At 34.8% G+C, this 57671-nt stretch carries 53 protein-coding genes and 3 tRNA genes (2 of these 56 cut by a window edge); 24 read left to right on the top strand and 32 right to left on the bottom strand.

The genetic code is table 11. The features are described from left to right. From EQG68_RS08090 to EQG68_RS08100, 3 genes are all read right to left on the bottom strand, one after another. Positions 1 to 2 carry a 2-nt sliver of an efflux RND transporter permease subunit gene (locus EQG68_RS08090; RefSeq protein ID WP_129464308.1) on the bottom strand. It extends 3199 nt beyond the left edge of the window, so just 2 of its 3201 coding nucleotides fall inside the window; the start codon is cut by the window's left edge — 2 of its three bases fall inside, at positions 1 to 2; its stop codon lies off the left edge, out of view. 78 nt (positions 3 to 80) lie between these two features. After that, a complete protein-coding gene (locus tag EQG68_RS08095) occupies positions 81 to 1160 on the bottom strand; it encodes an efflux RND transporter periplasmic adaptor subunit (RefSeq protein WP_129464309.1) in 1080 nt (359 codons plus the stop codon). Positions 1161 to 1262: 102 nt separating this feature from the next. Next, the gene (locus EQG68_RS08100; protein ID WP_129464310.1) at positions 1263 to 2576 is read right to left on the bottom strand and encodes a TolC family protein; all 1314 of its coding nucleotides are present in this window, start codon (positions 2574 to 2576) and stop codon (positions 1263 to 1265) included. Between the two features lie 166 nt (positions 2577 to 2742). Between EQG68_RS08100 and EQG68_RS08105 the strand changes: the two genes are divergently transcribed. The 4 genes from EQG68_RS08105 (at position 2743) to EQG68_RS08120 (ending at position 6091) form a co-directional block, all read left to right on the top strand. After that, on the top strand, positions 2743 to 3090 hold the full coding sequence (locus tag EQG68_RS08105; protein WP_129464311.1) for a hypothetical protein: 348 nt from the start codon (positions 2743 to 2745) through the stop codon (positions 3088 to 3090). Between the two features lie 90 nt (positions 3091 to 3180). Continuing rightward, positions 3181 to 3963: an MbnP family protein gene (locus EQG68_RS08110; RefSeq protein WP_129464312.1), complete on the top strand. Its 783-nt coding sequence runs from the start codon at positions 3181 to 3183 to the stop codon at positions 3961 to 3963. A 119-nt stretch (positions 3964 to 4082) separates the two neighbouring features. Beyond that, a complete protein-coding gene (locus EQG68_RS08115) occupies positions 4083 to 5120 on the top strand; it encodes a cytochrome-c peroxidase (protein WP_129464313.1) in 1038 nt (345 codons plus the stop codon). A gap of 2 nt (positions 5121 to 5122) precedes the next feature. Beyond that, positions 5123 to 6091, top strand: coding sequence for a transporter family protein (locus EQG68_RS08120; protein WP_129464314.1), 969 nt, complete (start codon positions 5123 to 5125; stop codon positions 6089 to 6091). A 232-nt stretch (positions 6092 to 6323) separates the two neighbouring features. Here EQG68_RS08120 and EQG68_RS08125 read toward each other — a convergent pair whose 3' ends face one another. The 10 genes from EQG68_RS08125 to EQG68_RS15240 form a co-directional block, all read right to left on the bottom strand. Then, positions 6324 to 7784 (bottom strand): NAD(P)/FAD-dependent oxidoreductase, encoded by a 1461-nt coding sequence (locus EQG68_RS08125; RefSeq protein ID WP_129464315.1) that lies wholly within the window; start codon positions 7782 to 7784, stop codon positions 6324 to 6326. 74 nt (positions 7785 to 7858) lie between these two features. Continuing rightward, on the bottom strand, positions 7859 to 8896 hold the full coding sequence (gene cydB, locus EQG68_RS08130; RefSeq protein ID WP_129464316.1) for a cytochrome d ubiquinol oxidase subunit II: 1038 nt from the start codon (positions 8894 to 8896) through the stop codon (positions 7859 to 7861). 8 nt (positions 8897 to 8904) lie between these two features. Beyond that, a complete protein-coding gene (locus EQG68_RS08135; protein WP_129464317.1) occupies positions 8905 to 10254 on the bottom strand; it encodes a cytochrome ubiquinol oxidase subunit I in 1350 nt (449 codons plus the stop codon). Positions 10255 to 10265: 11 nt separating this feature from the next. Further along, positions 10266 to 10568: a thioredoxin family protein gene (locus EQG68_RS08140; protein ID WP_129464318.1), complete on the bottom strand. Its 303-nt coding sequence runs from the start codon at positions 10566 to 10568 to the stop codon at positions 10266 to 10268. Continuing rightward, entirely contained in the window at positions 10565 to 10759 is a 195-nt protein-coding gene (locus EQG68_RS08145) for a DUF2892 domain-containing protein (RefSeq protein WP_129464319.1), read from the bottom strand. The genes EQG68_RS08140 and EQG68_RS08145 overlap by 4 nt, the downstream gene beginning before the upstream one ends. A 98-nt stretch (positions 10760 to 10857) precedes the next feature. Next, positions 10858 to 11313 (bottom strand): methyltransferase family protein, encoded by a 456-nt coding sequence (locus tag EQG68_RS08150; RefSeq protein ID WP_129464320.1) that lies wholly within the window; start codon positions 11311 to 11313, stop codon positions 10858 to 10860. Continuing rightward, positions 11297 to 11905 carry a class I SAM-dependent methyltransferase gene (locus tag EQG68_RS08155; protein ID WP_129464321.1) on the bottom strand — a complete coding sequence of 203 codons (609 nt, stop codon included), beginning with the start codon at positions 11903 to 11905 and terminating at the stop codon, positions 11297 to 11299. The genes EQG68_RS08150 and EQG68_RS08155 overlap by 17 nt, the downstream gene beginning before the upstream one ends. Then, positions 11906 to 12106 (bottom strand): DUF6132 family protein, encoded by a 201-nt coding sequence (locus EQG68_RS08160; RefSeq protein ID WP_129464322.1) that lies wholly within the window; start codon positions 12104 to 12106, stop codon positions 11906 to 11908. After that, the gene (locus EQG68_RS15235; protein WP_246011682.1) at positions 12099 to 12599 is read right to left on the bottom strand and encodes a Tll0287-like domain-containing protein; all 501 of its coding nucleotides are present in this window, start codon (positions 12597 to 12599) and stop codon (positions 12099 to 12101) included. Before EQG68_RS15235 ends, EQG68_RS08160 begins: the two co-directional genes overlap by 8 nt. Positions 12600 to 12677: 78 nt before the next feature. Further along, the gene (locus EQG68_RS15240; protein WP_246011684.1) at positions 12678 to 13088 is read right to left on the bottom strand and encodes a hypothetical protein; all 411 of its coding nucleotides are present in this window, start codon (positions 13086 to 13088) and stop codon (positions 12678 to 12680) included. A 222-nt stretch (positions 13089 to 13310) separates the two neighbouring features. Here EQG68_RS15240 and EQG68_RS08170 point away from each other — a divergent pair, with 222 nt between their 5' ends. Next, positions 13311 to 14012, top strand: a complete 702-nt coding sequence (locus tag EQG68_RS08170) for a peroxiredoxin (RefSeq protein ID WP_129464323.1) — start codon at positions 13311 to 13313, stop codon at positions 14010 to 14012. A gap of 84 nt (positions 14013 to 14096) precedes the next feature. Here EQG68_RS08170 and EQG68_RS08175 read toward each other — a convergent pair whose 3' ends face one another. After that, complete coding sequence (locus tag EQG68_RS08175) at positions 14097 to 15074, bottom strand: Gfo/Idh/MocA family protein (RefSeq protein ID WP_129464324.1); 978 nt, start codon at positions 15072 to 15074, stop codon at positions 14097 to 14099. 164 nt (positions 15075 to 15238) lie between these two features. Between EQG68_RS08175 and EQG68_RS08180 the strand changes: the two genes are divergently transcribed. Together EQG68_RS08180 and EQG68_RS08185 are read left to right on the top strand one after the other, a co-directional pair. Further along, on the top strand, positions 15239 to 16369 hold the full coding sequence (locus EQG68_RS08180; RefSeq protein WP_129464325.1) for a TlpA disulfide reductase family protein: 1131 nt from the start codon (positions 15239 to 15241) through the stop codon (positions 16367 to 16369). Positions 16370 to 16521: 152 nt separating this feature from the next. Continuing rightward, positions 16522 to 16603: transfer RNA gene (locus EQG68_RS08185), tRNA-Tyr, on the top strand. A 554-nt stretch (positions 16604 to 17157) separates the two neighbouring features. Here EQG68_RS08185 and guaB read toward each other — a convergent pair. The 5 genes from guaB to EQG68_RS08210 all read right to left on the bottom strand — a co-directional run bounded on the left by guaB (position 17158) and on the right by EQG68_RS08210 (position 24608). Continuing rightward, positions 17158 to 18630 carry an IMP dehydrogenase gene (gene guaB / locus EQG68_RS08190; protein ID WP_129464326.1) on the bottom strand — a complete coding sequence of 491 codons (1473 nt, stop codon included), beginning with the start codon at positions 18628 to 18630 and terminating at the stop codon, positions 17158 to 17160. A 64-nt stretch (positions 18631 to 18694) separates the two neighbouring features. Continuing rightward, positions 18695 to 19384 (bottom strand): lysoplasmalogenase family protein, encoded by a 690-nt coding sequence (locus tag EQG68_RS08195; protein ID WP_129464327.1) that lies wholly within the window; start codon positions 19382 to 19384, stop codon positions 18695 to 18697. After that, positions 19377 to 21578 carry an NAD-dependent DNA ligase LigA gene (gene ligA, locus EQG68_RS08200; protein ID WP_129464328.1) on the bottom strand — a complete coding sequence of 734 codons (2202 nt, stop codon included), beginning with the start codon at positions 21576 to 21578 and terminating at the stop codon, positions 19377 to 19379. The genes EQG68_RS08195 and ligA overlap by 8 nt, the downstream gene beginning before the upstream one ends. Before the next feature lie 13 nt (positions 21579 to 21591). Then, complete coding sequence (locus EQG68_RS08205; RefSeq protein WP_129464329.1) at positions 21592 to 22068, bottom strand: DUF6495 family protein; 477 nt, start codon at positions 22066 to 22068, stop codon at positions 21592 to 21594. Positions 22069 to 22286: 218 nt separating this feature from the next. Further along, entirely contained in the window at positions 22287 to 24608 is a 2322-nt protein-coding gene (locus tag EQG68_RS08210) for an ATP-dependent helicase (protein WP_129464390.1), read from the bottom strand. Positions 24609 to 24833: 225 nt separating this feature from the next. Here EQG68_RS08210 and EQG68_RS08215 point away from each other — a divergent pair, with 225 nt between their 5' ends. Next, positions 24834 to 25358, top strand: coding sequence for a DUF7935 family protein (locus EQG68_RS08215; RefSeq protein WP_129464330.1), 525 nt, complete (start codon positions 24834 to 24836; stop codon positions 25356 to 25358). Here EQG68_RS08215 and EQG68_RS08220 read toward each other — a convergent pair. The 4 genes from EQG68_RS08220 to EQG68_RS08235 all read right to left on the bottom strand — a co-directional run bounded on the left by EQG68_RS08220 (position 25355) and on the right by EQG68_RS08235 (position 28421). After that, entirely contained in the window at positions 25355 to 27427 is a 2073-nt protein-coding gene (locus EQG68_RS08220) for a M1 family metallopeptidase (RefSeq protein ID WP_129464331.1), read from the bottom strand. The genes EQG68_RS08215 and EQG68_RS08220 overlap by 4 nt on opposite strands. Before the next feature lie 144 nt (positions 27428 to 27571). After that, positions 27572 to 27865 (bottom strand): hypothetical protein, encoded by a 294-nt coding sequence (locus tag EQG68_RS08225; protein WP_129464332.1) that lies wholly within the window; start codon positions 27863 to 27865, stop codon positions 27572 to 27574. Positions 27866 to 27876: 11 nt separating this feature from the next. Continuing rightward, a complete protein-coding gene (locus EQG68_RS08230) occupies positions 27877 to 28170 on the bottom strand; it encodes a hypothetical protein (protein WP_129464333.1) in 294 nt (97 codons plus the stop codon). A 177-nt stretch (positions 28171 to 28347) separates the two neighbouring features. After that, positions 28348 to 28421: transfer RNA gene (locus EQG68_RS08235), tRNA-Pro, on the bottom strand. A 93-nt stretch (positions 28422 to 28514) separates the two neighbouring features. On the opposite strand from EQG68_RS08235, the gene EQG68_RS08240 reads away from it, so the two are divergent. Further along, positions 28515 to 29000 (top strand): phosphoglycerate mutase family protein, encoded by a 486-nt coding sequence (locus EQG68_RS08240; protein ID WP_129464334.1) that lies wholly within the window; start codon positions 28515 to 28517, stop codon positions 28998 to 29000. Positions 29001 to 29046: 46 nt separating this feature from the next. Here the strand turns inward: EQG68_RS08240 and EQG68_RS08245 are convergent, their stop codons facing one another. Then, positions 29047 to 30561, bottom strand: a complete 1515-nt coding sequence (locus tag EQG68_RS08245) for a S8 family peptidase (RefSeq protein WP_129464335.1) — start codon at positions 30559 to 30561, stop codon at positions 29047 to 29049. A 141-nt stretch (positions 30562 to 30702) separates the two neighbouring features. Continuing rightward, on the bottom strand, positions 30703 to 31386 hold the full coding sequence (locus tag EQG68_RS08250; protein WP_129464336.1) for an OmpW/AlkL family protein: 684 nt from the start codon (positions 31384 to 31386) through the stop codon (positions 30703 to 30705). A 139-nt stretch (positions 31387 to 31525) separates the two neighbouring features. On the opposite strand from EQG68_RS08250, the gene smpB reads away from it, so the two are divergent. Both smpB and EQG68_RS08260 read left to right on the top strand, forming a co-directional pair. After that, positions 31526 to 31978: an SsrA-binding protein SmpB gene (smpB, locus tag EQG68_RS08255; RefSeq protein WP_129464337.1), complete on the top strand. Its 453-nt coding sequence runs from the start codon at positions 31526 to 31528 to the stop codon at positions 31976 to 31978. Positions 31979 to 32140: 162 nt separating this feature from the next. Next, positions 32141 to 33190 carry a Fic family protein gene (locus EQG68_RS08260; protein ID WP_129464338.1) on the top strand — a complete coding sequence of 350 codons (1050 nt, stop codon included), beginning with the start codon at positions 32141 to 32143 and terminating at the stop codon, positions 33188 to 33190. 31 nt (positions 33191 to 33221) lie between these two features. Here the strand turns inward: EQG68_RS08260 and EQG68_RS08265 are convergent, their stop codons facing one another. The 3 genes from EQG68_RS08265 to ytxJ all read right to left on the bottom strand — a co-directional run bounded on the left by EQG68_RS08265 (position 33222) and on the right by ytxJ (position 35656). After that, the gene (locus EQG68_RS08265; protein ID WP_129464339.1) at positions 33222 to 34502 is read right to left on the bottom strand and encodes a cyanophycinase; all 1281 of its coding nucleotides are present in this window, start codon (positions 34500 to 34502) and stop codon (positions 33222 to 33224) included. A gap of 48 nt (positions 34503 to 34550) precedes the next feature. Beyond that, positions 34551 to 35192 carry a protein-L-isoaspartate(D-aspartate) O-methyltransferase gene (locus EQG68_RS08270; RefSeq protein ID WP_129464340.1) on the bottom strand — a complete coding sequence of 214 codons (642 nt, stop codon included), beginning with the start codon at positions 35190 to 35192 and terminating at the stop codon, positions 34551 to 34553. Positions 35193 to 35257: 65 nt separating this feature from the next. Then, positions 35258 to 35656, bottom strand: coding sequence for a bacillithiol system redox-active protein YtxJ (ytxJ, locus tag EQG68_RS08275; RefSeq protein WP_129464341.1), 399 nt, complete (start codon positions 35654 to 35656; stop codon positions 35258 to 35260). 163 nt (positions 35657 to 35819) lie between these two features. Between ytxJ and clpB the strand changes: the two genes are divergently transcribed. Then, positions 35820 to 38423 (top strand): ATP-dependent chaperone ClpB, encoded by a 2604-nt coding sequence (clpB, locus tag EQG68_RS08280; RefSeq protein ID WP_129464342.1) that lies wholly within the window; start codon positions 35820 to 35822, stop codon positions 38421 to 38423. Positions 38424 to 38657: 234 nt separating this feature from the next. Further along, on the top strand, positions 38658 to 39071 hold the full coding sequence (locus tag EQG68_RS08285; protein WP_129464343.1) for a hypothetical protein: 414 nt from the start codon (positions 38658 to 38660) through the stop codon (positions 39069 to 39071). 103 nt (positions 39072 to 39174) lie between these two features. Here EQG68_RS08285 and EQG68_RS08290 read toward each other — a convergent pair. The 4 genes from EQG68_RS08290 to EQG68_RS08305 all read right to left on the bottom strand — a co-directional run bounded on the left by EQG68_RS08290 (position 39175) and on the right by EQG68_RS08305 (position 41494). After that, positions 39175 to 39250 (bottom strand) — tRNA-His (locus tag EQG68_RS08290). 63 nt (positions 39251 to 39313) lie between these two features. Further along, on the bottom strand, positions 39314 to 40036 hold the full coding sequence (bshB1, locus tag EQG68_RS08295) for a bacillithiol biosynthesis deacetylase BshB1 (protein ID WP_129464344.1): 723 nt from the start codon (positions 40034 to 40036) through the stop codon (positions 39314 to 39316). Position 40037: 1 nt separating this feature from the next. Beyond that, positions 40038 to 41063 (bottom strand): chorismate-binding protein, encoded by a 1026-nt coding sequence (locus EQG68_RS08300; protein ID WP_129464345.1) that lies wholly within the window; start codon positions 41061 to 41063, stop codon positions 40038 to 40040. A 2-nt stretch (positions 41064 to 41065) separates the two neighbouring features. Then, positions 41066 to 41494, bottom strand: a complete 429-nt coding sequence (locus tag EQG68_RS08305; protein WP_129464346.1) for a PaaI family thioesterase — start codon at positions 41492 to 41494, stop codon at positions 41066 to 41068. A 126-nt stretch (positions 41495 to 41620) separates the two neighbouring features. Here EQG68_RS08305 and EQG68_RS08310 point away from each other — a divergent pair, with 126 nt between their 5' ends. The 11 genes from EQG68_RS08310 to EQG68_RS08360 form a co-directional block, all read left to right on the top strand. Then, positions 41621 to 43183, top strand: coding sequence for a hypothetical protein (locus EQG68_RS08310; protein ID WP_129464347.1), 1563 nt, complete (start codon positions 41621 to 41623; stop codon positions 43181 to 43183). Between the two features lie 48 nt (positions 43184 to 43231). Further along, positions 43232 to 43873 (top strand): DUF1579 domain-containing protein, encoded by a 642-nt coding sequence (locus EQG68_RS08315; RefSeq protein ID WP_129464348.1) that lies wholly within the window; start codon positions 43232 to 43234, stop codon positions 43871 to 43873. A gap of 132 nt (positions 43874 to 44005) precedes the next feature. After that, a complete protein-coding gene (purL, locus tag EQG68_RS08320) occupies positions 44006 to 47659 on the top strand; it encodes a phosphoribosylformylglycinamidine synthase (RefSeq protein WP_129464349.1) in 3654 nt (1217 codons plus the stop codon). Positions 47660 to 48347: 688 nt separating this feature from the next. Then, positions 48348 to 49667 (top strand): LTA synthase family protein, encoded by a 1320-nt coding sequence (locus EQG68_RS08325; RefSeq protein ID WP_246011686.1) that lies wholly within the window; start codon positions 48348 to 48350, stop codon positions 49665 to 49667. A gap of 162 nt (positions 49668 to 49829) precedes the next feature. Beyond that, entirely contained in the window at positions 49830 to 51605 is a 1776-nt protein-coding gene (locus tag EQG68_RS08330; protein ID WP_129464351.1) for an AMP-dependent synthetase/ligase, read from the top strand. A gap of 115 nt (positions 51606 to 51720) precedes the next feature. Further along, positions 51721 to 52131: an OsmC family protein gene (locus EQG68_RS08335; protein WP_129464352.1), complete on the top strand. Its 411-nt coding sequence runs from the start codon at positions 51721 to 51723 to the stop codon at positions 52129 to 52131. Between the two features lie 181 nt (positions 52132 to 52312). Further along, positions 52313 to 52744: a MarR family winged helix-turn-helix transcriptional regulator gene (locus EQG68_RS08340; protein ID WP_129464353.1), complete on the top strand. Its 432-nt coding sequence runs from the start codon at positions 52313 to 52315 to the stop codon at positions 52742 to 52744. A 264-nt stretch (positions 52745 to 53008) separates the two neighbouring features. Further along, positions 53009 to 55399 (top strand): 3-hydroxyacyl-CoA dehydrogenase/enoyl-CoA hydratase family protein, encoded by a 2391-nt coding sequence (locus EQG68_RS08345; RefSeq protein WP_129464354.1) that lies wholly within the window; start codon positions 53009 to 53011, stop codon positions 55397 to 55399. Between the two features lie 88 nt (positions 55400 to 55487). Then, positions 55488 to 56669: an acetyl-CoA C-acyltransferase gene (locus EQG68_RS08350; RefSeq protein WP_129464355.1), complete on the top strand. Its 1182-nt coding sequence runs from the start codon at positions 55488 to 55490 to the stop codon at positions 56667 to 56669. A gap of 62 nt (positions 56670 to 56731) precedes the next feature. Next, positions 56732 to 57133, top strand: a complete 402-nt coding sequence (locus tag EQG68_RS08355) for a four helix bundle protein (RefSeq protein WP_129464356.1) — start codon at positions 56732 to 56734, stop codon at positions 57131 to 57133. 82 nt (positions 57134 to 57215) lie between these two features. Next, a protein-coding gene (locus EQG68_RS08360) for an acyl-CoA dehydrogenase family protein (RefSeq protein WP_129464357.1) crosses the window boundary here: on the top strand, positions 57216 to 57671 show its start. Its footprint extends 1335 nt past the window's final position; the window shows 456 of its 1791 coding nt (coding positions 1–456); its start codon is at positions 57216 to 57218; its stop codon lies off the right edge, out of view.

Here is a 57671-nt window from a genome sequence, read left to right on the forward strand (position 1 = left end):
ATAATATTTTTTGTTTGAAGTTTCAAGTTTAAGGTTTCAAGTTTTTTAACTTAAAACGAAGACCGAAAACTGTTTACTATTTATTGAACACTCACTTTTGCTCCGTTGAACAATTTACCTTCTGCTGAAACGATATACGGTTCTTTGGAAGATAAGCCTGAAAGAACTTCTACTTTATCACCATACTCTTTTCCGACGCGTAACCATCTCAAAATGGCAACGTTTCCACTTCCAACGGTATAAATACCGGTGAGCTGACCTTGTTTCACTAATGCCGAAGTTGGGACTATCACTTGTTCTGAAACAGTTGTATTTGTATCTTTTTCAATTGGAAATTGTACGTTAACAAACATTCCGGAAAGAATGGTTTTATCTGTAGCATCTAAATTGACTTTTACTAAATATTGCCCGCCTGTGTTTTTGGATGACAAACTCACTTCCGATACTTTTCCGGGTACTTTTTTATTCATAGATTTAATGATAACCGAAACTGCCATTCCTTGTTTGATTTTAGCAATATCGCTTTCAGAAACCATCGCGGTTACTTGCAATTTTCCTGAACCTTCTACACTCACCAAAGGCATTCCCGGATTGGCCATGTCGCCTTCTTTGATAAACGTATTAGTCACCACTCCACTAAACGGAGCTGTAATGTTGGCGTAATTAAATTGAGCCATCACTTCGTTTCGCATTTGCTTTGCCCCTTCCAATCCGGCTTTGGCCATTTCAAAACGAGCGGTCATGTCGTCCAATTCTTTTTGCGAAGCACTTTGTTGAGCAAACAAGTTTACAAAACGATCGTAATCTTTTTTGGCATTGTTATAACCGGCAGTTGCTTGAAGAATCGCAGCATCTACTTGTGCTTTTTTGGCTTGTAAATCGGTGTTGTTGATACTTACTAATAATTGACCTGCTCCGACTTTTTGACCGACTTTTACATGCATTTTTGTAACGTAACCCATCATTCGTGTACTTACATTGGCACTGTTTTCAGCTTCGATTTTACCACTTGCCGTTACAAAAGGATTGGTTGAATTTTCGATTGAACCATTTACTTTTACAGAAATGGGTGGTAATTCTTTGGTTTCTTTTCTATCGCTTCCACAGGAAAATAAAAGAATTGCAGAAAAAATAATTAGGGATGTTATTTTGATTTTCATAAGGTTGAATTTTATTTTTTAATTGATTGTTTTTTTCTTGAACACAGATTTAAGAAATTTTAATAATTTTAATAATTTCTCTAATCAGTGTTCTTTTAATGATTATTTTGTTAAAAATTCCAAATACATTTTGGTGAAGTTGTATTCAAAAACCGCCTGTAAGTATTCCAATTCTTTTTGAGCCGTTTGTGTTTCCGTCATCAATAAATCAGACGTTTTTTCTAATCCTTGTACGAAACGATTTTGACGGATTCTAAAACTTTCCTGAGTTTGTTCAAAAGCCAATTTCGATAGAGCTACTTTATTTTGAGCATCGGCCAATTGACGGTTGGTTTTGTTCAATTCCAACTGACTTTGCTTTTTGTATTGTTCGGCCTCCGTTTCCGCTTTTTGGAGTTCTACTTTTGATTTTTCATATTTTCCGATGGATTTATATCCGTCAAAAAGATTCCAAGACAATTGAGCTCCGATGGTGTAACCGTTTGCTCCAAATTGAAAAATTTCGGTATCGTATAATTCATAAGTTCCAAAAGCATTTAATCTGGGTAAAAAACTCATTTTACCGGATTTCATCATATTCTTATACGCTTCGGTTGATTTATCCATCGCTAAAAAATCTTTTCTCGAAGTAGACAATTGAGCGATTTCCAAAGCAGGATTGATTTCATTTTCTAAATTTTCAACCGGTTTATAAATGCCACCCTTTGTATCTTCATTCAATAGAAAAGCTAAATAATCGGAGGCGTTTCGCACATTACTTTTGGCATACGAAAGTTGATTGGTAATTTCATTAACCCGAACTTGTACATCCAATACATCGGTTTTTTGTAACATGCCTTGTTTGAAATAATTGTTGACCAAATTAAGATTGGCTTGTGCGGTAGTATTGGCTTTTTCCAAAACACCAACTGCTTTATACGCCAATTGCAATTGCATGAACGCTTTGTTTACTTCCAATTCTAAATATTCTTTGGTGCGTTCGGTTTGCAATTGATAGGCTTCCATTTTGGATTTGGCTGCTTTTCGTTCAAACAAACCATCAGCATTTAAAATGGGTTGAAGTACTTCAATTCGAGTTGCATAATTTTGCACTTGAGACGGATCATTCAACAACGCCGGATTAAAATCAGCTTGCGTTAAAATTTCCTGATTCAATTTTGAACCAAAGGCCATTAACGGATTGGTTGTCGTAATAGCCGTATGAGAAGCTGAAATATTCGGCAAAAAAAGAGCATTGGATTGGCGGTAATCTGAACGAGCCGACTCAACATTTTGTTTGGAAATTTTCAATTGAAGATTTTGATCCGATAATTTTGTGGTCAAATCCGTTTTGGAAATTTGCAAGGTATCTTGACTGAATACAGCTGAAGAACAGACAAATATCCCAATTGCAATTGTATTTTTAATGGTTTTCATTCGATTTACTTCTTAATTACAAGGCAAAAGTAGAACGATGAAAAGAGGTGTGCAGTAACATTTGTTACCAATAGGAAAATTACACCCATATAAATTTGTGAATAATTTCTTTTGTTAGAAGATTTAATACTTATACTTTTGCAGTGTGAAAAATCTGTATTTCATATTGGCCCTTTTTCTTTTTGTAAAACCTATAATTCCTGTTTTTGAATATATAGTGAATTATGATTTTATAGTGAAAGAATTGTGTGAAAACAAAGCAAAACCGGAATTGGCTTGTAACGGGAAATGTCATTTAATGAAAGAATTGGCCAAAGCAAATGACAGCGACAATCCCTTATCAACAGATAAAAAAGAAACAAGCAAACAGCCAATTGAAGTATTATTTTTAGAAAAATTCCCAGTTGATTTTCAACTTTTTAGTTTTAAAGAAATAAAAAAGTTTAATTCTTTTTATTCCAATCTTTACCAAAACACTACTACTTTTTCTACTTTCCACCCACCCACTGTGTAATTGCTATTTCAGTTTTATTTTATCGTTCAGGATACTTCTCCTTGAGCAAAATTTTACATTCAACTTTTATAACAATTAACACATTTAAAAATGAAATTTCAATTAAAAAATTTGGCTTTAGCCATCATGACTACTATTGCCTTAACTTCTTGTTCAAATGATGATGACAATGCACCAATTTCCGGAGAAGGAAGCCTAAAACTAGAATTTGACAACGTTTATGGAGATGCAGATTTAATTTTCGGAACAGAATATACTAATTCAAATGGCGAAAAAGTAAAACCAAATAATGCTATTTACATCGTAAGCAATATTGTTTTAACAAAAGAAGACGGCACAACTTATACTGTGCCAAAATCAGAAAGTTACTTTTTTGTAAATGAAGCAGATGCGGCAAGTACAATTATAACATTACCTAATATTCCAGCAGCTAATTATACCAGTGTTAAATTTGGTATTGGTGTTGACCAAGAACAATTCAATGCAGGAGCAGACGGTCAAGGGGACATGTGGACAACTGCTCAAGGTTTAGGAATGACATGGTCATGGGCAGCAGGATACAAATTCATGAAATTTGAAGGGACTACAACAACAACTTCGCACACCGATGCTGTTTACAGAGTACATACCGGTAAAACAGGAGATGTTTACAATTATGCAGAAGTTACGTTAAACATGCCTGAAAAAGCTTTAGTAAGAACGAATGTAACGCCACAAGTTCACATTATGGCTGACTTTAAAAAAGTAATTGACGGTACAACCAAAATCAATTTTGAAGAAGGTCTTGATGTAATGGGAGGAACCAAAGTACAAAATATTATGGCGAATAATGTTCCAACCATGTTTGAAATTCACCACGTACACAACGATTAATTTCGTTTTTTGATTAAAAGTCCGGGCTTGCAGTTGCTGAATTGCAAGCCAAATGGACTTTATCTTATTTCTTTTAAAAACTTACATAGTTTAATAACTAGGGCTAAAATCCTTTCATTATGAGAAAAATATTCTCTTTATTAGTTGTTATAAGTTTCTTCAGTTGTCAAACCGATGACGATGCCGCTTATCAAAATATTCCGATTGACTTTCAAGTTCCGTCCAATTTTCCTCCTTTGGCTTATGATATGACAAATAATCCTTTAACCGAAAAAGGATTTGAGTTAGGAAAAAAAATATTTTACGACGGAAGACTCGCATCTGACGGTGTTGTTTCTTGTGGTTTTTGTCATATTCAAGAAGATGCTTTTACCCATCACGGACATACTTTTAGTCATGGTGTGGGTGACGGAGTGGGCACGCGAAATGCTCCTCCTATTCAAAATATGGCTTTTCAAACGCAATTTTTTTGGGATGGAGCATCAGACCATATAGAATTATTGTCAATGTCACCCATTTCAAATGAAGTGGAAATGAATGGAAACATTGTTAACATCATGAACATGATGAAAAATGATCCACAGTATAAAAAATTATATAAACAAGCCTTTATCAACGGAGAAATTAATCCGGAAAACATGCTTAAAGCATTGGCTCAATTCATGACGATGCTAACCTCAACCAATTCTCGTTTCGACAAATATAGAAGAAACGAAACCGGAGGAACGCTTACACAGCAAGAGTTAGAAGGGTATGCGATTTTCAATCAAAAATGTGCAAGCTGTCATGCTACTGATATTTTTACAGATAACACTTTTCGAAACAATGGTTTACCCATCAATCCTCAAATTAATGATTTCGGACGTTACAGAGTTACAGAAAATCCTTCGCATAAATACCAATTCAAAGTACCAAGTTTACGCAATATTGAATTGACTGCTCCTTATATGCATGACGGTCGTTTTTATACGTTGGAGGCTGTGTTGAATCATTATGCTCAAGGAGTAACTTCAACTGAAAATTTAGATCCCATTCTTAATAACAATGGTAGTTTGGGTATTCCGCTTAACTCAGATGAAAAAGCAAAAATCATTGCCTTTTTAAAAACGCTTACCGACCACGAATTTATTTCCAACCCTAAATTTGCAGAATTTTAAAGATGAAAAAGTATCTATCTTACCTTTTAGTTTTAGTGTTTTTTTCAATTCATGCAACAGAAAAGGACAGTTTATCTCTTTTCAAAAAATATGATTTTTCGAATAGAGTCGGTATTTTTGAAGAAGAAGAAGATTGCGATGCCTGTGGGTGTTCAGCCAGTGGCGGAAGTATGGGATTTGCCTCTATGTTAACGACCAATTTCATCGGAATTCGTTATTTTAATCAATCGTATAAAAGCACAGATGGTTTATATAGCAATTCGCCATGGTACGATGAAAATTTCAATACCATACAAGTTTGGGGTAGAATTCCAATCGTTAAAAATGTGCAGGCAACTGTTCTTTTGCCTTATCACTTTCACAACAGAGAAAGTAACAACGGTAAACAAAACATCAGTGGAATTGGCGATATTACACTTTTGGGGATGTATCAAATTGTACAAACCAAATCAGACAGTTTGTTTTTCAAACATACTTTACAACTCGGTGGTGGAGTAAAAATGCCAACCGGAAAATTTGACGAAACCAACAACGGCAGCGTCAACCCAAGTTATCAAGTAGGAACCGGCAGTTGGGATTATCTTTTAGCGACAGAATATATCATCAGAAGAAAAAATTGGGGTTTAAACAACATGGTAAACTACGTCATTAAAACCGAAAATGATAAGTCCTACCGTTTTGGAAACCAATTTAATTATGCTTCTACGCTATTTTATTTAGTAGAAAAAAATCATTTTTCATATGCACCTCAGCTTGGAATTGCCGGTGAACTGTATGAAGATAATTATCAACGAGGTCAAAAAGTGAGGGGCACAGCCGGTGATATCTTTTTGGGGAAATTGGGAATTGAGATAGGAAAAAACAACTTCTCCTTTGGAGCCAATTATATGATTCCTATTCAACAAAATCTAACCGGAGGAAATGTGGAAGCCAATTATCGATGGAGTTTGAATTTGAATTATATGTTGTAAAAAGACAAAAGCCGCTTAAGAAATCATCCTAAACGGCTTTTTTACTATCAAAATATTTCATCTTGTTCCACCATGACCACCGGCGACAATTTTTAATATTCTGATATTTAAATAGAAAAATTTAAAAAACTGAATGAATGGATTTTGCATTTTTCTTTTTTGTGAAATCGATATTCGTTGCATAATTATATTTTTAAATGTTATTAACTTTTTTTTGGTATATCTCTGAACTTTATTCAGGAATTAACCACCAAAAAGGCTTCATTTTTGCTTTGTAAAGAAAGGCATAATGCAGCGAAAGTTTCACCCAATGACCAGCTAAACCAATGTCGCCAAATGTTTTTTTGATGTCACGACCGCCGGTCTCACCATATTTTTTATAATCAGGAACAATCGGATAAGTAGTTATACTGACACCACTACCTTGTGTGAGTCCATAACCGGCTGAGGCGATACAAGCCGCTCCCATATTTCCAAGTGAACCTTTATGATGCATCGATTCTTTACCCAATTTTATAGAATCGATAATATTGTCGGCTACCAATTTAGCAGTGATTCCGGAGGGCATTCCGGTTCTGGGTGGAGACGGAAAAATTTCTGTTCCGTTTTTACTTTTTCTGGGTTTAGAAATGGAATGTGGCGGTGCAAAAGCAATTCCGGGTGCAAAAATGTTTTTATAACTTGGATTTTGATACGTTTCCGGCCAATCTTGAACTGACCAATCTTCGTATGGTTTTGATGTATAATCCGCATCAACAATCATAAATCCTTTGAATAATTTTTCAGTTATATTTTGTCCGGTTTTATCATACGCCTGAAATCCATGACCGGAAAAAGCCGGAATTAACATCCCAAAATCAAACGTTTCTGTTTTAAATTCTCCGTCCAGATTTTCGTAATGTACTAATCCGTCTTCCACTTTATTTACAGCAGCTCCTAAAATCCATTTTATTCCACGGTCTTCAAAAATCATTTCAATCATATCTTTCGATTTCATGTTGAAACCGTTATATTCCATCAACATGCCGTCCATTCCAAAATCGCCTAATTCGTATTCGTTGGAAATCCAAGTTATTTCAGCTTTATCCCGAACACCAAACTTCTGTAATTCTTTTTCAACATTTAGAATATATTCAAACGCTGCCCCTTGGCAAGTTGCTTTACCATGACCTGTACCAATCAGAATTTTTACCTTTTTATCTGATTTTTTTATTTCATTAATCAATTGATGAAGAGCTTTCGAAGCATGGTCTGCATGATCATACGTACAAACCGAATACACTTTATTGGTTCCCGGATTCAATCCTTCGGTTAAATCAAAAGCTAATTTTGGACCGGTTGCATTGATTAAATAATCATAGGTTACTTTTTCCTGTTTACCTAATTTTTCTCCAAAAACACCTTCAACTAAAATATAGGGATTTGTTTCTGAAGAATCTCCTTCCGGATGAAAGGAAACGGCTTTGGCTTGTTTGTAACCAATGCCTTTTCGTTTGTATAAAGGTTCAAGTGGAAAAATAACTTCTTTTGGTTTCATTCGTCCAATTCCCACCCAAATATTAGAAGGAACCCATTGATAATTTCGATTAGGAGAAACCACTAAAATCTCGTGTTCTTTGGATAATTTTCTACGTAAATGAGCTGCAGCCGTATGTCCGGCAATTCCTGCTCCTAAAACTAAAATTTTTGCCATTTTGTTATGAAATATTGTACGAAGTTAGATGGAATTAACAGAACAAAACGCAACAATTGTTACATAACCAAAAATTAATAACTGGTGTCGTCCAATATAACTTTTCCTTTAAAAGTTCGGTACAGAAATAGAAAATAAAACGCCAATAAAGGAGCTCCAATTAACACAATCGTCAACATGATGCCTAGTGATTTTTTTGAAGAAGCGGCATTATAAATGGTGATACTGTATTTCGGATTCAAGGTTGAAATCAACAAGGTAGGATACAATTGAAAAGCCACCAACATCAACAGAAAAGCCATGGTGAGTGAAGAAAACAACAAGGCCTGGAAATATTTCTTTTTAGAAACCAAACGAGGTACATTGGCTACAGCTAAAAAAGACAACAAAGGAATAATAAAAAAAACCGGATTTTCTCTGAAATTATCGGTTACCCCCGGAATAAAAATTAAGGTGTAAAGCGATGTTACTGAAAAACTGATGATAAAAAAAATCATTCCTTTACGAAGTAAAAAAGTGAGTCGGGCATGTAATCGTCCTTCTGTTTTTAACAACAAAAATATTGCACCTTGGGTCATAAAAAGGGATAAGGTTGTGAAGCCTGTCATCAAAGCATAAGGAGATAAAAAAGTAAAAAATAGGCCACCTTGATAGGAATAATTAGGGCCGATAGCAAAACCTTGCAACACATTTCCTAACACAACTCCAAGTAAAAAAGCGATTAAAGTATTGGAAATAAAATAAATATAATCCCAAGAATTTCTCCACCATTTCATTTCCTCAGCACTTCTAAATTTGATGGCTGCCGAACGCAAAACCAACAACATCAAAAACAACATAAACGGAATATACATCGCTGAAAGCATCGTGGCATACATCACCGGAAAACCGGCAAAAAGTGCTCCTCCCCCAATAATTAACCAAACCTGATTGGCATCCCAAAGCGGACCAATGGCATTTATGGCAATACGGCGACTTTCATCTTTTCTGAAAAACAAATGCCAAGCTCCGGCACCATAATCAAAACCTTCCAAAATGGCATAACCGGAGAACAACAAACCAACTACTAAATACCACAAGGTTGGGTAATCTATTCCTAAAAAAGTTTCCATATTTTCCATTAGTAAATTGAATTTAGATTTGCTTCTTGCTCATTATAAGGGCCATGCTTAATTTTTTTGTTCAGTGAATACAAAAACAATAAAAATAAAAGCGTGTAAATCACTAAAAATAAAATCAATGAAAATAGAATTTGATTGGCTGAAACCTCTTGCGAAAATCCTTCACTTGTTCGAAGATGTCCGTACACAATCCATGGTTGCCTTCCCATTTCGGCTGCAAACCAACCGGCTTGATTGGCAATTTGAGGTAATAAAACGGAAAATGAGAAAATCCATAACAGCCATTTTGTTTCAAATAATTTTCCCCTCCACCATAAAAAACTGGCATAAAACGTTAAGGCAATCAAAAACATTCCTATTGAAATCATAATGTGATAAAATTGAAAAACAGCATTCACTTGGCTCGGTTGATCTTCTTTTGGAAAAGCATTCAACCCTGTTACCGGAGCTTGAACATCTTGATGAACCAAAAAAGACAATCCACCGGGAACCGCAATACCTGAAACTTCTTGTTTTTCATTGTCCACCCAACCTAAAAGATACAAATCTGCCGGAGCAGAAGGTTCGTAATGTCCTTCCATGGCTGCCAATTTAGCCGGTTGATTTTTGACCACACCATCCGCAGAACTATGTCCGGAGAGTAACTGAGTAAAAGATACTACAGTTGCCACTACCAATGCAATTTTGAACGCTTTTTTTGAAATAGCCTCATAACGTCCTTTACGAAGATAATAAGCGTGAACACTTAAAACCATGAAGGCACCGGCCAAAAAAGCCCCTTGCCAAACGTGAATTATCCTGTCTACACTGGAAGGATTAAATACCATCGCCCAAAAGTCAGTAACTTCTGCTCTGGCATTAAAACCTTCACCAACAATATGATAACCGGCAGGTGTTTGTTGCCAACTGTTTGCCACGACAATCCAAACAGCAGAAAACATGGAACCCAGAAAAACACCAATGGTTGAAATAAAGTGAACTTTAGGTGAAACGCGATTCCATCCAAAAATTAGTATTCCTAAAAAAGTACTTTCTAGCCCAAAAGCAAACAAACCTTCTGCTGCGAGTGCACTACCAAAAATATCCCCTACATATCGGGAATAAACTGCCCAATTGGTCCCGAACTCAAATTCCATTATGATTCCGGTTGCCACACCAATACCAAAAGTAATGGCAAATATTTTGAGCCAAAAACGGGTTAATACTTCGTATTCTTTATTTCCGGTTTTGAGGTAAAGTCCTTCAAAAATAACCATCAATAAACCTAATCCTATACTCAATGGTGGATAAATATAATGAAAGGCAACGGTGAAGGCAAATTGTATTCGAGCTAATATTTCAACATCCATAATTTTGTGTTTTAAGGTTCTATTTCCAGCATTTTCTTGATAATTTCTTCTTTTGAAAGCACTTCTCTGGTTTTCCAAATCAACTTTCCGTTTGCAAAAAGTGCTAATAAGGGCAAAGAATCAATCTGTAGATGGTTGATTTTAAAAGGTAATTGATTTATTTCAAAGGTATGTATTTCAACTCGCTTTCCAATGGAATTTTTAACCTGTTGTAAAGTTGGTTTAATCATTTCACAAGGGTCACAGGATGAAGATTTAAAATTAATTAAGATCAATTCATTATTTTGAATGACGGTATTTATTTCGTGATTCATTCTGTTTTAGATTTAGAAATTTGACAACTACCCGAACTACAGGTATTGAAAACAGCTTGAAAAAGAAAAAAAGCCCCAAAAAATAAGAAGAAATATTGTTCTGTTGCAAAAGCATGATAAGTAATACCCAAAGCCGCAAACAAACGTATCCAACGCATCAAATGCCAGTTGGTGAAAAGCATTTTTTTCATCATTTGAATTTTGATGTAAAAGTAATTTATGGCTTTAACCTAAACTGTAACAAATATCACACAGTTTTGATTTTTTCAACAATTATTTTAAACGAGTATTAACTATTTATTTTCGGGAGAAACCGACCCACTTTTTCTTGGTAGGCTTTGTATTCTTTGAATTTTTCCGAAAGTTGTTCTTCTTCATATATTGATTTTAGATAAAACCAAATCAATAAAAAAACACCAATCAGAAGTTTATAAGTAGAATAACTGTTTAGTGCATATCCGAAAACAAACATCAAAATTCCGGTATAAATGGGATGACGGCTAAAACGGAAAAATCCATGTGTTAAAAGAACTGCTTTTTCGGTTGGGGTTGGGAAAACGGACAAGTTGGTTTTCAATTCAAATACGGTTAAAACAGCTATTATTAGTCCAATAATTGCTATTCCCATTCCTAAAGTGGCCATGTAATTTGGAATGGCTAAAGGAGAAAAAAAATCAAAAGTATAAGCTCCAAAAAGGAGAAATTGAATGAATACAAAAAGATAATCTTTAGTTGTTTTTTTCATGCTTTGTTCCTATAAATCGAATGACAACCCCTTTTCCTTGGTGATATGGCCCTTCATTTAAATTGATTACCGTTGTTTCTAAAAGATCAAAACAAATAAGAGGAAATTCTGCTTTGATTTCCTCTTCTGAAAAAAGCATCGTTACCTCTTTCGGACCACCAGAGGTATATTGAAGTTGATTTTTTTCAAAAGCTTCAAATAAAATTTTCCCATCTGGTTTTAGTAAAAAAACTAACTTTTGGTGGGCTTGTTTACGAATTTCTGAGGGAAAATGGGCAAAAATGAATACTATCGCATCAAAACTTTCAGGTTCAAAAGGTAATTCCATCACATCAGAAACCAAATAATCAAGCTCTACATTTTGCTCTTTTGCAAGCGTTATTGCTTTATTTTTAGCTGATTCACTATAATCAAAAGCAACAACAGTATAGCCGTTTTCAGCGGCAAAAACAGCATTTCTCCCTTCTCCTTCAGCTACAAATAATATTTTTCCTTTTCGTAATTTGTGAAGGTTATCTTTTAGAAATTGGTTTGGTTCTTTGCCAAAGGCAAACTCCTTCTCAGCATAACGTTCGTTCCAAAATTGTTTCATTTAGTCTTTCTTTTTGGGTGAAGTTACGAATAAATTGAATAACAAACCACACATTAATCCACCGTATAAAGTACTGTTTAATGGCTTCGAAGTAATGGCACAGGTTCCACTGACGCAACCAATTTGTTGGTAATATAAGTAGCCGGCAATTAGTCCGATTACGACTCCAATAGCGGTAATAATAATTGCTTTTTTATTCATTTTTTTTCTTCTCAAAAGTAATACTCCAAATACCTCTCACTTCATTTTCGCCATATCCAAAAGCTAAATCGTTAGGATATAATTTTAGAATTTGACGTTGAACTTCAGGTTTAATTTGTTTTCCATGGCATTGCAAACACATCGTGTTGGTTTCAATTGGGTAATAAAACTGAACTTTATCTTTTTTTTCTAAAGTAATCGGTTTGATTTCTTTCTTGTTGGCTAGCTCTTTTTTGAATTGAGTAATATACTTTAATTCTTCTGCATTGGCTTTATTGTTTGGATTTCGATTTTTGTCGGAAACCCTTTTAATAGTAGCTTTGTAATGCAATGCTATACTATCTGTCAACGGAATCGCTTGATGGTTACAAAAGGTCAAGGCTTCCATAGTTCCTTTTTGCTGAATGGCTTCCATTAAATTTTTACCCAACACTTTTTTGGTACCCAAAGCATAATCTAAACCGATATCGGCATAGGTTTTAGCCGTCTCCATTTCTTGAAGTTTTTTACCGGATTGTGTCCAATTTTTATTACCGTGACCTTCCCAATGGGCTTTAAACCATTCGGGTTCTTAAATTTGATAATCAAACATAAAAGTCGCTATTTTTTCCACACTACCTTCCGGAAAAACTTGTTTGGGCATGAGTCCATGTTTTTTTACTGCACCATACATCAGGGCTTTTTCTTTTGTAGGATGGGCTACAAACGCTTTTACATTTTCAATAAATTCGGCTTTGTTGTAGCCTTCCTTATCTATATACCTGGCTTTGATGGCTACCATAGGCGGAGCAATTCTACCTTGTTTTTCTTCAGCAGATGGACTATGACAAAGATAGCAATGGGTTTCCATGAGTTTTTTGGCTTCTAATGGGTCAAAATTGGACGCGATAGTATTTTGTTCCTCTACTTTTTGATATTCTTTTTTCTCATTTTGGCAACTCATCAATAATAAAATAGCGAATAAGAAACTTATATTTTTCATGATGTATAATATTTTTTCAAAAGTAATCATTCGTAATATGTAATGTTGTAACGTTTGTTACAGAAAAAGATTAGTTAGAACCCAATAGTATAATAAAAACCTATTGTTTTAAAATATTCATAGATAATTATTATGTTATAAAACATTTGTTACAATTCAAATGAAATAATCAGCCGAAATTTGTGCCATTAAATCATAGTAACTTATTAAAAACATAAAAAAATGGAAAATCAAGTATTTATGCCGAGAATTGGAGAACAAGCACCAGAGTTTACCGCAATTTCAACACAAGGAACCATTAACTTCCCAAAAGATTATGAAGGAAAATGGGTAATATTCTTTAGTCATCCTGCTGATTTTACTCCGGTTTGCACCTCAGAGTTCATGACTTTTGCCAGTATGGAAAAACAATTTCAAGAAGCAAACTGCGAATTGTTAGGATTATCTGTTGATGGTTTGTACAGCCACATTGCATGGTTGAGAACCATCAAAGAAAAAATTGAGTACAAAGGAATGAAAGACATTGAAGTAAAATTCCCTTTGATTGAAGACATCACGATGGAAGTTTCCAAAAAATACGGAATGATCATGGAGGGCGAAAGCAATACCAAAGCAGTAAGAGCGGTATTTTTTGTAGATCCGAAAGGAACAATTCGTACCATTTTATATTATCCTTTGAGCATCGGTAGAAATTTTGATGAAATTTACAGAGCTTTAATTGCGTTACAAACCGCAGATGCCTTTGACATTGCCTGTCCGGCAGATTGGAGACCGGGTGATGATGTTATTGTACCCACTGCAGGGTCATGTGGAGTAGCCAAAGAACGCATGGATGATACTGAAAACTTAGATTGTAAAGATTGGTTTTTCTGTACCAAAAAATTAGACAAAGATTTAGTATTAAATACAGTTTTAAAAAAATAATACTAAGGTAAGCAAATGTGGAGAAGCCGTTCTGAAAAGGACGGTTTTTTTATATTAAAAAAGTTTCTATAAGTGATTGAAAAATCAGAATCCTACAATTTTATCCATAACCCAATTAGTGTGAGCGGCAGATTTTCCAAGAGAAGGATGAACAGAAAATCCTAAGAGATGATCACGCATATTTTGTACATGATACAACTGAATATTTTCGGGATGATCGATAAAAACCTCTTTTGTCCCATTTTGATTGGTAAGAAATAGAGGGACTTCATCAAAAACAGCAAATTCAATTTTTCCTTTACTACCGATAATTTCTACTTTATCTTTTCGCTCAAAACTGCCAAAATTCCATGTTCCGGAACCCGTTACACCTGATTTATGTTGCCAATTGGCAACAATAGCATCTTTTGCTGAATAAAGCTTTTGCTGATTTATACTAATTCCGTTAGCAGAAGTGATTTCTCCAAAATAATAAACAAACAAATCGATTCCGTGACTAGCTAAATCTTCAAAATAGCCACCAGGAGCAATTTTAGAATCAGTTCGCCAATTGTAAGTTTGTGCTAAATCAATGGGAGAAGGAACTTTGCTTAAAAACCAACTTACATGACGAATTTCACCTATCTCTTTAGTATCCAACCATACTTTAATTTGGTTAAAACGTGGTAATGACCTTCTGTAATAAGCCACAAAAAGAGGTAATTTCTTTTCTTCAAAAACATTTAGAATTGTAAGGCATTCGTCATAATTTAAAGCCATGGGTTTTTCTATACAACAAGGTTTTCCGGCTTGTGCTACTTTTAAAGCGTAAAATTTATGAGAATCCGGTGGAGTAGCAATATAAATTGCATCAATTTCTGTGTGATTAATCAACTCATCTGCATTAGTAAAATAGTGAGGTACTTTGTGTCGTAAAGCATACTCTTTTGCTTTTTCTTTATCTCTTCGCATGACAGCAAATAATTCAAAACCATTTATCTTTGAATAAGCTGGGCCACTTTTTTTTTCAGTCACGTTTCCACAACCAATAATTCCCCATTTTATCGTATTATTTAACGGCATAAATTATTTTTTTTATGTGCTAAAAGTAGTAATTAATTTCATCCTCAAAAATTACTTTCAAAATATTCTACCAATATTTATAGTACTTTTAAAAATAAGTTAATCTGTACCGCTATACTCTAATATTTTGAATACTTTTGCTACCGAAATAAATAATCATAAAAATGAAAAAAATATTTGTATTACTTGTTACAGCTTCTATATTTATAGCTTGTAATAAATTGGAAGATAATGAATATGTTATTAAAGGAATTGCTGAAGGAATTGAAAATGGTAAATTCATCATACTTGAAACCCAAGATGAAACTATGAATTTAAAATCTGTTGATACAACAGTTGTAATGGAAGGAAAATTCGAATTCAAAGGAATTTCAAATGAACCTGAACTACACTTTTTACAAGTAGAAAACATTCCTGGCAAAGTTATATTTGTTCTTGAAAATGGTGAAATAAATATTTCTATTTTTAAAGACAGTATTAATAAATCTAAGATTGGTGGAACTTTTAATAACGAACAGTTTGCAAAATATAATTTAGGTCAATTTAAAATTCAGAAAAAAATAGCTGATTTCAGAAGTGTTAACAAAGAAAAGATGGAGGCTGCCGTTCAATCAAATGACTCTTTAACAGTGAATGCTCTGAGAGATAATTTTTTACAATTGAAAGAAGAGGAAAAAAATTATAATTTTACTTTTTGTGAAGATAACCCTAAGGCTTTCATTTGTGTATTAATGATTCAAAGTATGCTTTATCAGCCGGATGCCGATTTCTTTAGAATTGAAAAAATTTATAATAATCTTGATAAAAATGTCAAAGATACCAAACCAGGTAAAAGTGTAGGTGAAATGATTATGAATAATTCTGCCGCAGAAATTGGAAAGCAAGCTCCGGAATTTTCTGCTCCTAATCAGGATGGAAAACTAGTTTCTCTTAAAGAATCGCTAGGTAAAGTAACCATCATCGATTTTTGGGCTTCTTGGTGTGGTCCATGCCGAAAAGAAAATCCAAATGTGGTGGCTTTGTATAACGAATTTCACGACAAGGGTTTGAACATTATTGGAGTTTCTTTGGATAAAGAAGGTGATGAAAAAAAATGGAAAGATGCTATCACTGCAGATAAATTAAATTGGCCTCAAGTATCAAATTTAAAATATTGGAACGAACCAATAGCTAAAAAATATAGTATAAAAAGCATACCTGCCACATTTATCTTAGATGCTTCTGGAAAAATTGTTGCAAAAGACTTAAGAGGTGACGAATTGAAAGCAAAAGTTATCGAATTATTAGGCTCTTAATTCTTTATGAAAAAATATCATATAAAATCCCCGAATTGGGGATTTTTTTATGATACTCATTCCCAAACGCTTATCATATAATTGAAAATTATAGCGTAAAAAGGTTTGTACTATGTAAAAACAATTCTATATTTGCAACCGCATAATGCAGGGGGGAGATACTCAAGCGGCCAACGAGGGCGGACTGTAAATCCGCTGATTACATCTTCGCAGGTTCGAATCCTGCTCTCCCCACAAAACAAAAATCCCTGACACGTCAAAAGTTTACTTTTGTAAGTGTCGGGATTTTTGTTTTGGGTAAGGTTTCCTCCTCTCAGGCTCACCGAAGGTAATCCTTTCTCGCCAGCAGATAACATTCTATGGAATACTAAGAAACCTTACTACAAATTTGAATTTAAAATAAAGAAACTCTCATTTGTAAGTGTCGGGGATTTTTGTTTTGGGTATGGTTTCCTCCTCTCAGGTTCACCGAAGGTAATCCTTTCTCGCCAGCAGATAACATTCTATGGAATACTAAGAAACCTTACTACAAATTTGAATTTAAAATAAAGAAACTCTCTTTTGTAAGTTTCGGGGATTTTTGTTTTGGGTAAGGTTTCCTCCTCTCAGGCTCACCGAAGGTAATCCTTTCTCGCCAGCAGATAACATTCTATGGAATACTAAGAAACCTTACTACAAATTTAAATAAAAATAAAGAAACTCGCTTTTGTAAGAATTGGGAATTTGTTGGATAAAAAAAGCCCATCGATTTAATCGTGGGCCTCTATTTTTTATTAATGACAAAAAAACTACCTCGAATAATTCGGAGCCTCTTTCGTAATTGTTACATTATGTGGATGGCTTTCCCCTATTCCGCTGGCTGTAATTCGCACAAATTTTCCGGCTTCTTGTAGCGTCGGAATATCTTTTGCACCGCAATAACCCATTCCGGCACGAAGTCCGCCAATGAATTGTTGCATACTTTCGTTTAATTCGCCTTTGTATGGAACTCGGCCCACAATTCCTTCCGGAACCAACTTCTTCACATCATCTTCCACATCTTGAAAATAGCGATCTTTTGAACCTTCTTGCATCGCTTCCACCGAACCCATTCCGCGGTATGATTTGAATTTTCTTCCTTCAAATATGATGGTTTCACCCGGTGATTCTTTCGTTCCGGCTAATAATGAACCTAACATCACACAATCAGCTCCGGCAGCAATTGCTTTTGGAATATCTCCCGTATAACGTATTCCTCCATCTGCAATAACAGGAACCCCACTACCCTTAATGGCGGCTGCCACTTCCAACACCGCAGAAAACTGTGGAAATCCAACTCCGGCAACCACTCGTGTTGTACAAATGGAACCGGGACCAATACCCACTTTCACCGCATCGGCTCCGTTTTCTACTAGATATAATGCCGCTTCTGGTGTAGCGATATTTCCAACCACCACATCCAAATCAGGAAATTTGGCTTTCACTTGTTTTAAAACCGTTACAACGCCTTGCGTATGTCCGTGAGCTGTGTCGATTATGACAGCATCCACTCCGGCATTCACCAAAGCGGTGGCACGTTCTATTGCATCTGCTGTTACGCCAAGAGCGGCAGCCACACGTAAACGACCAAATTTATCTTTATTCGCAATTGGTTTTTGTGTCAGTTTTGTAATATCCCGAAAGGTAATTAACCCCACCAATTTATAATTTTTATCAATCACCGGAAGTTTTTCAATCTTATTTTCTTGCAAAATTCCTTCCGCTTGTTGTAAAGTTGTTCCTTCTTCGGCAGTAATTAAATTTTCTGAAGTCATCACTTCTAAAATAGAACGGGAATTTAATTTTTCAAATCGCAAATCACGGTTGGTTACAATACCTTTTAAAATTCCGTTTTCATCTACAATTGGAATTCCGCCAATGCTAAATTCACGCATCGCTGCTTTTGCATCGCCAACGGTTGCTGTTAAAGGTAGGGTAACAGGATCCAATATCATTCCGGCTTCTGCCCTTTTCACTTTTCGCACTTTAGCGGCTTGTTGATCGATCGACATATTTTTATGCAAAACACCAATGCCGCCTTCTTGAGCCATCGCAATCGCCATTGAACTTTCAGTTACGGTATCCATTGCAGCTGAGGCAATTGGAACATTCAGCGTTATATTTCGTGAAAATTTAGATTGAATACTTACTTCGCGGGGTAAAACTTCAGAGTAGTTGGGAATCAGCAGAACATCATCGTAGGTTAATCCTTCACCGATGATTTTTGTTGTGTGTGCTTTCATGGTTGCAATTTGTAGTTAAATTGCGTGCAAATATACAAAATTTAACGATACAAATTACGTTGAATTAACGGTTAAATTTTGAAGGTTTTTCTATCCGAACTAAAAAATAAGAAACCATACAATAATAGGTAATCAATTGGAAGAAAATATTGATATAATTAAACATATCAATCGGTTCAATGAAATGATAAAAGGAATAAAACACGTCAGAAATCACGATACACAAAGCCATAATCGAAAAATACAATGCCGCTTTAGATGCTTCAGAAAAGAAATTAATCAAGGATATTACGGTAAGAATCAGCAACGTAAATCCATAAAATAAAAAAATAATATAACGTTCTGTGGATTCAGGTTCAATCAAATCGATAATGGAAAACAATACAAATAACAAAAAGACAATGATTAAAATTCCTAAAAAAATATTCGAAATTGAAAGTTTTTGTGGTACTAAATCATCAATTCCAAATTTAATCAGTATGCAATAACTAATAAAAAAGCAGAGAATTATCCAAAGAACATCAATATCAGCATCGAGTAAAACCAACATATCACCCACAAAACAAGCTAATAATGAAATGGAAAACCACCAATTCATTCGTTTAAATCGGTGTTGTAAATAATAAAAAAAGATAGCCGGTATTACAATGGGCTTAGCAAATAATTCTAATTCCTGAATGTCAAAAAGAATTGCTGTCAAAACCAGTAAACTGGAAATGATATAAAGATAAAAGGCTGGTTTTTGTTTATTCATTTATCATTTGTATAAAATCCTCTTCACTAATAATATTAATTTTTAACTGATTGGCTTTTTCCAATTTCGCCGGTCCCATATTTTCTCCGGCAACCACATAATCCGTTTTGGCAGAAATAGAACTTCCTACTTTTCCACCATTATCTTCGATGGCTTTCTTTAAATCATCACGAGAAAATTTTTCAAAAACACCGGAAACTACAAACGTTTTCCCGGCAAACTTATCACTTACTTGTGTGTTGTTTTCAACTAATTCAAACTGAATTCCAACGGATTTTAAACGTTCGATGGTTAATCTGTTTTCGATATTTTCAAAAAACTCGATCACACTTTGGGCAATTTTATCTCCTATTTCATCTACCAAAATCAAATCCATTAAACTGGCATTGGCAATAGCATCTATATTTTTATAATGTTTCGCTAACTTTTTGGCTACCGTTTCACCTACATACCGAATTCCCAACGCATACAAAACCCGTTCAAACGGTACTTCTTTTGACTTTTCAATTCCGTTGATTAAATTCTCTGCACTTTTTTGAGCCATTCGTTCCAACGGAAGAATTTGTTCGATTTTTAAATCATACAAATCGGCATAATTTTTTACCAATCCATTTTGATAAAGCAACGCCACCGTTTCGCCACCCAATCCTTCAATGTCCATTGCTTTTCGGGTAATGTAGTGCTGAATGCGACCAATAATCTGTGGCGGACAACCATAAAAATTCGGACAATAATGATTGGCTTCGCCTTCTTTGCGTTCCAACTTCGTTTGACATTCCGGACAATGTGTGATATAATGCGTAGGTTCGGTTTCATTACCTCGTTCAGCAACCGCAATAATTTTCGGAATGATTTCGCCACCTTTTTCTACAAAAACTTTATCTCCTATGCGAATATCCAGTTTCTCAATTTGATCGGCGTTATGCAAAGAAGCTCTTTTGACAATTGTTCCTGCCAATTGTACCGGTTCTAAATTCGCCACCGGGGTAATCGCTCCTGTTCTTCCCACTTGATAGGAAATGGAATTTAATCGTGTGTAGACTTGCTCTGATTTAAATTTATAAGCCATCGCCCAACGAGGTGATTTTGCTGTATATCCCAACTCGTCTTGGTGTTGCAAACTATTCACTTTGATCACAACCCCATCAGTTTCATAAGGCAAATCATGGCGATGAACATCCCAATAATTGATAAATTCCAAAACTTCTTGCATGTTTTTGGCCAATTTGGATTGTGTGGGCACTTTGAATCCCCAATTTCTCCCTTTCTCTAAACTATGAAACTGAGAATTAAAAGGTGAGTTTATTTCCTCATAATTAACAATAAATGAATAGAATAAACAGTCTAGCGGTCTCTTAGAAACTTCATTAACATCTTTTATTTTTAAACTTCCTGAAGCCGTATTTCTAGGATTTGAAAAAGGTGTTTCACCTATCTCAATTAATTCTTGATTCATTTTTTCAAATTCATCAGTAGGAATAATAATTTCTCCTCTAGCAAATAAATCAAGAGGATAATCTTCAGTTAAAAATTTTGGAATAGATTTAATTGTTTTAACATTCTCAGTTACATCTTCTCCAAAAAAACCATCACCGCGTGTAAGAGCTTGAAATAATTTGCCTTCTTTATATTGTATACTTATAGAAGCTCCGTCATACTTTAGTTCACAAGTATATTCAAAATCCTCAGTTCCTAGTTCCTTAATAATTCTTTTTCTCCAATCTTCAATATCTTCTCTTGAATATGAATTATCTAGTGAATACATTTTAAACTTATGTTCAAAAGTCTTGAAATATTTATTACTTGTCTGGTATTTTTTGTTTGGTTTTTTATTTCTAATTGGGTTTATACCAACTTTTCTAGTTATACTGGAGGGAATAAATTCCCCAAGAATTTCCTCTAAGTCAGTTAAAATTTTGAATAAAATATCATATTCATAATCAGATATTTTGCTAATTCCTCTCTCATAATAATTAACACTATGTTCTTTCAGACTTTCTCTTAGACCTTTGGTTAATAATTTAACACGCTCATATGTAATATTATTCTCAATTAATAAATTAAATAAATATCTTTTTCTATTAGAATCAATTTTAAAATTAAAATCTCTAATATCTCTTTGGCTCTCAAATAAATTTCCTTCAACCTCATATATTGCAAGTTGTTTCAATAAAAAATCTTTATAATCCTCCATAAACAATATAAATTTACGTTGCGTTTATAATATTATCAATTTGTTTATACAATTGTCCGTCACTTAAAATTGCTCCTTGTTGAATAATGTCAAAAATGGCAGCATTGCGTTCGCCTTGGTATTCTTTTCGTCCCACATGAATGTCGATTGCATCGGTGAACATATTTTTTACCATCCATTCTAATCCTTTTGTGGTCATAAAATCGACTTCAGGTTCCAATGTTTTCAGAACGATCGACTGCACTTCTTTATCTAAACAATGAAATAGAAAAATATGGTTTTTAGAAAAATGTTCTAAATAGTTGGCTTGCGATAAAACGCCTTCCCAGATTAAATCGGAGAAAACATCCATTTCTTGTTCCGCAATTTCCGGTTTGTTAGTTTTTAAATCGTCCCATTCTTTTTTATCGATGGATTGTGTGGCTAAAAAATTAGCAAATTCTTGGTGAAGGGCTTCGAATTGTTCTTTGGTTAGTCTGGTATATTTCATTATTTCTGAGTTGCTGAGATTCTGAGTTGCTGAGTTGCTGAGAAACTGAGAAGCTTAGTTTTTTTTAATTATTCATAATTTTTTATGAGATCCCTCCTGCGTCGGGATGACAAGATCGCGGAATATAATGCGGTAAAATTCTACCTAATTCACATTTATACCTATTACATTTATACAACCTACCCACTGAAAACTGAGACTGAGACTGAAAACAGCACCTATCCAATCACATCCAACTTCGCAAACCGAAGTAACAACTTCTTAATCCCACCCACATCAAATTTAATTTCTGCTTTTTTATCGGCTCCAACTCCTTCGAGATTTAACACTTGTCCTTTACCGAATCGTTCGTGCATCACGATATTACCGGGAACTAAACCGTAATCAAACAAATTATTCCCAGACGGAGCATTACCGGATACGGGTTTTAATTTTCGTATTGTAGATGTCGGTTCTTCTCCATATCGTTTTGGTGGCGTTCCGTTGGTTGGTTTTGCCAAACGCAGTTTGGATTTATCCACATCACCAAAAATATCGTTGTCTATCATGGGTTTGTAGCGATAACCGGTTTCTAACGGACTAATATATTCCAAATATTGATCATCAATTTCTTCGATAAAACGAGAAGGTTCGCTGTCCATTAATTTTCCCCATCGGTAACGCGATTGAGCATAAGTCAAATAAGCTTGGTGTTCGGCACGAGTTAATGCAACGTAGAACAATCGGCGTTCTTCTTCCAATTCGCTTCGCGTGTTTAAACTCATCGCACTCGGAAACAAATCTTCTTCCATACCTACAATAAAAACGGTTGGGAATTCTAATCCTTTTGCTAAGTGAATGGTCATTAAAGCCACCCGGTCATCATCACCGGTGTCTTTGTCTAAATCGGTGGCTAAGGCAACATCCTCTAAAAATTCGGATAAAGCTCCACGAGCTCCGTCAATTTCTTTTTGTCCTTCAATGAAATCTTTGATCCCGTTGAGCAATTCTTCAATATTTTCAATTCTAGCAATTCCTTCCGGTGTTCCATCTTTTTTGAGTTCTTGTACCAATCCGGTTTTTTTGGTCACGTGTTCTGCCAGAAAAAAAGCATCTTGGGTTTCATTGATGACTTGAAAACTTTTGATCATCATCACAAAATCTTCCAGCTTTTGTTTTGTCCCTGAATTAAGTTTGAGGTCAATTTTATCAATATTTTCCATCACTTCAAAAATGGAACGTTTGTAATGATTGGCAGCGACGGTTAATTTTTCAACAGTACTGTCGCCAATTCCACGAGCAGGATAATTGATGACACGAACTAACGCTTCTTCGTCTTTTGGATTGATCACCAAACGCAAATAACACAACACATCTTTTATTTCTTTGCGTTGATAAAAAGATAATCCGCCGTAAATTCGGTAGGGAATGTCACGTTTTCGCAACGCATCTTCCATCGCACGGGATTGAGCATTGGTTCGATATAAAATAGCGAACTCACCATTTTTCATTTGGTTTCGCATTTTTTCATCAAAGATGGTGGAAGCTACGAATCGACCTTCTTCTCCATCGGTAATACTGCGATTGACTTTTATTTTTGGACCGTCTTGGTTGTGTGTCCAAACGACTTTGTCGAGTTTGGTTTTATTTTTATCGATGATGGAATTGGCTGCTTGCACAATATTTTTGGTCGAACGGTAATTTTGTTCTAAACGAAAGGTTTGCACATCAGCATAATCTTTTTGGAAACTTAAAATATTATTGATGTTCGCACCTCGAAACGCATAAATACTTTGAGCGTCATCACCTACTACACAAATATTTTGAAAACGGTCAGACAAAGCACGAACAATCAAATATTGCGAATGATTTGTATCTTGGTACTCATCCACCAAAATATAACGAAAACGGTCTTGGTATTTGGCTAACACATCCGGAAATCGGCTTAATAGTTCATTGGTTTTGAGTAATAAATCATCAAAATCCATTGCTCCCGATTTGAAACAACGCTCCACATAATTATTATAAATTTCACCTAGTCGTGGTTTTTTGCTCATCGCATCTTGCTCCATTAATTCCGGATTATTGAAATATGCTTTTACAGTAATTAATGAATTTTTATAGGATGAAATTCGGCTAAAAACTTGTTTTGGTTTGTAAATATCTTTGTCGAGTTGCATTTCTTTGATGATGGCTCCGATAAGGCGAACACTATCTTGAGCATCATAAATGGTAAAGTTGCTTGGGTAACCTAATCGTTCCGCTTCGATGCGAAGAATTTTAGCAAAAACCGAGTGAAATGTTCCCATCCAAAGATTTTTGGCTTCGTTGCTCCCCACGATATCGGAAATCCGTTTCTTCATTTCTCGAGCGGCTTTGTTGGTAAATGTGAGCGATAAAATGTTGAACGCATCAACTCCAAGGCTCATTAAATAGGCAATTCGCATGGTGAGCACACGTGTTTTTCCGGAACCGGCACCGGCAATCACAATCATTGGTCCGTCTTTTTGTAGCACGGGTGCACGTTGAGCTTCGTTGAGTTGATTTATATATTCTTGTATCATAGTTTTTAGCAAAGTTCAAAAATAAGCTTACTTCTGATTTATTACAATTAAAATTGTAACGAATTATCAACTAAAATTCTATTTTTGCAGTAAACGTTTTAAGATAACTAAAATTTGATTTAACCATATAAGTCATGTAAGCATTTAAAACTTATATGACTTATATGGTAAAAAAAGTTAAAGTAAGTTTGAATGTAGCTCCAAATTAAAAAACTCATAAATATGGAATCAATTAAATGGATTGAACTTTTATCGTATACTTTGCCGGCGATTATTACCGGTGTGGTGGCGTATTCATTTTTTCATTTGCATCATAAAGGTCTGGAAGACAGACGCAAACATTTGATGCGAAAGGCGTTGCAAAAAGAGTCGTTACCGATTCGTTTACAAGCGTATGAGCGAATGGTTTTGTATTTGGAACGGATAAATCCGGCGAAATTGTTGATTCGTGTGGCACCGTATTCAGATGATAAAAATGCCTATGAAAACTTATTGATTCAGCAAATTGAGCAGGAATTTGAGCATAATTTGACGCAACAAATTTATATTACTGAGGAGTGTTGGACGGTGATTACGACGGCGAAAAACACCATCATTCAATCGATTAGAAAATCGAATATGAGTGATCGTGTGGATACTTCGCACAAATTGAGAGAAGTGATTTTAAGTGATTTATTAGACAAGCAATCACCTAGTTATGTGGCCGTTAGCTATTTGAAATTTGAGGTGATTCAGATGATGAGTTAGTTTTCGAGTAAACGATTCAACTGATTTTGCTCGGCGGAACTTAATGTCGGCAACATCTCCTGAAAAAACTTTTTGTGTCGCTCGGTTTTGATTAATTCCCGAATTTGATTGCGGGCAAAAAGGGTAAATTGCCATTTGTGATGCGTGGTAGCATTCACCAAATTTCGAAGAATATTTTGGTCATTTGGATTTAGGTAAAGTAAGTTGGTCAATGCATTTTGACGAATGGAACTTTCGTATTTTGAGGAAGAAAAATCAAATAATTCGTCATAAAACTTTACTTTATTTAAAACTTCGTAACCTTCTGATAATAAAGCTAATGTTAACCAAAGTATTCGCAAGTTTTTGTCGTTAAACCCAATCCAATCTTTTGATAAATTAAGGTAATGTTCTTGTCGTTCAGGAAATAATCTCCATAGTGTTCCTAATGCGATTTCTTTGGTAATGTAAGAATCATCGTTGAGCAAGGTTTCGTATTCCGACTGAAAATTGCGTGGGATTTCGACCATAATGCGAGAAACAGCCTGACGAACTTTGATGCTTTTGGATGCCAAAGAGAGGTTTAGCAATTGTTCCTTTTCTTCAAACGGTATTTCTGCTAATTGAAAAATCACTTCTTCTTTGATAGGATAGAAATCGTCGCTTTTTAAAATGGTTTCAAATAACTCCTTTTTTTCTTCAAAGGGTTTTGACTGTTGTTGAACCAAGTTTAAATACAATTTCATGAAGCTGTTTTTCTTAAGCAAATCAAGAGCTTGATTGACTTCAAAACCAGGTTTTTCAAGCCAATTTTGTTGAAAAGTGGTTGTGTTAAAATTGGAAACGGCATTGACTTCTTTTAGAAAATTGGTGGTGTTTACATTTTTAAAACCATATTTTTTCAGGTAATTTTTGACTGCTTTTTGAAAGTTTTCCGGTCCAATGTTTTCCCGTAAATAATGCAAAGCCCAAGCTCCTTTTTGGTAAAATGTGAGCGAACTGGCTTTTTCGTTCAGCAATGGAATCGTATCCGTTTTGGAAGCTTGTTGCAAACGCTCGGCCATTTCATACAATTCCCATTGAAAATAATCGTCGCCAAAGAGTTCTTTTTCGGCCAACAAAGCATAGTAAGTAGCGAATCCTTCCTGCAACCAATGGTGTTTTCCGGTTTCGGCGGTGATGAGATTGCCAAACCATTGGTGAGCCAACTCATGAGCATTTACGTTGATGTAGGTTTTGTCATTAAAACCAATTTCATTCACCACAAAATCTTGTGAAAAAATGGTGGAAGTGGTGTTTTCCATACCGGAATACAAAAAATCACGAACGGGAACTTGTCGGTAAATTCCCCATGGATACTTCACGCCTATTTCTTGTTCAAAAAAATCAAAAATTTGAGTGGTGTATTTGTAGGTTGTTTCAAATTTGTTGGCATCCTTTTGATCTAAATATAATTCTAATGGCGTTCCCGATTTGGTTTTGGCGGTTTGTTTAGTAAATTTTCCGATGGCCATCATTACTAAATAGGACGACATTGGCTTTTTCATTTGATAATGCCAAATCTTATTCGGATTTGATTGTGGAGGATAAATCGTTGTACCGTCTAGTTTTCCATTTGAAAGGACTTCAAATGATGAATCAAATTCAATAGATAAATTAAAGACAACTTTCTCATTCACATCATCAAAACTGGGCAACCAATGACTGGTATATTTGCCTTGACCTTGTGTCCAAATTTGTAAATTTTCGCCTTCTCCAATAAAATAAAGTGTTTGTTTGGGATTGGCTTTGTAGTAAAAAGTCAGCGTGTTTTTTCCTTTTTTAAAACCTTCGAATAATTGTAATGCTTTGGTTGTATTTTTAAAATTTACTGATTTACCGTTGATTTTTATGTTAGAAAAATCCATTCGAATAGCATCTATAGCAATAGTATCGATGGATGACAAAACTTCAAATTCATAGTTTACTTCCCCTGAAATTGATTTCTCAATTGAATTTGGAAGTAAGGTGGCGTGTACCGTTTTGAAATCAACTTTTTGTGATTGTTGAGCGAATGTTATAGTATAAAAAAAAATAAATAGAAATCGCATGAATATTCTAAAAAATTATCCAAAGATACATAGTTTCAATTTGATGAGTTAGTGCTTATAGAATTTTTCTAATTTAAATTTATCCATTAAAAAAAACACCAACCGGCACAGTTGGTGTTTTAACTTAACAAACTAACTAGAGATCTATTGCGAATAATAGATTCTTCTTATTGGTATAACAGCATCTTGTTTCAAAATCACTTTGTCGTCTGTAATTCCCCAAATGGTAGTATCTACTACACGTTTTGCTAAATCATCTTCAAAGTATATTTTAGTTTTAATGTGCTCTAAATTGCCGAGTGCCAACGCACGTGAAAGTTCTGCAATTCTTGCTCTTTTTAATTGTTTATCTTCCAAAACATCTAGTTGTGGAAAATGTAAAGAATGAATTGTTTCTTTCTCGATGGGCTCAAAGAAAGAAGTAGCTGTATCTGTCATAAATAGTCTTTTTAATTATAAAATTTAAAAGTCCTATATATTCTATTAATGGGAATACCAATTCCTTGGTTCAAAATCACACGATTCTTTGTTACACCGCATACTTTTGCTTCCACTACCTTCTTAGATTGATTGTCTTCAAAATAAATTTTAATCTTAAAATAATCAAGATTACCAAATGTTAATGCCATTTTCAACTCTGAAAGTCGTTGATGAATTGCTTCGTTTCTACTTAAAACATCGGACTTGGGGAACACGAGAGAAGAAATTTTCTCGTTTTCAATGGATTCGTAAACAGTAGCCATAAATAGTCAATTTAGGTTAATAATAGATTTAAGGGGACTCAAATTTAACATAAATTTTTAAATAACAATACTTTTATTCATATTTTTTTAAAAAATATTTAAAAACAATCAAATTAAAATGAAGAAAAAGTTCAATTAAAAAAAAATCCCTTGAGCAATGCTTAAGAGATTTTACTGTCGGGATGACTGGATTCGAACCAGCGACCCCTAGCACCCCATGCTAGTACGCTACCAGGCTGCGCTACATCCCGTAAAGTGATGGCAAAAGTAAGGGTTTGAAATAAATAACACAAAAATTATACTGCAGAAATTTTCAAATTCATACTTTTATTTAAAAATATATCATGAAAATTATTGTTTCAATTTTTATAACGCTTGTTTTTCAAACAACTATAGCCCAATCCCAAACCACAACCATCTACCTCATTCGTCATGCCGAAAAAGCAGATAGTTCTCAAAATCCCGAACTTTCTGAGGAAGGTTTAAAAAGAGCCGTGAGATGGACTAAATATTTTGAGCAAAAAAATATAGATTTCTTTTACACTACGCTCACTCGAAGAACACAAATGACTTGCAGTACGATTGCTACATCCAAACAAAAGGAAATGATTTTTTATGATTTTTCTAAATTCACATTAAAAGAAGTTATAGAAAAACATCCCGGAAAAACAATTTTAATAGTTGGCCACAGTAACACTGTTCCAAAACAAATTAATGATTTTATCGGGGAGGAAATCTATCAGAAAATCGATGAAAACGAATTTGGTAATCTTTATACGATTACGATAAAAGGAAATAAAATTGAGCACAAACTCACTCATCACAAATAAAAAAAGCCTCTTTAAAGAGGCCTTTTAATTGTATGATAAATCTTTTTTATTGAACTGCAGTTAATGCATTGATAATTCCGTGTCCGAATTGTGAATTTTTAGTGGGGTAAAATTGTGATGATTGTTTCATCTTAGTCAATACCTGATCTTTTGTCCACGATGGATTTTTTGCCCAAACCAAAGCTGCAATACCAGCTGTAGTTGCCGTTGCTACTGATGATCCACCTACATAATCCGCTTGGTTGTTATAATAACTTAATACAGGTACCGTATTGTTACTTCCGGCACGTTGCATCATGATGGTGAAGTCAATTTCGCTTCCGCTATGGCATACATCACATTTTTGATATGTTGAGGCTTCTTTAATTCCGGTTACTGCAACTGTTTCCGGTATCCAAGCTGGAAAAATAACACCTACAAAATTGGTGAATGAAGTAGATGTTCCTCCGGCACAAAAAATTAATTTCCCTCTATTGTTTGCATACCGAACACCATCTGTTATCCTTCCTACAGAAAAAATATGTCCCATGGACATTGAAATTATTTTTACATCTGAACGGTTTCCTAAAGCAGTAAATGCATTTTGAACACCTCTTTGCTCATGATACCCATTCAAAACCACATCAGAAGAAGCTCGATAGGAAACCAAATTGGCATTGTATGCCACTCCAACCGGTAACCCGGAATTGTTTCTAGGAGCTGTAGCTACAGAAGCCATACTGGTTCCGTGACTACATAAATCGTTTACTCCATCTGTTGTAGTGGACCATGGCCATATTGAATCCACATATGTTCCATATTTTTGAACATAACGTCCGGAAGATTGACCTGTGTTAAAACTACCATTCATTAAAGATTGTTGTGGTGATAATCCTGTGTCAACTACACCAATAGTTATTCCACCTCCGGATGTTAAAGACCAAGCTGCAGGAATATTGTGTTTGTAAAAAGCCCAAGGAACTCTGGCATTAGGTGAAACAGTAGTAAAATCAGCGGTACTTAATGTGGATGAACTGTAGCCACAACCGGAACTGGATTGAATTTGATTTTCACCGGGATTACCTTGATTTTCAAATGTAAAATAGCGATAATCTGCCGGCTCAACATAACGAACGTTTCTGTTTCTTCGAAGTGCCTCTAAAGTCTCTTGTTTAGTGATTCGAACATCAATTAAATTTAAAAAAGGATCTTCATAAATTACAATATCTTCTGTTTGATCGGTTTCATAGCGTTTAATCAGATTTAAAATCTCGGTCTGCATTTGACTAGCCGAATTGGATTGCGAACGATCAAAATCATTGGCATTCTTACCAAATCCAATTGTAACTAAATTGTCACCTTTTACAACTGCACTCCACAACATGTGCGTGCTGGCTTCTTTCCAATAAAACTTTTTACCATTTTGATTAAATGAGTTGATTTTGTCATTAATCTGTCGGGCTGTTAAAGGTTCTTGCTGATTTTCAATGGTGATTAATTCTTCTTTATAATCCTCTTCTTTGGAACAAGAAGCAAAAACCAATAATGCCAATACTGAAATTTTGAATACTTTTTTTGTCATACTGTTAATTTTTTAGCTTGAGTACGACGAATATAGTAATAAAAAGATTTATTTTTTAAAAAGTTAATAAAAAGTTAATAAAAAAAAGTTGGTTTATAAAAACCAACTTTTCAACATTAAAATGAGTAATTAACCAATTTTTTAAAATTTCATACCGAAGCCTAAGCCTACAATCCAAGGGTTAATTTCAACTTCTGCCGGAATTACTAATCCTTCTGCTAAATTTGTTGCATCAACGGAAACATCGGTTTTTAAGAACAAACGTTTTACGTCAAAGTTTACAAAAAACGTATCGTCAAACATCACATCAAAACCGACTTGAGCTGCAAAACCAATAGCATTATCATATTCAATAGCTTTGACAACATCACCTTCTTTTACATTGTAAAATAATGTATAATTCAAACCTGCACCAACATAGGGTTTAAATTTTTTCTCTTTTAAAGGAAAAAAGTGATATTGAGCAGTCAACGTTGGAGGCAAAAGCATTACGCTTCCTAAATCCACATCAAAACTTGTTGGTCCGCCTATGGCAGAAATATCAGAACCAACTGTATTCACATCATGTTTTGCTGTCCCTAAGATTAATTCAGCAGCAAAATTTTTGGTAAAGAAATAAGTGAAATCTAATTCAGGTACAATGGCGTTGGAAATAGCGACATCTCCACCAATAATTCCGATTTTAGCACTTTCGTTTGGCACAACACCTATACCTCGCAAACGAACTTGCCATCTTTTAAAATCGTTACTTTTTTCTTCTTGAGCTTGTGTAAAAGTTGTTACAAATAATGACATTACTACGAATGCATAAACTATTTTTTTCATTTTTTTGTTTATTTTGAATTATAGTTCAAAAGTAATTTTAACTAAAAACAGAAATACTGATAAAAGTCATTGAATGAAAAATATTTCTACATTATAAAATTTTAGTTTTAGTAAAATTTGTTCATACCTTTGTTCTCCTATGCAAAAAACGATTAACATACTTAATAAAAGAGCTAAATTTGATTATGAAATTTTGGAACGATATGATGCCGGAATCGTTTTAACCGGAACCGAAATCAAATCCATCCGAATGGGAAAAGCGTCAATCACAGAAAGCTTTTGCGAATTTCATAATAATGAACTCTTTGTGATTAATTCACAAGTAGAAGAATATTTATTTGGAACCCACTATAACCACAAAGCCAAAAGCGAACGTAAACTTTTGCTGAATAGAAAAGAGTTAAAGAGTTTAGAAAAAAGTATGCAAAACAAGGGATTAACCATTGTGCCGTTGCGACTTTACATCAACGAAAAAGGTTTTGCCAAAATGGAAATTGCCCTTTGTCGCGGGAAGAAAAACTATGATAAACGCGAAACCATTAAAGACCGAGATACCAAACGCGACATTGATCGGGTAAAGAAAAACTTTTAATTTTCCGGAATAATTATTTAATTGAATTACATAATTACACTGCGTTCGTAAGAGATAGCAGCGAAAAGTTCGACCAAAACTTGAAGTGGAAGGCTATTAAGTTTTGAAAAAGTTTTTAAATCAAAAACAAATGACTATTTTTGTCATGACAATTTTTAGAAGATGAAAGATTTATTAAGAACAGCCCGAGAAAAGAAAAATTTAAAAACCCGTGAAGTAGCTCAACTTCTTGGGATAGATCAGGCTTTAATAAGTAAATTTGAAAGCGGTAACCGAAAACCCACCCGAGAGCAAGTGACAAAACTAGCTTCGGTATTGGATATTGATTTTGAAACATTAATGGTAGCTTGGTTAAAGGAAAAAATTCTATATGAAATTGGTGACGATACACGTTTTGGAATCAAAGCCATGATGGTTGCAGAGAGTGAAATGAAATATGAACTCACGCAAAAAAAGAGAGAAGTATCAGCTTCTTTATTAAGGATTTTGAATGAAATTGATTCGCTTAAGAAATTATTAGACCAAAAAAGAACCTTTGACAGTTTTAGAATAGCTCAAGCTCTTGAATTGGAATATACGTTTGAAAGTAACCGAATTGAAGGAAATACATTAACCTTACGAGAAACCGATTTGGTTATTAACGAAGGATTAACCATTTCCGGAAAAAGCATGCGAGAACATTTGGAAGCCATTAATCATCATGAAGCGATTGGCTATATCAAACAATTGATGGAAAGCGGTTTTAGTTTTACTGAGCGTGAATTATTATCGATTCATAATTTGATTCTTCGTGGGATAATTCCCGAAGATGCCGGCCGATACCGCAAGGTTCAAGTGATGATTAAAGGAAGTAGTCACATGCCACCTCAACCCTATCTGGTTGCCAAAGAAATGGAAAATTATTTTTTGTGGTATGAAAGTGAGAAAAAGAAATTACATCCTGTAGTTTTGGCTGCAGAATTGCATGAACGATTAGTTACGATTCATCCTTTTATTGATGGAAACGGTAGAACTTCACGTTTGGTAATGAATTTGATTTTACTACAACACGGCTATGTAATTGCCAATATTAAAGGTGATTATGACAATCGAATGAACTATTACAATGCGTTAGAAACCGCTCAAACCAAAAACAATAAAGAAGATTTTTTACTCTATATTGCTCAAATTGAAAAGGAAAGTTTAGAACGCTATTTAAGTATAATTGGTTAATAAAAAAACCCGCTTTGGCGGGTTTTGAATTTTAATATTTAATTATTTTTTTAGTTTTTATTTGATTTTCTTCTTCAATCTGAACGACATAAATACCCGGACTTATTATAGTTGTGTCAATTTTTTCACCAGTATAATTTTCTTTTTCCAATACGCTCCTACCCTGAACATCGAATAATGTAATTTTAGCAGAAGATATACCTTTAATAGAAAAATTAGTCGAAAACGGATTAGGTGAAACTTGAAAAACCGTTTCAGAAAAATCATTTACGGTTAAAGAACAGTCTATCGGTGTACCGGGAAGTGAAGCAAATATACCGTTATTTATAGACCAATGTTCCCAACTTCCACCGGAATTTGAACCGCTTTCCCAATTGCTCATGTCAAAAAAATGTTCACCGTTCATCGTTCCCGGAACTTTATACACTTTTAAAGCTTGCCCGTTGTAATTCCACGTTAACGGTACACCTGACTGAATGGTTTCAATATTATTTGGATTACTACAATTGGCTTGTACAAAAAAGGCATATTCTTCATAAGCCGGATATTCGCCAAAAACGCTGGCTTTTCCGTTTTCATCAATGCAAATCGCAACATATTCATTGGCGGCTACTCCTTTTACATTCACATTCAAATCATTTTTAAAACGAGCAATAAAGGTGCTTTGTCTTCCTCTTCGGTCGGGATTATCATAATGTGTATCGGTAATCACATTTTCTAAATACGGAACGGAAAGAAAATCATCATAACCCAACGTTACATTGGGATGATAAGGATTATTCATCGCCTGTGAGGAGGTAACTGAACCATTTTGAGCATTGAAATATTTGCCGCTTAAAATCGCCATTCCGGCACTTGTTCCGCCAATTGGAGCGTTTTTTACATTGATGTGTTGATTGAGTAAATCTTCTAATGCATTGTCTTTAAAAAACGAAACATAATTCAATTGATCACCACCGGCAAACCAAATCATTTCGGCATTAGCCACTTTATCTAAAACGTATGGATTCGTGGCTCCCGCAACAGATGTAATAACTAAGGTTTCTACTGAATTGACTGTAATTCCTAATTCTGAATACAAATAATTATTATAACCGTTACTTCCAGAGCTTCTCAATACTACAACATCTCCTCCATTGGCTTTTTGAAGTAACCATTTCATCGCTTCATTGTGTTCAGAAGCTCCGCCCATTAGGCAAACACCAAATTCCGGTGTTGTGGTTATATTGGTTGAATTTCCTGTAAAATAACTAGTATAACCTTGAGCATTAAGAAAAAATGGAACCAGCAGAAAGAGTAGTTGTTTAAGCATAGTTTTAATTTTTATAAAAATAGGAAAATATTTTAATTTATCTGAAACCTAATTCTTATCTTCTAACAACGGAACAAATCGAAACTCACCAAATTCATGTTTTTCAAATTGGGTTTCGTTTTTGCGGATTAATAAGGTCATGATTTGTTCTTTTTCCCCAAGCGGAATGACCAGCCTTCCTCCTATTTTTAGCTGAGCCATTAATGGTTTTGGAATAATAGGGGCACCGGCTGTAACAATAATACTGTCAAAAGGAGCGTAATTTGGAAGACCTTTGTATCCATCTCCAAAGGATAAGTGTTTTGGACGTATCCCTAATTTAGGTAATAATAACGATGTGCTTTTAAATAACTCATTTTGGCGTTCAACTGAATACACTTTAGCTCCCATTTTGCATAAAACCGCCGTTTGATATCCCGAACCTGTACCGATTTCCAAAACTTTATCATCCTTTTTTACTTCCAATAATTGCGATTGAAAAGCAACGGTAAATGGTTGAGAAATCGTTTGCCCGGCTCCAATTGGAAAAGCCTTATCCTGATAAGCAAATTGTTCAAAACCGGAATCTAAAAACAAATGTCTCGGAATTTTTTTTATGGCTTCCAACACATTTTTGTCAGTAATTCCTTTTTCTTGCAAAAGCTTAACCAATTGATTTCGAAGTCCTTGATGTTTTTCAGTATCTCTCACATTAGTAATCGTTTTGTTTGAATAAAATTAAATTAAAGAAGGCTAAATCTAAAAAAATAAACCTTTTAAACGAGTGAATTTATAATCTTCTTTATATTATTAATCAGAATACCTTCATGCGAATTGTGATATACGCATTTTCCCTCATAGAAGAGTAAAATTTGAGGAGATTGATGTATTACATCAAAACGAGTTGCAACTTCATTGGAAATGTTTCTGTATTCTAATAAATCCAAATAATACGATTTAACTTTATTCTCTTCAAAATCATATTCGTTTTCAAAGTTCTTCAACGCAAAACGGCTGATGCTGCATCGTGTGCTGTGTTTAAATAATAAAACCGGTTGTTGATGTGATAATTCGACTATTTCATTAAGCTGACCTAAATCTATCAGCATCCTCCATCCTACTTTAGAAGATTTCTCCTCTTCTGAATTCCCAAATAAACTAGAAAAAAGATTCATTTTTGACGTATTTTAAGACATTTTGACTTGCTTTTCAACTATTTTATTCGAAAAAACAGTCATTTTGTCTTGATTTGTGCTTTGGAATAGTAGTTGACTAAACCTCAACAAAGATATCAAATTAATAGGCATTTTTTGTCTGAATAATATAAAAACACATCAAATGAATTTAAAAAATTTAACCATTAAATCGCAAGAAGCTCTACAACAAGCTCAGCAAATTGCACAAAGTTTTGGTCAGCAACAACTGGAAAACGAACATATATTAAAAGGAATTTTAGATGTGGACGAAAATGTTGCTCCGTTTATTTTGAAAAAAACGAATGTGAATGTCACTCTATTTTCTCAAATTTTAGACCGAACCATTGAAAGCTTTCCAAAAGTTTCGGGTGCAGAGATTATGCTTTCCCGAGAAGCAGGAACCATGCTAAATGAAGCAACCATCATTGCCAAAAAAATGAATGATGAATATGTTTCTATCGAACACTTGATATTGGCCATTTTTAAATCCAAAAGTAAAGTTGCTCAAATTTTAAAAGACCAAGGAGTAACCGAAAAAGGATTAGAAACCGCCATTTCTGAATTGCGAAAAGGCGAACGAGTTACGTCTGCTTCTGCGGAAGAAACCTACAATGCTTTAAGTAAATATGCCAAAAACCTCAACGATCTTGCCAAAAATGGCAAACTGGATCCCGTTATAGGTCGTGATGAAGAAATCCGAAGAGTGTTGCAAATTCTTTCCCGTAGAACCAAAAACAACCCGATGTTGGTAGGTGAACCCGGTGTAGGTAAAACGGCCATTGCCGAAGGTTTAGCCCACCGAATTGTAGATGGCGACGTTCCTGAAAACCTTAAAGACAAAATCGTTTTTTCATTGGATATGGGTGCGTTAATCGCCGGTGCCAAATACAAAGGTGAATTTGAAGAACGCTTAAAATCAGTTGTCAAAGAGGTAATAGCCTCTGAAGGAGACATTGTGTTATTCATTGATGAAATTCACACCTTAGTAGGTGCAGGCGGAGGCGAAGGAGCTATGGATGCTGCAAACATATTAAAACCTGCATTAGCTCGTGGTGAATTGCGTGCCATTGGTGCAACAACTTTAGATGAATACCAAAAATATTTTGAAAAAGACAAAGCACTCGAACGACGTTTTCAAAAAATTATGGTCGATGAACCGGATACTGAAAGTGCGATTTCGATTTTACGTGGAATTAAAGAAAAATATGAAACGCATCACAAAGTACGTATCAAAGATGAGGCAATCATCGCAGCTGTAGAATTATCGCAACGCTATATTACCAATCGATTTTTACCGGACAAAGCCATTGATTTAATGGATGAGGCCGCTTCTAAATTGCGAATGGAAATCAATTCAAAACCCGAAGAATTAGATGTTTTGGATCGTAAAATTATGCAATTGGAGATTGAAATTGAAGCCATCAAAAGAGAAAATGATGAATCTAAATTAAAAATTTTAGGTTTAGAATTAGCCAATTTAAAAGAAGAACGCAACGAGATTTTTGCTAAATGGAAATCGGAAAAAGAAGTAGTGGATAACATCCAAAACGTGAAAATTGAAATTGAAAACTTCAAATTGGAAGCTGAACGTGCTGAACGAGATGGCGATTACGGCAAAGTAGCCGAAATCAGATATGGCAAAATTAAAGAAGCTCAAGAACGTTTGGACAAATTACAAATTCAATTACAAGAAAATCAATCGGGAACTTCATTAATAAAAGAAGAAGTAACTCGTGAAGATATAGCCGAAGTGGTTGCCAAATGGACCGGTGTTCCCGTGACTAAAATGCTACAAGGTGAACGTGAAAAGTTATTAAAATTAGAAGACGAATTGCATCACCGAGTGGTGGGTCAGAATGAAGCCATTGAAGCAATAAGCGATGCCGTTCGCAGAAGTCGTGCCGGATTGCAAGACATGAAAAAACCTATCGGAACGTTTCTTTTCTTGGGAACAACCGGTGTGGGAAAAACTGAATTAGCCAAAGCGTTAGCCGAATATTTATTTGACGATGAAAACGCAATGACCCGAATTGATATGAGTGAATACCAAGAACGTCACGCTGTGAGCCGATTAGTAGGTGCTCCTCCTGGATATGTGGGATACGATGAAGGGGGTCAGTTGACCGAAGCCGTTCGACGCAAACCGTATTCTGTCGTATTATTAGATGAAATTGAAAAAGCCCATCCGGATACCTTTAATATATTGTTACAAGTCTTGGACGAAGGCCGATTGACCGACAACAAAGGACGTGTAGCTGATTTTAAAAATACCATTATCATTATGACCTCCAATATGGGAAGTCATATTATACAAGATAAGTTTGAAAATCTGAGCGGAGGATTAGAAGCCGCTACCGAAGCTGCCAAAGTAGAAGTGTTAGGATTATTAAAACAGACCGTTCGTCCGGAGTTTATCAATCGAATTGATGAAATTGTGATGTTTACGCCATTATCTGATGCAAACATTCGAGAAATTGTTGGTTTGCAATTAAAAAGTGTTACTAAAATGTTAGCTCAACAAAACATCACTATGGATGCTACACCGGAAGCAATTGTTTACTTAGCTCAAAAAGGTTATGATCCGCAATTCGGAGCCAGACCGGTGAAAAGAGTCATTCAAAGAGAAGTATTGAACAAGCTTTCTAAAGAAATTTTGAGTGGAAAAGTTAAAACCGACAGTATTATTTTGTTGGATGCATTTGATAATGAACTGGTGTTTAGAAATCAAAGCGAATTAGTAAAATAAGTATTTTTTTGGCCACAGATTCACAGATTTTCCTTTCAGATTTTAAAAATAGTAGAAAATAATTAGCGAATCTGCGGCTAAATTAAATTAAAATAAAGTAGTTTTTTCATAAATTGATTAGTTAGGTTGAAAGCACCAATTCGGAAACGGATTGGTGTTTTTTTATTTTAATATTGCTAATATTTCCATACTTTTATTACGAAATTTGAGTTTTATAATTTCTAACTGATTTGTATGAAAACATTAATTTGCTTACTAGTATTTACACTTACCTCCTATGCACAAACCAATACGGAGAATACCACAAAATTAAACCACACTGTTACCGGTGAAAAAGTTTATTTAGTAAGTGAAGTTGATATAAAACCTAAACTAATGTATGGCGAAAATGCCTTGTATCGATTTCTTTCCAGAAATTTTAAGTTTCCTAAAAGTGATACTTTTGTTACTGAAATTGTGTGCAGCTTTATCGTTGAAGTAGATGGAACATTCAGCGATATTAAAGTAATTAATAAGATACCGGATGAATATAAAATAGAGCTCCTTCGAGTGATGAATAAATTTGATGAGCCATGGTATCCTGCTGTTAAAGATCAAAATCAAGTCAGATGCCAATATGTCTTACCCATTAAAATTAATTTAATGTAGCACAAAAAGCAACAATAAATTATATTGATAAAAAAATAATAAAAATTTTTATTTAATGAGACACAAAAAAAGCCTCGAGTTTCCTCGAAGCTTTGAGTTTTTTGGGTGAAAGACGGGTCTCGAACCCGCGACCTTCGGAACCACAATCCGACGCTCTAACCAACTGAGCTACAATCACCATTTGTTTTTGCGAGTGCAAATATAGTGCAAACCTTTAATTTCGCAAAGATTTTTACAATAATTTACATTAAATCTCCTAAGCTATTGACAGCCACATATCTTTCAACGGTAAATCCTTCAGCAAAGTCAGTCCCAATGAGTCTTCCCAAGTCTTGCGAACGGTATTTTATGCTGTCTAAAAAGTTTTTGGTGGCAATTGGTGTAACCATTTCATCAGAATTTGGGTTATAGAATTGTGAATCATACGCCATAATTGCTTGCAGTTTTTTGTCCATAAATCCTGAAATATCGACTACAAAATCAGGTTTCAAATCTTTCCATTGGATATAATGATAAACGACATCTGGTCGCCATGCTTCTTGTTTTTCTCCTTCTAAAACCGTTTCAATTCGTTTTAAACCAGATAAAAAACAAGCATCTGAAACTAATTTTGCCCCTTTTCCATGATCAACATGACGGTCATCAATGGCATTGCATAACACAATTTTCGGACGGTATTTACGAATCATTCTAATCACTTGCAATTGATGTTCTTCATCATTTTTGAAAAAACCATCCCGCATTTTTAGGTTTTCACGAAACGAAATGCCTAAAATTTCTGACGCTTTTGTAGCTTCTTTATACCTAATTTCAACCGAACCTCGTGTGCCTAATTCGCCTTCGGTTAAATCGATGATACCGACTTTTCTTCCCAATGAAATTTCTTTGGCAATTGTTCCGGCACAACCTAATTCAACATCGTCAGGATGGGCTCCAAAAGCCAATATATCTACTTTTAAACTCATTTTATAAAATGGATTTCATGATTTGTGATTTATGTTCGGTTTCAAAAAATTCCTTTTCCGGGTTACTGTCTCCGGTGATTCCACAACCGACATAAATGTTAATTTTATTTTTTTCAACTTCTATACAACGTAAATTTACAAAAAGATTGGCAGATGCCTCTTCTTCATTCCATAAACCTAAATAGCCGGCATAAAATTTTCGGTCATATCCCTCATTTTCGTTAATAAACTGTACCGCTTTTTGTTTTGGAAAACCACAAACTGCGGGCGTTGGATGTAAATTTTGAAGGATGTTTTTAGTGTTTTCTATCGAAAAAACTTCGCCAGAAATAATAGTTTTTAGATGAACTAACGAACCGGCTTCCACCGTGAATGGTTCTGTTACTTTCAAAGAAATTACTTCTTTGTGTAAGTTATCTAAAATATAATTGGTCACAATTTGTTGTTCATTTTTTTCTTTGGCTGACCAATTCTCAAAATTATCTTTTTGATGTGTTCCGGCCAATGATACGGTTTCAAAATGATTATTTTCCACTTTAATCAATTGTTCCGGTGTGGCTCCCATCCAATAACCAATGTGCGGATGATAAAATAATGAACGAAAAGCTGTTGGATAACGGTTGATTAATCTTAAAAATGCATCCGTTAAATCAATCTTTTTTTCAATTTCAATTTTTCGTGAAAGGACAACTTTTTCAAAATCGCCATTATGAATGGATAGTATTGCTTTTTGAACACTATTTTCAAAATGTTTTTTTTCTCTTTCAGAAAAGCTAGCGAAATCTTCCGTTTGATTTACTGTGTCAAAACTAAACTCCTCTTCCAAAAAATCTGAACCCTCAAAAGGAATAACATATTTTTTAGTACCATCAAAAGAAACAAAAACAAATCCGCTTTGACCTTTATAATCAATAATAGTATTGTCCTTTTGAAATAAACCATAAAGTTTGTTTTGATTCGGAAGCACATACAAAACAAAAGGCAATTTTTGTTCTACTTGTAATTTAATTTTTGACAAAATTGCCATCGTTAAGAAGTCTTTTTAGGTAAAACAATGTTTGACAGTTTGCATAGGCAGATTAGTTTTCCTTCTTCATCTTCAATTTTTATTTCCCATAAATGAATGCTTCTCCCTTGATGAATGATTTTGGCGGTGGCAAAAACAGTTCCTTCTCGCTTACTTCGTAAATGGTTGGCTGAAATTTCAATACCTCTCACTTCTTGTTTTTCAGCATTCACAAACAACATCGAAGCAGCACTCCCCACACTTTCGGCCAATGCAACAGATGCTCCACCATGCAATAATCCCATGGGTTGATGAATTCTGGAATTGACAGGCATTTTGGCTTTTAAAAAGTCTTCTCCCACATCAACGAACTCAATTTCAAGGGTTTCCATCAAAGTATTTTTGCTAAAATCATTACAATTTTGAAGAATTTTGGCTTTATCGAATATCATCTCATCTATTTTTTTGTAAAAATAAAGATTTTTCAAAGGAGCATAAACTAAAATCCTCTTAAATTCGTTAAATAATTTGATTTTGCTATTTCAATTTAATGGTTAATTTTACCAAAAATCAGGCTCATGCGTAATTTACTTTTTCTATTATTTATTATTTCTGCCATTTCACTGACTTCTTGTCGAAATGATTTTGAATTCAAACCCAGTTCCGGTGGATTGGAATTTTCTAGAGATACCATTTATTTTGATACTGTTTTTAGTAATATAGGTTCAAGTACGTATACCTTAAAAGTCTATAACCGCTCTGATGAAGACATTAGTATTCCCTCCATCCGTTTAAGAAAAGGATTGGATTCTAAATACCGTATGACTGTGGATGGAATGGTTGGAAATAACCGCATTTTTGAAAATGTAGAGATGCTCGCTAAAGACAGCATGTATATTTTTATTGAAACAACGGTGGATATTTCAGAAGCAAATCCAACTGACTTTTTATACACCGATCAAATTCTTTTCGGTCAAGGAACATCAGAACAAAAAGTAGAATTGGTTACGTTAATACAAGATGCCTATTTTCTTTATCCGCAACGCTTTGATGATGGAACAACAGAAACCTTACCAATTGGCGATGACGAAATTTATGGTTTTGTGTTGGATGAAAACGACCCAATTAACGGAAACGAATACATTTGGAATAACTCTAAACCGTATGTCATTTATGGTTATGCGGCAGTTCCCGCAAACAAAACATTAGTTGTTGAGTCCGGTGCTCAAATTCATTTTCATGCTGAATCCGGTTTGATTATAGGCAATGAAGGAAGTATAAAAGTCAACGGACTACCCTCTACTAATCCTGAAAATCCATTAGAAAATCATGTCATTTTTCAGGGTGATCGATTAGAACCACTTTATGAAGATGTTCCCGGACAATGGGGAACAATTTGGTTGACTCAAGGAAGTAAAAACAATGAATTTACGAACTGCGTTATTAAAAATGGCGTTGTTGGACTTTTAATTGAAGGCAACACCGGTTTAACAAATCCGGAAGCTGATGTTAAACTCAAGAACGTGCAAATTTATGATCATTCCAACTATGGCATTTTAGCAAGAACAGCTCATATTAAAGGAGAAAATGTAGTAATAAACAGTGCCGGACAAATTGCTCTCGCCTGCTCATACGGCGGGAAGTACAATTTTAATCACTCTACATTTAATAATAATTGGGCAAGTTCAAGACAACTTTCGGTCTATTTAAACAATTATATTGAAGGGGCTTTACCCGAAGTTCAGCCCATGGAAGAAGCGACTTTTACCAATTGCATTATTTATGGTTCAAACCAAATTCAAATGCTGATTGATAAAGTTGACCATCCAACATTCAACTATAAATTTGACCATTGTTTGATTAAATTTAATAACATTAACAATACTTATACAACCGATGAACTTTATCTATTTGCAACGGATAATCAACGTTATGTAAATTGTATCATCGCTACAAATAATTCGGTTGCCAATCCTAGATTTTTAAATGTTATTAAAAACCAATTAATAATTGGTGATGATTCAGCGGCTAGAGGTCAAGCTAATTCAGCCTTCTCTGGTTTTCCGGACATCATAGAACAACCAAGGATAAGTCCCACAGATATAGGAGCTTATAATCATACTGTTTTTGAAGAAGATTAAAATATTTTTCATAATTTTACATATCAAACCTAACAAAACAATAAAATTATGAAACTAAAATTTTTATCCCTTATTGCGATTATTTCGCTAGTTTCTTGTGGAAAAAAAGAAGAAACCAAAACAGACTCGACAAGTGTTACCGACACAGTCAAAGTAGAAGAAACACCGATTACAATTCCTGATTCTGCTACGATTGCAAAAGCATGGGAAGATTTCATGACTCCGGGTGAACCACACAAAATGTTAGCTTTGGAAAATGGCACTTGGAATGAAGAAATGACCATGTGGATGGAACCGGGTGCAGAACCTATGAAAAACACCATGACCGCAGAATCAAAAATGATTTATGGTGATCGTTATCAGGAAACTATTCACAAAGGAGAATTTATGGGAATGCCATTTGAAGGAAAAAGTACACTAGCCTACAACAATGCATCGCAAGAATACACTTCTACTTGGATTGACAACATGAGCACAGGAATTATGGTAATATCCGGAAAATATGATGAAGCGACCAAAACTATCAATTTTTCAGGAACAACAGTAGATCCGGTTACGAAGAAAGAAAAAGCAATCCGTGAAACCTACACTATTGTTGATAAAAACACTCGTAAAATGGAAATGTTTGATGTTGATTTTAGTGGCAAAGAATACAAAAGCATGGAAATTATCATGACAAGAAAAAAATAATTTTTTATATTTTTTTTAAAAGACTGTTTGATAGACAGTCTTTTTTTTGTTCACAACTTAGTGAAAAAATATACTTTGAAACTACTTTTTTTCAACGTAAATTTGCACCTACAACAACACAAATAATTTTTTATGATTCATTTCTTCGGAAACGAAAGTTCAACTGTTTTTGCCGTTCAAACGCAAAACGAACTTTTGACTCAAGACATCGCAAAATTAAACTGGCTTTTTGGCAATACAAATAAAATTGAAAAATCCGTCTTAGCGGATTTTTTTGTTGGCCCACGTGCCGCTATGATTACGCCTTGGAGTACGAATGCTGTGGAAATTACTCAAAATATGGGTATTGAGGGCATTATTCGTATTGAAGAATTTCATAAGGTAGAAAGTAACCATTCCGATTTTGATCCGATGTTGTTTCAAAAATATACGGAATTACATCAAGACATTTTCACCATCCACATTCAACCGGAATCCATCAAAGAAATTGAAGATATCGCGGCCTACAACAAACAAGAGGGGTTAGCATTGAGCGATGAAGAAGTCAATTATTTGAATACACTTGCCATTAAACTGAAACGTAATTTAACCGATTCCGAAGTGTTTGGGTTCTCACAAGTAAACTCCGAACATTGCCGTCACAAAATTTTCAACGGAACTTTTGTGATTGATGGTGAAGAAAAACCTTCTTCCTTATTCAAATTAATCAAAAAAACATCGGCTGAAAATCCGAACGACATTGTATCAGCATACAAAGATAATGTTGCATTTATCAAAGGTCCTAAAGTGGAACAATTTGCTCCCAAAAGTGCCGACAAACCTGATTTTTATCAAACAAAAGAGTTTGATTCCGTTATTTCTTTAAAAGCAGAAACCCATAATTTCCCAACAACGGTTGAGCCTTTTAACGGGGCAGCTACCGGTTCTGGTGGAGAAATCAGAGACAGACTTGCCGGTGGACAAGGTTCACTTCCTTTAGCCGGAACTGCGGTTTATATGACTTCGTATTCTCGATTGGAAGAAACTCGTCCGTGGGAAAATGCGATGGAGGAACGAAAATGGTTGTATCAAACCCCAATGGATATTCTAATCAAAGCGTCGAATGGTGCTTCCGATTTTGGTAATAAATTCGGACAGCCGTTAATTACAGGTTCAGTTTTAACTTTTGAACACGAAGAAGAAGCTAGAAAACTTGGTTTTGATAAAGTAATCATGTTGGCAGGAGGAATAGGCTTCGGAAAAGCCAATCAAGCTCAAAAACACGAACCGAAAACCGGAGATCAAATTGTGATTTTAGGTGGTGAAAATTATAGAATCGGAATGGGCGGTGCTGCCGTTTCTTCAGCCGATACCGGTGCTTTTGGTTCCGGAATAGAATTAAATGCCATTCAACGTTCCAATCCGGAAATGCAAAAAAGAGCTGCCAATGCCATTCGTGGTTTGGTGGAAAGTGATGAAAATCCGATTGTTTCCATTCACGATCACGGTGCGGGTGGACACTTAAATTGCTTATCTGAATTAGTGGAAGCCACCGGTGGATTAATCGATTTGGATAAATTACCAGTCGGTGACCCAACTTTATCTGCTAAAGAAATTATTGGTAACGAAAGTCAAGAACGAATGGGATTGGTTATCGGTCAAAAAGACCTAGAAACCCTGCAACGCATTGCTGATAGAGAACGTTCGCCTATGTATCAAGTGGGTGAAGTTACGGGCGATCATCGTTTTACATTCGAATCAAAAACAACCGGAGCCAAACCCATGGATTTTGAATTGGCCGATATGTTCGGAAGTTCACCCAAAATGATCATGAAAGATGTTTCGGTAGACCGTCATTTTACTGAAATCAATTATAAAGATGCCGATTTTGAAACCTATTTGGAACAAGTTTTACAACTTGAAGCTGTGGCTTGTAAAGATTGGTTGACCAACAAAGTCGATCGTTGTGTAGGTGGAAAAGTAGCTAAACAACAATGTGCCGGCCCAATTCAATTACCGCTGAATAATGTAGGAGTCATGGCGTTGGATTATCAAGGTAAAGAAGGAATTGCCACTTCTATTGGCCACTCGCCTATTTCGGCTTTAATTGACCCAAAAGCGGGTAGTCGCAATGCCATTGGTGAAGCCTTATCAAACATTGTTTTTGCTCCGCTAAAAGACGGATTGAAAAGTGTTTCACTTTCAGCTAACTGGATGTGGGCGTGTAAAAACGAAGGCGAAGATGCTCGTTTATATGAAGCCGTTGAAGCGTGTTCTGAATTTGCTATCGAATTAGGAATCAACATTCCAACCGGAAAAGATTCCCTTTCCATGAAGCAAAAATATGCCGATACCGAAGTCATTGCACCTGGTACGGTGATTATTTCTGCCGCCGGAAATTGTAATGATATTAGAAAAGTGGTCGAACCCGTTTTTCAAAAATCAGCAGGTTCGATTTACTATATCAATTTATCACAAGATGAATTCAAATTGGGTGGCTCTTCTTTTGCTCAAATTAGAAATGCAATTGGAAAAGAAACACCAACTATTAAAGATGCGGCTTTCTTTAAAAAAGCGTTTAATGTCATACAGGAATTAATCAAAAACGATGAAATTGCTGCCGGACACGATATAGGAAGCGGTGGTTTGATTACAACTTTATTAGAAATGTGTTTTGCAGATAATCACTTAGGTGCAAAACTCGATTTTAATTCATTTAATGAAAAAGATTTGTTGAAAATTTTATTTTCAGAAAATATCGGAATTGTACTTCAAGCGAATGATGATCACGTTTTTGAATCATTCTTGAAGGAAGAAAATATCTCTTTCCATACTTTAGGAAAAGTTACTGATTCGGGTGTTTTAAAAATCGAAAATTATGCGTTACCGATTGAAAAATATAGAGATATTTGGTTTAAAACTTCCTATTTATTAGATCAAAAACAAACCAAAAACGGTAGAGCTGCAGCACGGTTTGTAAATTATAAAAATCAACCGTTACAGTATCATTTTCCCACTCATTTCAATGGAAAAAAACCGGAAGTTGATGCTTCAAAACCAAGACCAAAAGCAGCCATTATCCGTGAAAAAGGAAGTAATTCGGAACGTGAAATGGCCAATGCCATGTATTTAGCCGGATTTGATGTAAAAGATGTGCACATGACCGATTTAATTTCGGGTCGTGAAAACTTAGAAGACATTCAGTTTATTGGTGCGGTGGGTGGATTTTCTAATTCAGATGTTTTGGGTTCTGCCAAAGGTTGGGCAGGAGCCTTTTTATATAACGAAAAAGCAAAAACGGCGTTAGATAATTTCTTTAAAAGAGAAGACACCTTGTCGGTTGGAATTTGCAATGGTTGTCAGTTATTTATGGAATTAGAAGTCATTAATCCGGAACATGAAATTCACGGAAAAATGCACCACAACGACAGTCAGAAACACGAAAGTGGATTTACTTCTGTGAAAATACAGGAAAATAATTCGGTCATGCTTTCTTCATTGGCAGGTTCAACTTTAGGTGTTTGGATTTCGCACGGCGAAGGAAAATTCAAGTTACCGTACGAAGAAAGTCAGTATCATATTGTAGCCAAATACGGTTATGAAAATTATCCGGCCAATCCAAACGGGTCCGATTACAACACAGCCATGCTATGTGATAAAACCGGTCGTCATTTGGTAATGATGCCACATATTGAACGTTCTACTTTTCCATGGAATTGGGCACATTATCCGAATGACAGAGTCGATGAAGTTTCGCCTTGGTTGGAGGCATTTGTGAATGCAAAAAATTGGTTAAGTAAACATTAAGAAACCATTAAGCTAAAATTAATCAATTGATAATTTTACTAAAGTAAATTTGGCTTTCGTAAAATTTCAAATGAAAAATTTATCTTATTTAAAACCTATTTTTACATTTTTCTGCTTGGGGATTTTGATTACTTCCTTAAGCAGATTTTTTTTATTTATTTATTTTTTTGATAGGGTTTCAGAAACTCAAAATTATTGGTATATTTTTCCGATAGGTTTTCGTTTTGATATTATTGTTTTTAGTTATCTTTCTTTTTTACCTTTTTTAGCATTAACATTTATTCCGGAAAGGTTTGTCCACCATATTCAAAAAATAATCAATTTTTATTTCTTGTTATTTCTTATACTAATTTTATTGACAGAAATAGCTTCAGTGAATTTTATAAGTCAATACGACACCAGACCAAATAGAATTTTCATAGATTACTTAATTTATCCCAAAGAAGTATTTGGAACCTTATTAAAAAGTTACTTTCCATCACTTATTTTAACCTTTTTATGTCTATTAATTAGTATCTACTTAGGAATCAAAAAAAGTAAACAACTTTTTAAAATCGAACCAATACCTCTAAAAATGAGATTGATTTTGATGCCAATAATCTTATTTCTTTTGATTTTTGGGGCAAGGTCAAGTTTAACATCAAAACGACCAATAAATGCGAGTAATGCAGTTTTTTCAACTGACCAAATGACAAATTCATTAGGATTGAATTCATTGTATACTTTGGGATTTGCAATTTATTCAATTAAAAACGAAACAGATATATCAAAGTTATATGGAAAAATGAATATTGAAGAAGCCAATAACAGAGTAAAAAAATACATGACAACAAAAGAAAGTGGCTTTCCATTTGACAGTATTACTTTTTTACACATGAACAAATCAGATAGTATTTCTAAAAAAAAGTATAATGTTGTAATTATATTGGAAGAAAGTCTTGGAGCCGAATTTGTAGGCTCTTTGGGTGGATTGCCTTTAACTCCGGAATTTGATAAACTCACCAAAGAAGGATTACTCTACACTAATTTATATTGTACGGGTACAAGGAGTGTTCGTGGAATTGAAGCTGTGATTTCTGGATTTTTACCAAGTCCCTCAGAAAGTGTAGTGAAACTTAGTAACTCGCAAGAACACTTTTTTACACTCGCTTCTGTCTATAAAAATGAAGGATATGATACCAGTTTCATTTATGGCGGAATGGCAAATTTTGACAACATGGCCTCGTTTTTCAACGGAAACGGTTTTGATAATATTATTGATGAGACTGATTTTGACCAAGACAACCAAAGCTATGCGTTAAAAGGAACTTGGGGATATAGTGATGAAGATTTAGTAACCAAAGCCAATCAATATTTTATATCATTGAAAAATAAACCATTCTTTTCTTTACTTTTTTCAACTTCAAATCACGAACCATTTGAATACCCAGACGGAAGAATAATATTATACGAAAAAAATAAAAATACGGTAAATAATGCTATCAAGTATGCTGATTTTAGTATTGGAAAGTTTTTCGAATTAGCGAAGAAAGAAGCTTATTATAAAAATACTTTATTTGTAATTATTGCAGATCATAATACTAGAACCTACGGTAAATATTTAGTTCCCATAAAAAAATTCAGGATACCTGCTTTAATCATAGGGCCAAATGTACCAAAAGGAATGACTTTCAATTTACAATCCAGTCAAATTGATATACCGCCTACTCTGTTAAGTTACAGTGGAGTGAATATTGAAACACCCATGATTGGCAGAAGTATTTTCGAAATTAATACAAAAACAAAAGGTAGAAGTATTATGCAATTTCATGACAATTTTGCATTTCGAGTTGAAAACGATATTATAATTTTGCAACCTAAATCAAAACCTTTACAATTTAAAGTAATAAATGATAGTATTCTTAAACCGTCAAAATTAAATGTAGAACTTTCCAAAGATGCATTGGCTCATCTAATTGTAGCTCAAAATCTTTATAAAACAAGAACTTATAGGTTGAGAAAAAATTAAAAATTCATTTAATGTATGTAGTTATTTATTAAAAAATGAAGTCGTTATAATTCATATATTGTATAAAAAATCAAGGAGTTGAGAAATTTCAGCTCCTTTTTTTATTAAAATGGTTTGAAAATCATTGTTTTTTCTCTAATTTGCATAAAATTCTATGAAAAAATGATTCCAATAACCCGACTTTTTGATTTTCCATATTATCAACTTGCAAAAAACAATGTTCCTGATTGCTTGGTTACCAAATACAATGGTGAATGGGTAAAAACCTCTACGCAAGAATATATTGACAAATCGAATGCAATTTCAAGAGCTTTTATTCGATTAGGCGTACAAAAAAATGATAAAATAGCCTTAATATCTTCTACCAACCGAACGGAATGGAATATTTTTGACATTGGTTCCTTGCAAGTTGGTGCACAAACGGTACCTATTTATCCAACAATCGCATCAGAAGATTACGAATACATTTTAAATCACTCTGAATCCAGCTATTGCATCGTTTCTGATCAAGGGGTTTATGATAAATTAATTGCAATTAAAAATAATGTCCCTTCGCTTAAAGACATTTATTCTTTTGATGAAATTTCGGGTTGCAAAAACTGGAAAGAATTATTAGATTTAGGTGCGGATGTGTCCAATCAAGATGTAGTAGAAGACCGAAAAAACAATGTTAAACCGGAAGAATTAGCCACTATCATTTATACTTCAGGAACAACAGGAAGACCTAAAGGAGTAATGCTTTCTCATAACAATATAGTCTCGAATGTATTAGATAGTGCACCGCGAATTCCTTTTAATGAAGGAACCAGTACTGCCCTAAGTTTCTTGCCTATTTGTCACATTTTCGAACGAGTTATTTTATACATCTATCAATATTATTCGGTGTCTGTTTATTTTGCCGAAAGCATTGAAAAATTAACTGATAACTTAAAAGAAGTTCATCCTAATGTAATGACAGTGGTACCGCGTTTGTTGGAAAAGGTATATGACAAGATTTATGGTAAAGGTGCAGAACTAACCGGTATCAAAAAAATGCTGTTTTTCTGGGCGATTAATTTAGGATTACGTTACAAACCTTACGGACAAAACGGTTGGTGGTATGAAAAACAATTAGGAATTGCCCGAAAATTAATTTTCAGTAAATGGAAAGAGGCGTTAGGTGGAAATTTAGATGTGATGGTATCCGGAAGTGCTGCTTTACAACATCGTTTGGCAAGAGTTTTCGCTGCAGCAGGAATACCTGTTATGGAAGGATATGGATTAACAGAAACCTCCCCTGTTATTTCTGTGAATGACATGAGAAACGGACTTTTCAGAATTGGAACTGTTGGAAAATTAATTAAAGGGGTTGAAGTGAAAATAGCAGAAGACGGCGAAATCCTCTGTAAAGGTCCCAATGTAATGATGGGTTACTATAAAGATAAAACTTTAACTGATGAAGTTATTAAAGACGGTTACTTTCATACCGGAGATATTGGTGAATTTGATAAGGATGGTTTTCTTCGCATCACTGATCGCAAAAAAGAAATGTTTAAAACATCCGGAGGTAAATACATTGCTCCACAATTAATTGAAAATCGTTTAAAACAATCCTTTTTTATTGAACAAGCAATGGTAATTGGTGATGGTGAAAAAATGCCGGCCGCATTCATTCAACCTAATTTTGAATTTGTTCGGGAATGGGCAAAAAGACACCAAGTGAACCTCTCCGATTCTAACGAAGAATTAGTGAATAACCCTAAAGTGTTAGAACGTTTTCAAGAGGAAGTAGATCAAGCCAATGAAAAATTCGGAAATTGGGAAAAAATCAAACGCTTTGAATTAACACCTGATATTTGGTCAATTGAAGGAGGTCATCTTACTCCCACTATGAAGTTAAAACGAAAAATTGTGAAAGAAAAGTACAAACAGTTGTATGACAAAATTTACAATTCTTAATACGGAAAGCTCTCTTAATTGGGGGCTTTTTTTGTATTTATAAAACAGTTAACACAATCATAACAAGCTTTAAATATTGAATTTGTAAATTGTACTAAATATAAAACTTAATTCTATGAAAAGACATGCAATTGCCGTTTGGAACGGTTCCGGTAAAGAAGGAAAAGGAAATTTAACAACACAAAGCACCGTTTTAAACAAAACACAATATTCATTTGGTTCACGTTTTGAAGATGGTATAGGAACCAATCCTGAAGAACTGATTGCTGCCGCTCATGCAGGATGTTTTACAATGAAACTTAGTTTCAATTTGGGTGGAGCCGGCTTTGAACCTACCGAATTGGAAACAAAATGCCAAGTCACCTTTGTAGACGGAGCTATTACAAAATCGCATTTAATACTCAAAGCAACAGTAAATGGAATTTCGGAAGGTAGGTTTGCCGAATTGGTTAAAGATGCCGAAGAAAATTGTCCGATTTCAAAAGTATTGAACACTGCCATTTCGGTCGAATATACTTTAAATTAACTATTCAGCATTTTAACAGAATCAGTAGAAAGACGGACTAAAATCTGTCTTTTTGTTTTGATATAAAGACTAATACCAGTCTGTTTTTATACAATTTACATATTATCGAAATGTTAAATTTTAAAAAATACTATGCGTGCATAATAAATTTTTATTATCTTTGAAAACGTTTGCGTAAAATATGAAAGATAAAACGATAGATTATATTCTTCGAGCGACTTGGCAATCAGTTGCAAGAATGTACAATGAAGAAGCTTCCAAATTCGACGGTTCAATGGCTATTGGATTTGCGTTGCTTAGCATTGACAAAGAAGAAGGAACACCTTCCTCCTACATCAGCAATCGGATGGGAATGGAAGCAACCAGTTTGACCCGAACGTTAAAAACTTTAGAAGAAAAAGGACTCATCATCCGCAAAAAAAATCCGGATGATGGTCGAGGCGTTTTAATATACTTGACCGAATTAGGCAAAGAGAAAAGAGAATTGTCTCGTAATACTGTATTGAAATTCAATGAAGTCATCCGCCAAAATGTAAGTGATGAAAAATTACAAAACTTTATGGAAGTAGCAGAGGTAATTACGGAGTTGATTAATGAGAAGAAGATTTTTTAGATAGGAGTTGGAAGATGGGAGTTGGGAGTTTTCATCCCGAGGCTTCGGGAGCAGTCGCAGTTTTCAGAAAAGTAGTAAAAAAAGAATTATTAGCGGTAATGAATCCATTCAAATCCATTTTCGCTAAGCGAATAAAAGAAATCAGTGAAAATCCACTTAATCTACCTCATCCGTGTTCGATAAGATAAAAAGTGAATTGAAAGTATAAAAAATAAAACTATCAAAAACCAGCGGAAAGTTAAAACCCGCAATAAGAAATAAAAAATGAAAAGAACAATCAAAAAAGTGGCAGTCATCGGTTCCGGAATTATGGGCTCCGGTATTGCGTGTCATTTTGCCAATATTGGTGTGGAAGTCCTTTTGTTAGACATCATTCCAAATGCATTGAACGAGGCGGAAGAGAAAAAAGGACTCACTTTAGAAAGTAAAGCAGTTCGCAACCGTATTGTGAATGACAGTTTGGCAAATGCTTTAAAATCGAACCCCTCGCCTATTTACAGTCAAAAATTCGCTAACCGAATCACTACCGGTAATACGACGGATGATATGCCGAAAATTTCATCAGTCGACTGGATTATCGAAGTGGTGGTGGAACGATTAGACATCAAAAAATTGGTTTTTGAACAAGTAGATAAATATAGAAAAACCGGAACATTGGTGACTTCTAACACCTCCGGAATTCCGATACAATTCATGAGCGAAGGAAGATCTGATGATTTTCAACAACATTTTTGTGGAACACATTTCTTCAATCCGGCTCGTTATTTAAAGTTGTTTGAAATCATTCCGGGACCAAAAACGAGTCAGTCGGTTTTAGATTTCTTAACGAATTACGGCTCACAATTTTTAGGTAAAACATCGGTCGTAGCCAAAGATACGCCGGCTTTCATCGGTAACAGAATTGGAATTTTCGGTATCATGAGTTTGTTTCACCAAGTGAAAGAAATGGGTCTAACCATCGAAGAAGTAGATAAATTAACCGGTCCGGTGATTGGTCGTCCAAAGTCGGCAACCTTTAGAACGGTAGATGTAGTAGGTTTAGATACCTTGGTTCATGTAGCCAACGGCATTTACCAAAACTGCCCGAATGATGAAGCTCACAACTTGTTTAAATTACCTGCTTTCATTGATAAAATGATGGAGAACAAATGGTTGGGAAGCAAAACCAAACAAGGATTTTATAAAAAAGTAGATAAGGATATTTTGTCTTTGGATTTAGATACGATGGAATATCGTCCGAATAAAAAAGCTTCTTTTGCCACTTTAGAACTAACGAAAACCATCGACAAACCGATTGATCGATTCCGTGTTTTAGTAAAAGGAAAAGACAAAGCCGGTGATTTTTACAGAAAGAATTTTGCGGCGATGTTTGCCTATTGTTCCAATAGAATTCCTGAAATATCAGACGAACTATATAAAATTGATGACGCCATTAAAGCCGGCTTCGGTTGGGAAAATGGTCCGTTTGAAATTTGGGACAGCATCGGCGTAGCCAAAGGAATTGAAATGATGCGAGCAGAAGGTTATGAACCGGCCGCTTGGGTGACTGAAATGGTAAAATCTGAAAACGCTTCTTTTTATACCGTAAAAAATGGAGCGACCTATTTTTATAACATTCCAACGAAATCACAAGAGAAAATTCCGGGTCAGGATGCGTTTATAATTCTTGACAATATCAGAGAAAGCCAAAAAGTTTGGGGTAATTCCGATGCTACAATTCATCATTTAGGTGACGGAATTTTGAACTTAGAATTCCATTCCAAAATGAATACTATTGGTGGTGGTGTTTTACAAGGCATCAACAAAGCCATCGATTTAGCCGAAAAAGAATACAACGGTTTAGTTATTGGAAACCAAGGAGCAAATTTCTCTGTGGGTGCCAACATCGGAATGATTTTCATGATGGCTGTTGAACAAGAATATGACGAATTGAATATGGCCATCAAAATGTTCCAAGACACCATGATGCGTTGCCGTTACTCCTCTATTCCGGTTGTCGTAGCTCCACATGGAATGACATTGGGTGGTGGTTGCGAAATGACGATGCATGCCGATAGAGTGGTTGCCGCTGCAGAAACCTACATTGGTCTGGTTGAATTTGGTGTTGGAGTGATTCCGGGCGGTGGTGGTTCTAAAGAAATGACCTTACGTGCCTCCGATTTATTCCGTAAAAATGATGTGGAATTGAATGTGTTGCAAGAATATTTCTTAACCATCGGTATGGCAAAAGTAGCGACTTCAGCATATGAAGCCTTTGATTATGGCATTCTTCAAAAAGGAAAAGATATAGTGGTAGTAAACCGTGACAGACAAATTGCGGTAGCCAAACAAGTTGCTTTACAAATGGCAGAACAAGGCTACACCCAACCAATTCAACGCAAAGACATTAAAGTATTAGGAAAACAAGCGTTGGGAATGTTCTTAGTGGGAACCGATCAAATGCAAGCCGGAAAATACATTTCGGAACACGATAGAAAAATTGCCAACAAATTAGCGTATGTCATGGCTGGTGGCGATTTATCAGAACCTACATTGGTGAGTGAACAGTATTTGTTGGATATTGAACGAGAAGCGTTTTTATCATTATGTACAGAACGCAAAACATTGGAACGCATTCAATTTATGTTAACCAAAGGAAAACCGTTAAGAAATTAGATAATAGAAAAAAGAAAATAGAATATAGATTTAACCGATAAAATCTATTCTCTATACTCTATTTTCTATACTCTTAAAAACAAAAAACATGAAAACAGCATATATAGTAAAAGCATACAGAACAGCAGTCGGAAAAGCACCAAAAGGAGTATTCCGTTTCAAAAGACCGGATGAATTGGCGGCAGAAACTATTCAGTTTATGATGAATGAACTACCCGATTTTGACAAAAAACGCATCGACGACGTAATGGTCGGCAACGCTATGCCCGAAGCGGAACAAGGACTAAACGTAGGTCGCCTAATTTCCTTAATGGGATTAAAAGTAACGGATGTTCCGGGTGTAACCGTGAATCGTTATTGTGCGTCCGGTTTGGAAACGATTGGAATGGCAACCGCTAAAATTCAGTCCGGAATGGCCGATTGCATAATTGCCGGTGGTGCCGAAAGTATGAGTTTTATTCCGATGGGTGGCTATAAACCCACTCCGGATTATTCCGTTGCGGCAAATGGAAACGAAGATTACTACTGGGGAATGGGTTTAACTGCAGAAGCGGTGGCGAAACAATTCAACGTGTCGCGTGAAGACCAAGATGAGTTTGCCTATCATTCCCACCAAAAAGCTTTAAAAGCTCAAGCAGAAGGCAAATTTGACAAACAAATTGTTCCGATTACTGTTGAGCAAACGTTTTTGAACGAAAACGGTAAAAAAGAAACCAAATCCTACACCGTTACCAAAGACGAAGGGCCACGAGCGGACACCAACAAAGAAGCTTTGGGAAGACTTAAACCTGTATTTGCTGCTGATGGTAGCGTTACGGCAGGAAATTCATCACAAATGAGTGATGGTGCTGCTTTCGTATTAATCATGAGCGAAGAATTGGTTAATGAATTAGGAATTAAGCCAATTGCTCGCTTAGTCAACTTCGCATCAGCCGGTGTTGAACCAAGAATCATGGGAATTGGGCCGGTAAAAGCCATTCCAAAAGCACTTAAACAAGCAGGATTAACCTTAAATGATATCGATTTAATTGAGTTAAATGAAGCTTTTGCTTCGCAATCACTAGCCGTAGTTCGTGAATTAGGTTTAAATCCTGAAATCGTTAATGTGAATGGTGGTGCGATTGCATTAGGGCATCCACTAGGTTGTACGGGTGCTAAATTGTCTGTCCAACTTTTTGATGAGATGCGTTTGCGTGGCAGTAAATATGGAATGGTGAGTATGTGTGTGGGAACCGGACAAGGAAGTGCTGGAATTTTTGAATTGCTATAAAAGAGAAAAGAAAATAGAATATAGAAAATAGACTTTTAAAGAAAAACTTAAAAGGAAGATTCATGAGGCATAATTATAAAAATTTGAAAGTTTGGCAACTAGGTATTGAGATTGCTAATGATGTTTCGGATATTTTATTAGAATTTCCTAAACATGAACGATATGATTTGAGTTCACAAATGAGTCGATGTTCAGTCTCTATACCTAGTAACATAGCAGAAGGTTCATCAAGAACAGATAAATCTTTTAGTCATTTTGTTGACATAGCACTTGGTTCTTCTTTTGAATTAATTACACAACTTATTGTTGCAAAACATAGAAACTATATAAATGAAGAAAAGTTTGATAAAATGGAAAAGAAAATTGAAGAATTTCAAAGAATGACGATGTCTTTCCAAAATGGATTGAAGAAAAATATATTTTCCTTTATTCCACCTTTCTTCTATAATCTATTCCCTTTTTAATAACCGATAATGTGTATTCTCAAAACTCTATTTTCTATTCTCTATATTCTATTTTCTAAAAAAACTATAAAAACATAAAATAATGAACGACATAACAAGAGGCGGACAGTTTTTGGTAAAAGAAACCAAATGTGAAAATGTATTCACACCCGAAGATTTCTCAGAAGAGCAAATCATGATGCGTGATTCGGTAAAAGAATTTGTAGACAAAGAAATTTGGCCGAACAAAGACCGATTTGAAAAGAAAGATTACGCATTTACAGAAGAAATGATGCGTAAAGCCGGAGAAATGGGCTTTTTGAGCGTAGCCGTTCCGGAAGCATATGGCGGAATGGGAATGGGATTTGTGGACACCTGTTTAGTATGTGATTACATTTCAGGAGCAACCGGATCGTTTTCAACTGCTTTTGGTGCTCACACCGGAATTGGAACGATGCCGATTACCCTTTACGGAACTGAAGAACAAAAGAAAAAATACGTGCCAAAATTAGCCTCAGGCGAATGGTTTGGAGCGTATTGTTTGACTGAACCGGGAGCA

Source organism: Flavobacterium piscinae, assembly GCF_004122145.1.
Lineage (GTDB): Bacteria > Bacteroidota > Bacteroidia > Flavobacteriales > Flavobacteriaceae > Flavobacterium > Flavobacterium piscinae.

What these genes read in the sequence shown, in the direction of transcription:
- EQG68_RS08115 (WP_129464313.1), top strand. Translation starts at nt 4,083, where the DNA reads ATGAGAAAAATATTCTCTTTATTAGTTGTTATAAGTTTCTTCAGTTGT.
- EQG68_RS08135 (WP_129464317.1), bottom strand. Translation starts at nt 10,254, where the DNA reads ATGGATGTTGAAATATTAGCTCGAATACAATTTGCCTTCACCGTTGCC.
- EQG68_RS08285 (WP_129464343.1), top strand. Translation starts at nt 38,658, where the DNA reads ATGAAAACATTAATTTGCTTACTAGTATTTACACTTACCTCCTATGCA.
- EQG68_RS08155 (WP_129464321.1), bottom strand. Translation starts at nt 11,905, where the DNA reads ATGAAACAATTTTGGAACGAACGTTATGCTGAGAAGGAGTTTGCCTTT.
- EQG68_RS08215 (WP_129464330.1), top strand. Translation starts at nt 24,834, where the DNA reads ATGGAATCAATTAAATGGATTGAACTTTTATCGTATACTTTGCCGGCG.
- EQG68_RS08355 (WP_129464356.1), top strand. Translation starts at nt 56,732, where the DNA reads ATGAGGCATAATTATAAAAATTTGAAAGTTTGGCAACTAGGTATTGAG.
- EQG68_RS08310 (WP_129464347.1), top strand. Translation starts at nt 41,621, where the DNA reads ATGCGTAATTTACTTTTTCTATTATTTATTATTTCTGCCATTTCACTG.
- smpB (WP_129464337.1), top strand. Translation starts at nt 31,526, where the DNA reads ATGCAAAAAACGATTAACATACTTAATAAAAGAGCTAAATTTGATTAT.
- EQG68_RS08140 (WP_129464318.1), bottom strand. Translation starts at nt 10,568, where the DNA reads ATGAATCACGAAATAAATACCGTCATTCAAAATAATGAATTGATCTTA.
- ligA (WP_129464328.1), bottom strand. Translation starts at nt 21,578, where the DNA reads ATGGAGGATTATAAAGATTTTTTATTGAAACAACTTGCAATATATGAG.
- purL (WP_129464349.1), top strand. Translation starts at nt 44,006, where the DNA reads ATGATTCATTTCTTCGGAAACGAAAGTTCAACTGTTTTTGCCGTTCAA.
- EQG68_RS08150 (WP_129464320.1), bottom strand. Translation starts at nt 11,313, where the DNA reads ATGAAAAAAACAACTAAAGATTATCTTTTTGTATTCATTCAATTTCTC.
- EQG68_RS15240 (WP_246011684.1), bottom strand. Translation starts at nt 13,088, where the DNA reads ATGAAAAATATAAGTTTCTTATTCGCTATTTTATTATTGATGAGTTGC.
- bshB1 (WP_129464344.1), bottom strand. Translation starts at nt 40,036, where the DNA reads ATGAGTTTAAAAGTAGATATATTGGCTTTTGGAGCCCATCCTGACGAT.
- EQG68_RS08230 (WP_129464333.1), bottom strand. Translation starts at nt 28,170, where the DNA reads ATGGCTACTGTTTACGAATCCATTGAAAACGAGAAAATTTCTTCTCTC.
- EQG68_RS08205 (WP_129464329.1), bottom strand. Translation starts at nt 22,068, where the DNA reads ATGAAATATACCAGACTAACCAAAGAACAATTCGAAGCCCTTCACCAA.
- EQG68_RS08245 (WP_129464335.1), bottom strand. Translation starts at nt 30,561, where the DNA reads ATGACAAAAAAAGTATTCAAAATTTCAGTATTGGCATTATTGGTTTTT.
- EQG68_RS08350 (WP_129464355.1), top strand. Translation starts at nt 55,488, where the DNA reads ATGAAAACAGCATATATAGTAAAAGCATACAGAACAGCAGTCGGAAAA.
- EQG68_RS08315 (WP_129464348.1), top strand. Translation starts at nt 43,232, where the DNA reads ATGAAACTAAAATTTTTATCCCTTATTGCGATTATTTCGCTAGTTTCT.
- EQG68_RS08265 (WP_129464339.1), bottom strand. Translation starts at nt 34,502, where the DNA reads ATGCTTAAACAACTACTCTTTCTGCTGGTTCCATTTTTTCTTAATGCT.
- EQG68_RS08170 (WP_129464323.1), top strand. Translation starts at nt 13,311, where the DNA reads ATGGAAAATCAAGTATTTATGCCGAGAATTGGAGAACAAGCACCAGAG.
- EQG68_RS08110 (WP_129464312.1), top strand. Translation starts at nt 3,181, where the DNA reads ATGAAATTTCAATTAAAAAATTTGGCTTTAGCCATCATGACTACTATT.
- EQG68_RS08100 (WP_129464310.1), bottom strand. Translation starts at nt 2,576, where the DNA reads ATGAAAACCATTAAAAATACAATTGCAATTGGGATATTTGTCTGTTCT.
- cydB (WP_129464316.1), bottom strand. Translation starts at nt 8,896, where the DNA reads ATGGAAACTTTTTTAGGAATAGATTACCCAACCTTGTGGTATTTAGTA.
- EQG68_RS08335 (WP_129464352.1), top strand. Translation starts at nt 51,721, where the DNA reads ATGAAAAGACATGCAATTGCCGTTTGGAACGGTTCCGGTAAAGAAGGA.
- EQG68_RS08345 (WP_129464354.1), top strand. Translation starts at nt 53,009, where the DNA reads ATGAAAAGAACAATCAAAAAAGTGGCAGTCATCGGTTCCGGAATTATG.
- EQG68_RS08195 (WP_129464327.1), bottom strand. Translation starts at nt 19,384, where the DNA reads ATGAATAAACAAAAACCAGCCTTTTATCTTTATATCATTTCCAGTTTA.
- EQG68_RS08240 (WP_129464334.1), top strand. Translation starts at nt 28,515, where the DNA reads ATGAAAATTATTGTTTCAATTTTTATAACGCTTGTTTTTCAAACAACT.
- EQG68_RS08305 (WP_129464346.1), bottom strand. Translation starts at nt 41,494, where the DNA reads ATGATATTCGATAAAGCCAAAATTCTTCAAAATTGTAATGATTTTAGC.
- EQG68_RS08225 (WP_129464332.1), bottom strand. Translation starts at nt 27,865, where the DNA reads ATGACAGATACAGCTACTTCTTTCTTTGAGCCCATCGAGAAAGAAACA.
- EQG68_RS15235 (WP_246011682.1), bottom strand. Translation starts at nt 12,599, where the DNA reads ATGGAGACGGCTAAAACCTATGCCGATATCGGTTTAGATTATGCTTTG.
- EQG68_RS08145 (WP_129464319.1), bottom strand. Translation starts at nt 10,759, where the DNA reads ATGAAAAAAATGCTTTTCACCAACTGGCATTTGATGCGTTGGATACGT.
- EQG68_RS08250 (WP_129464336.1), bottom strand. Translation starts at nt 31,386, where the DNA reads ATGAAAAAAATAGTTTATGCATTCGTAGTAATGTCATTATTTGTAACA.
- EQG68_RS08220 (WP_129464331.1), bottom strand. Translation starts at nt 27,427, where the DNA reads ATGCGATTTCTATTTATTTTTTTTTATACTATAACATTCGCTCAACAA.
- guaB (WP_129464326.1), bottom strand. Translation starts at nt 18,630, where the DNA reads ATGAAAGCACACACAACAAAAATCATCGGTGAAGGATTAACCTACGAT.
- EQG68_RS08260 (WP_129464338.1), top strand. Translation starts at nt 32,141, where the DNA reads ATGAAAGATTTATTAAGAACAGCCCGAGAAAAGAAAAATTTAAAAACC.
- EQG68_RS08325 (WP_246011686.1), top strand. Translation starts at nt 48,348, where the DNA reads ATGACAAATTCATTAGGATTGAATTCATTGTATACTTTGGGATTTGCA.
- ytxJ (WP_129464341.1), bottom strand. Translation starts at nt 35,656, where the DNA reads ATGAATCTTTTTTCTAGTTTATTTGGGAATTCAGAAGAGGAGAAATCT.
- EQG68_RS08175 (WP_129464324.1), bottom strand. Translation starts at nt 15,074, where the DNA reads ATGCCGTTAAATAATACGATAAAATGGGGAATTATTGGTTGTGGAAAC.
- EQG68_RS08125 (WP_129464315.1), bottom strand. Translation starts at nt 7,784, where the DNA reads ATGGCAAAAATTTTAGTTTTAGGAGCAGGAATTGCCGGACATACGGCT.
- EQG68_RS08300 (WP_129464345.1), bottom strand. Translation starts at nt 41,063, where the DNA reads ATGGCAATTTTGTCAAAAATTAAATTACAAGTAGAACAAAAATTGCCT.
- EQG68_RS08330 (WP_129464351.1), top strand. Translation starts at nt 49,830, where the DNA reads ATGATTCCAATAACCCGACTTTTTGATTTTCCATATTATCAACTTGCA.
- EQG68_RS08095 (WP_129464309.1), bottom strand. Translation starts at nt 1,160, where the DNA reads ATGAAAATCAAAATAACATCCCTAATTATTTTTTCTGCAATTCTTTTA.
- EQG68_RS08180 (WP_129464325.1), top strand. Translation starts at nt 15,239, where the DNA reads ATGAAAAAAATATTTGTATTACTTGTTACAGCTTCTATATTTATAGCT.
- EQG68_RS08120 (WP_129464314.1), top strand. Translation starts at nt 5,123, where the DNA reads ATGAAAAAGTATCTATCTTACCTTTTAGTTTTAGTGTTTTTTTCAATT.
- EQG68_RS08160 (WP_129464322.1), bottom strand. Translation starts at nt 12,106, where the DNA reads ATGAATAAAAAAGCAATTATTATTACCGCTATTGGAGTCGTAATCGGA.
- EQG68_RS08340 (WP_129464353.1), top strand. Translation starts at nt 52,313, where the DNA reads ATGAAAGATAAAACGATAGATTATATTCTTCGAGCGACTTGGCAATCA.
- clpB (WP_129464342.1), top strand. Translation starts at nt 35,820, where the DNA reads ATGAATTTAAAAAATTTAACCATTAAATCGCAAGAAGCTCTACAACAA.